Genomic DNA, 43057 nt, shown 5'->3' with positions numbered 1-43057 from the left:
TTGAGCTCTCATTGACCGCCCCCTCTATTTAATTATTGGATGATTTTAAGGGGTGACAACAATCCTGACACAGGGGGTACTCATAACTGTCTAATATGAAGATTGACATTGGCATTAACGATGTAAATGTTGCCTAGGCAATAAGTATCAATGAAGTGTTGGTATCGAATTAACTAATTGGATAATAAAACTCATCCAACCACAAAAATAAAGCGGATTAAACTGAGCTAGCAGACAAAGAAAAAGGGCTTAGCATTGCTGCTAAGCCCTTCTATAAATTGGTGGAGGCGGCGGGACTTGAACCCGCGTCCAGAAAGCCTACATCCTCGGCACTACATGTTTAGTCTCTCTTTTATTTAACCAAGCAGTCTCCGAAAGACAGGATGCTACTTGGTGAGTCCGGTACTGTTTCGCGGTTCACCCCCGGACGGAGTTCCCTCGCTAGCACACTGTAATATGACCATCAGGATCCACTGTCCACGTGCGAAACGTGTGGTTGATGGCTAGCTAGCCTAAGCTGCTAGAGAGTAGTTAGAGTCGTTTGCAACTATAACGGTGCGGCTTTTTACGAGGCCAACCGCCCCTCGACATGCTCCTTGGGTTTCGTGAATCCTGTCGAATCCAGAATCGCCCCCAATTGAGTTAACTATAACGCTTTGTTAGATGAATACCTAGTATCCATTAACAAAATATAATCGTTTGTTCACTATCTGTTCGTTATAGGCCTATGTTCAATAACAACTTATCAATTTTAATCGTTTCAGTGGCCTACTAACGAGATTAAGCGTTTTCTTTGTCTTTTTTCATTACGCGAGCTTTTTCAATTTTCCACTCACGTTCTTTGGTATCTTCACGTTTATCGTGATCTTTTTTACCTTTACCTAAGCCAATTTCGACTTTTACCCAAGCACCTTTGCGCCAGTACATTGATAATGGTACGAGGGTGTAGCCTTGACGCTCAATTAGGCCGGCAAGTTTGTCAATTTCACTGCGCTTTAATAGCAGTTTTTTGGTTCTGATTGGATCGCATATTACATGGGTTGAAGCGGTATTAAGTGGTTGAATAGTACAACCATGCATAAAGGCTTCACCCTCTTTAATATAGACATAACAATCAGATAAATTTACTTTACCCATGCGAATGGACTTAACTTCCCAGCCCATAAGTTGTAATCCCGCTTCGATTTTGTCTTCTATGCGGTATTCAAAGGTCGCGCGTTTATTGCGTGCGATGCTCGCTGAGGCGTTTGCTGATTTCTTTTTTACCATTATTATTACCGTTCTGATTGCCGTTATTGACCTGAAGGATGGTGCTGGACAACCCGCAGTGAGCCCATTTGATAAACTCTATTATGCTAATACTATTAACTAATAGATATGGGGGAGATTTTTGATATTTCAACGATTATACCCAGTTTCTTGGTGATTGTGTTATTTCCAACGTGATTTAACGCTCTCGGAGATGCCTTTTTTATTTAACGTGATAAAATCGCACTATTGTATTAACGATAGTGATGTCAGATGCCCAAAATTTCCAAAAGTATGCTGGTTAGATTTAGTGCCTTACAGATGTATGATTTAGTCAATGATGTTGAATCGTATCATGCTTTTCTACCGGGATGTGTCGGTGGTAAGGTGCTTGAGTTTGATGGTCAAACCATGGTGGCGTCGGTTGATGTTAGTAAGGCGGGGATCAGTAAAACATTTACCACCCGCAATCAAGTGATCCAAGCTAAATCGATTTCACTTGAATTGGAAAATGGCCCGTTTAAGTATATGCATGGCTTGTGGAAATTTACTGAGCTTACCGAAGATGCCTGTAAAGTTGAATTTGATTTAGACTTCGAATTTTCAAACATGCTGGTTGATATGGCGTTTGGCAAAGTGTTTAAAGATTTGATGTCGTCGATGGTAATGGCATTTACTGACAGGGCAAAGGTGATTTATCGTGATTAATGAAACAGAAAAGTTCTCGGTAGATGTTATTTATGCATTGCCAAAACAGCAGAAAATTATTTCGGTGATGGTGTCGCCAGGCACTACATTCATTGAAGCCGTTAAGCAAAGTGATATTGTTAAATTTTTTCCGGAGATTAACCTTGAAGAGGTTAAGCTTGGGGTGTTTAGTCGCCAGGCCAAACATGATGAGGTACTCGTTCCTGGGCAACGTGTTGAAATATATCGCCCGTTAATTGCAGATCCTAAAGATGTTCGTCGCAAGCGTGCCGAAAAAGCCAAAGATGAAGGTCGTATTAATAAAATCACCGGTGCTAAAGTCAATTAACTTACCATTAGTAAGGTGATGGATTAAGTTTTTAGGTGGTTATATAATAAAAAAGCAGGACTCTCGTTAGAGGTCCTGCTTTTTTATTGGCATAAATCACATGTTATCGTGTGGCTTATGTTGGTGCATTATCATTATCATTTTCGGCCTGGTTTTTTAACGCAGGACGTAGCTCTTCAACTAAAGGTTTCGCATCTGGACGAACTTCTGGTAATAAAGGCTTAAGATCCTGTTCGTTAACTGACGGCAACGAGCTTTCATCAAGTGGAGTATTAAATTCTGCACTTAGGTCATAATCACCAGCAACACTTGAAATCTTGTCGCCATTAAAGTGAATGATCAACTCTTTATGAGTAATGCTAGCATCTCGACCACTTTTAAAATGGTACACATAATACCAAGTGTCATCGGAGAAGCTGTCGCGCAATACTGGACGACCTAAAATATATTCTGCTTGCTCTTTAGTCATGTCGACACGAAGTTTTTCAACTTGCTGTGTTTCCATGTAGTTGCCTTGTGGCACATCTGGCTTGTAAATCAACCAATCAAACACACTGCATCCGCTAAGAGATAATGAAAGCGCAACTGCGCTTACAAGGGTAAGACTTTGTTTTTTGTTTATCATTGTCTGCGCTACTTCCTAAATTCTGTCGGTCATCATACCCAAGCAGTCCCTATGCTGACAAGGGTCTATTAGAAGATGTTGTGGTTTTGAGTCAATTTAGCGGTTGAAGTTCCATTTTCTTCGATAAATAAATTTAGAGTAAATTTTCATTTTTATTTAACATTGTACAAAAAATGTTGGTAGGATGTTGCTCAATTTATGATTTAGATGCCCTAGTTAACGTTTAATAATGTCAAGTGCTATTAATGCATAAGTTATTGATAATTTTATTTTATGCTTTTATTTTGCGTTGTAATTATTTCAAAATAAGAAACCACGATGACGAGACAACAATCACCGATAGCAACATTAACCAGTGTAAAGAAAGGTAACCTTGTTTGTGTTGGCACGGGATTACAGCTTGCAGGGCAAATAGGTGCATTAAGTTTGAGTTATATAGAGCATGCTGATGTGGTCTTTTCGTTAGTGCCCGATGGTTTTTCTGAACGTTGGTTAATGTCGCTTAATTCAGATGTTCGCTCGCTTCAACCTTACTATGCTCAACACGATGAGGTAAAAAATCGTCGTGATACTTATGCCGAAATGGTTGACGCTATCTTAGACGAAGTTCGCTTAGGCAAGTTAGTTGTATGTGCCTTATATGGCCATCCTGGGGTATTTGCTTGCGTAGCGCATTGGTCGATTAAACAGGCCCGCAGTGAAGGTTTGGACGCTAGCATGTTACCGGGTATTTCAGCTGAAGCTTGTTTGTGGGCTGATTTAGGCATTGACCCAGGCAATAGTGGTCATCAAAGCTTTGAAGCGACTCAGTTCATGCTTTATCACCACGTTCCGGATCCTACAACGCATCTTTTACTTTGGCAGATTGCTCTTGCGGGTGAACATACCTTAACTCAATTTAGTAGCACTAAAGATAAATTACAGATTTTGGTTGAACACTTAAATCAGTGGTATCCGCTGAATCATGAAGTGATTATATATGAAGCAGCAAATTTGCCATTTCAATCACCTGTTATAGAGCGCATGCCGTTATATGTATTGCCAGAGGCTAAACTAACGACGATTAGCACATTGTTAATTCCTCCAGCGCGTCCAATGACGCTTAACCATGAGATGTTAGCCAAATTAGGTATCGCCGAAGCAGATATTGGCTAAGTATTTTTATGGCTGTTCACAAATGAGGTAATAAAGTAATAGTATGCTTTAAACCGCCGTACTTTTTATCGACAAGCTATTAATGGTGATTATTGGATGTAAATGATTCAATCTTAGCGAAATTGATATAGTTTTTATTGATAAAAAGATGTTAATGGGCAATTTTGTGTTGAGATTTTCGATAAAACAATTGGTTACGACGTTTTTTGTCGACGGAACGACCCAGTAAAGTTAAAGTTGTTACAAATGATAATCACATAGATGTAAATTTAAGTCGCTAATTACAAATATAATCTAGAATATAAGGTTACGATATGTCTAACATGAATACATTTTTTACTAAGCTTGGAACGGACGCCGCTTTATTGGAAGCATATAAGCTTGATCCACGTGGTGTAATGAAATCAAATGGATTAACACAAGAAGAGATTGAAGCTGTGATGTCAGGAGATAAAGCACGTGTTAGCCAGTTGTCTGGTGATAAAGAAATGGCCATGTATATGATTATAAGTAATCCGACAGAGTAATTATTTTTTGCCTCAAATATTGATGTATTTTTTTATTATCATCGTGTTGCTTTTTAGCCGCGCGGCGATAGCTGACAACATCGATTATGATAAAGAACTCGACACTATTGAACAATCTTTGAAGACTGATATTGGTTATGCCATTGAAAAGATTGATACCGCGTTATCCTCTGAATCGTTACTCTCCTCACCACAGCATAGCCGTCTGTATATGTTGCTAGGTACAAAAGATCTTTATTTAGGTCATTTTGTCGAAGCAGATAAAGCTTTCGATGAAGCACTGACATACGGACCACTTGGTGAAGAACTCACCAATATTTATTTATTGAAAATCACTGCAAATATCGGCTTGAGTAATTATCAAAAAGCTTTTGCTCTTTTAGAGGATAACCTTTCTCGTATCGACAGTTATCAAGATCAAAGTATCAAAATAATGTCCTATATTCGCTTGATGAATGTGTATTTACAGCTTAATGCTTATGAGGAAATGCTACGTATCGCGCAATTAGCACTGAGTCTAAACCAAGGTAAAGACCCAAAAAGTGAATGTTTTTCGATGTTATATCACTCAGTTGCTCATTTAAAGCTAGCCCACTTTGATCAAGCTGAGACGTTCTTTAAAGACACTCAACTTTATTGTAAAAATCATGGTTTTCCATTGATTGAGATTATGTCAATTAAGGGGCAAGGTAATGTTTTGTTTGATAAGGGCTTATATGCTGAAGCAGAACCATTTTATCTAGTGGCTTTAGAGCGCTACCAGAAGTTTAAATTTCAAATTGAGATTAACGAAATACAGTCTTATTTGAGCTCGATATATTTCCATCTGGGTGATTATCAGCAAGCCGATATGTTTGCGCAGTTAGTTAATGCTTTACCCAATAAGCCCAGTAATATGCAGGTAAAAAAACGTGTTAGCGAAATACTGTCTTTAATTGCGGGTAAACGTGGTCAGTTCGATAAAGCATACCAATATCAAGTTGTTGCTTCTGCACTTGGTCAGCAATTACTTGATGAACAGAAAGTAAAAGAAAATGCCTACCAAATGGCCCGCTTTGATAGCGTTGAAAAAAATCGTGAGAATACCAGCTTGATCCAAGACCATGAACTTTTGATGAAACAAAAAGATTTATTCATGAAAGAGAAAAGTTCATCGATTATGTTTTCAACATTATTAGTTGGGCTTTCTGTTGGTTTATTATTGTTATTAATATCTGCTTGGATGCAGCGTAATCAATTTATGAAGCAAGCGCAGCGAGATGGATTGACAGGTATCTTTAATCGCCGTACAGGGCAAGAAATGGCAGAAAATGAATTTATTCAAGCTCAAATGCTTGGCGAGTCATTTTCTGTGCTGTTGATGGATTTAGACTTATTTAAAAATATTAATGATCAATACGGTCATGCTACGGGCGATTGGGTATTAAAAAAGGTCACACATGTGATTGGTGAAATGTTAAAGCCGACCCATATATTTACCCGAATGGGTGGGGAAGAGTTTGCTATTTTTATGCCAAAGCAAACTGAAGATATCGCGGTTGAATTTGCCGAACAGGTTCGCCATGCCGTTGCCAATATTAACACCCGTTTCTCAGGGCACGATTTTACTGTCACAGTGAGTTGTGGTGTGAGTAGCGTCGATAAGGATGACCTAAGCCTCGACCCGTTAATTCGCCGTGCCGATTTAGCGCTTTATAAGGCTAAACATAACGGTCGAAATTGCGTCATCTGTTATAACGACGCCATCAACTAACGATAACCCTCTAGCTGACTGTATATCCCTCCCGTGTATTACCTAGAGTAAAGTAAATCAACATATGCTAAACCAGCTTGTGATAGCAGCTAAACGCTGACACTACGGCAGTTGTGAACGTTACAGTGCACTGGACAAGGAAAGTTAATCAAAGCTTTTTTATCAGCGTAATTTGCGCTATTAATTTATCAGAGACACGCTATAAGTGCGCCTTGTTAGTCGAGCAACGAGTAAGTTGGATAGTGCAGATTTGAAACAATCTCTTTTTATCGCGCAGCCCCATCGTTTATTCTGAGTTAATATTATGCATTTATGGTCTGCACCAAATTGCTTCAAGGTAAAATCCTCCGCCACAAATGCTAACGCTATGTCCGTCTCATTTATCACTTACAACATGTGTTAACTCCATACACTCATCACCGTTTGCGTTACCTTGTTGGCCACTCTATTTGAGCTAGAGCTGAATCATTAACTATTTATCAATAAACGACAATTAACATACTGTGAGCGAAGCTTGGTTATTATTGGCATATTCCGCCCAGAGCAGATCACCGTTTGTTACTTGTTGCTGCACCATTTTGGTTCTCTATTGCCCCATTTATGAAGTTCTTTCAATTATTTTTAAAAAAATTGAATTTTATTTAAATAAAACCAATCTACTTGAGCTTGTTGATCGGGTGACGTAACTCACATTTTAAGCCGTTGCGGCGTTTTATTTTATTCCGTTTACGTAAACGTAAATTTAAAACAGTTGTTTAAATTTAGTGATTAATTACCTAGTTTTAACTATCTGTTTTTAAAGATTAAAACCTTGTTACGTGTAGGTAAGCTAGAAACGTTACAAAATTGTTTAATTCAATAGCATAGACTAAAGTTTAGTAAACAAAATTTTACATCAAGTAATAATATTACAAGCTTTTTTACCATTATCATTTGCTGGTCAATTGGTAAGATGAATTTCAGATGGCCAATTTAAAGTATAAGCTCTATTTAATTATTTTGTTTAATATCATTTATTTAAGTATGTATTTCTCGGTTGGTAAGACCATTTTATGTGATCTGTAACACTGGTTTTTAAGTCATTTTGGTAAAGTGAAGACTGTTGCAATTACAAACGTTTTTGGTTAGTTTTTAGTACGAAACAGACATTTGAAAGTTTTTGGTAAACAGTCAGCTTCAGTTAAATGTTATTAGAAATGGTTTATTTGAACGCGAATATATACGCCGATGAGTTGGTATAGATAAGCGTGATAAGTAGACAGTAGATAACGTCACTACACAGTGAAGCATGACAACCGATATCAAAACAGACAGCATTTAGGGAGCCATTATTATGACGGCAGAACAATTAGTAGCTCAATACAGTAAGTCCACAGCAAATGCTGATGATTCGATTAAAACCGATCTCACGTTTATTGGTCCCACTGTCAACGGCCAAGAAGACGTTTTTAACTCTGGCGCTGTGGCTTTCCTTGATTCGTTATGTGCAAAGTTTGTTGATGAAGTACCTGAGCTATTAGCTAAGCGTAAACAAAAACAAGCTCGTATTGATAATGGTGAGTTGCCTGATTTTTTACCTGAAACTCGTGCAATACGTGGTGGTGATTGGACTATCCGTGGCATGCCTGATGATCTCACCGACAGACGTGTTGAAATTACTGGCCCCGTTGACCGTAAAATGATCATCAATGCTTTAAACGCCAATGTAAAAGTGTTTATGGCCGACTTTGAGGATTCATTAGCACCGAGTTGGCAAAAAATTGTCGAAGGACAAATTAACCTTCGTGATGCCGTTCGTGGCGATATTGAACTAACCGTTCCTGAAACTGGTAAGCATTATTCGTTAAACCCTGACCCTGCAGTGTTAATTGCTCGTGTACGTGGTTTGCATCTTATTGAAAAGCACATTGAATACAAAGGCAAACCTATTCCTGGTGGGTTAGTCGATTTTGCTATGTACTTTTACCATAATTATCGTCAACTTTTAGCTAAAAAATCTGGACCTTACTTTTATATTCCTAAGTTAGAAAGCCATGTGGAAGCGCGTTGGTGGGCAAAAATGTTTGCCTTTGTAGAAGAGCGTTTTTGCTTACAGCCTGGCACGATTAAATGTACTTGTTTAATTGAGACATTACCTGCGGTATTTGAAATGGAAGAGATTCTTTATGAACTTCGTTCAAACATTGTCGCGCTTAATTGTGGTCGTTGGGATTATATATTCAGCTACATCAAAACCTTAAAGAACTATCCGGACCGTGTACTACCCGACCGTCAAGCGGTAACAATGGATACTAAATTTTTAAGTGCTTATTCACGGCTATTGATAAAAACTTGCCATAAACGTGGCGCATTAGCCATGGGCGGTATGGCGGCATTTATTCCTGCTAAAGATGAAGCGACTAACGAACTGGTACTGCAAAAAGTGCGTGGCGATAAAGAGTTAGAGGCTCGCAATGGCCATGACGGTACTTGGGTCGCACATCCTGGTTTAGCCGACACCGCAATGAAAATTTTCAATGATTACATCGGTGGCGATAGAACTAATCAATTACACATTACTCGTGATGTCGATGCACCCATTTTAGCCAGCGAGTTACTTGAGCCTTGTCAAGGCGAGCGAACTGAAGCAGGCATGCGTTTGAACATTCGTATTGCGTTGCAGTACATCGAAGCGTGGATCCAGGGCAATGGTTGCGTACCAATTTACGGTTTGATGGAAGATGCTGCCACGGCTGAAATATCGCGTACTTCTATTTGGCAATGGATCCAGCATGGCAAAAGTTTATCCAACGGCAAATTGGTCACTAAAGCATTGTTTAAAGACATGTTGAAAGAGGAAATTGCCAACGTGAAGGCGGAACTCGGCGAAGAGCGTTTTAATGCTGGCCAGTTCGCTAAAGCGGCAGAATTATTTGAACAAATTACTACCTCAGATGAGCTAGTCGATTTCTTAACATTACCAGGATATGAACTGTTAACGGCGTAATGTCGGATAACGATATTAATTACAACACTACTGAATTAGGCAAAGTTGAATGATTCACTTTACCACCCTCATACAGGAAGGGGCGACACTATGACTACACAACTAACTCGTCAGCAACAGGTTGATGCAATTAAGAAAGATTGGGCTGAAAATCCACGTTGGAAATCGGTTAAGCGTCCTTTTACTGCTGAAGAAGTTGTCGCATTACGTGGCTCTGTTGTGCCAGAAAATACCATTGCTAAAATGGGTGCTGCAAAATTGTGGGAACTGGTTAACGGCGGCGCTAAAAAAGGCTACGTAAACTCACTGGGCGCACTTACTGGTGGTCAAGCGGTACAGCAAGCAAAAGCGGGAATAGAAGCGATTTACTTATCAGGCTGGCAAGTTGCTGCTGACGCTAACTTAGCGGGCACTATGTATCCAGATCAATCACTTTACCCAGCAAACTCAGTACCTGCTGTTGTGAGCCGTATTAATAACTCATTTCGCCGTGCTGACCAAATTCAATGGGGCAAAGAAGTAAATCCTGGTGATGACAATTACACTGACTATTTCCTACCTATTGTTGCTGATGCAGAAGCCGGTTTTGGTGGTGTATTGAATGCATTTGAACTAATGAAGTCGATGATTGATGCTGGTGCTGCAGGTGTTCACTTTGAAGACCAATTAGCGTCTGTTAAGAAGTGTGGTCACATGGGCGGTAAAGTTTTAGTGCCAACCCAAGAAGCGGTGCAAAAGTTAGTTGCTGCACGTTTAGCGGCAGATGTTAGTGGTGTTGATACCTTGGTTATTGCACGTACTGATGCCAATGCTGCAGATTTGATGACTTCAGATTGTGATGAATATGACCGTGAGTTTGTTACTGGTGAACGTACTAACGAAGGTTTTTACCGCGTTAGAGCTGGTTTAGACCAAGCTATTTCACGTGGTCTTGCTTATGCTCCTTATGCTGATTTAATTTGGTGTGAAACAGCTAAACCTTGTCTTGAAGAAGCGAAGAAATTTGCTGATGCCATTCATGCACAGTACCCAGATCAACTACTTGCTTATAACTGTTCACCTTCGTTCAACTGGAAGAAGAATTTAGATGATGTAACGATTGCTAAGTTCCAGCAAGAGTTGTCTAACATGGGCTACAAGTACCAGTTCATCACGTTAGCAGGCATTCATAACATGTGGTACAACATGTTCGATTTAGCCTATGACTATGCACGTGGTGAAGGCATGAAGCATTATGTTGAAAAAGTACAAGAGCTTGAATTTGCTGCTGCTAAGAAAGGTTATACCTTCGTATCGCACCAGCAAGAAGTGGGTACAGGTTACTTTGATCAAGTGACAACGTGTATTCAAGGCGGTAAATCGTCAGTAACAGCGCTAACGGGCTCTACTGAAGAAGAACAGTTTTAATCGTTACTCCCAACCGTTTTACAAGTTTGGTCACTTTGTGACTGTTGTAACCCCGTGCGGCTCACCTACAGGTCGTACGGGATTTTTATCCTCATATGATGGTTTATAAGCGAATGCTTAGTTGTTAAACCTGATTGTTTGGATACTTCCTACCCGTAAGTTTTTTCCAACCACACTATTGTGATTGCGGCTCTTGTGAGCCGTTTTTTTTTCCCCAATATTTATCGTTTATGTAGATGTCACTTTTGCGCCCAGATGAATCCCATTTATCTCGAATCACACTTGCTCAAAAATCGCTATTCCTGAATAAAGTGATGTAATAGCGATGTAACATGTCGCTTACTTATTGTACTAGCATCAGTGAGATTAATTCATCAACCAGTAGGTGCTAGGATATGAGTATTGTTGTTTTGCTTTGATACGTGAGCTAGCTTGAGCGAATAGCAATATCTACAAGACACTGTGATGAAATTGAGTATACTGAAACAATGTTTGTTATATTTAGGTTAATTTTTGAAGGCGATGACTCAGCAAAAAGGGGCTGATTACTGGACCAAGCGGATTAGTGATCAAGAAATGCCTGCATTATGTTCAACTGTGCGTGATTTAGAAAAGTTGGCAAAAGACGATGTGTCTTCGTTATCTTTGTTAGGTCGAAGTGTCATGCACGACAATGCACTCACCTCGCGTATTTTACGAGTGGCAAACAGCGCCACTTACAATAAAGGTATTAATCCTGTTTCGACCGTTAGCCGTGCAGCGGTAGTATTAGGTTTTGATACTATCCGCAACATATGCATTACCGCAAAACTACTCACCAGTTTACTTGAAAATAAGCACCTGAGCGAAGGTGTCTATCAACGTTTATTAAAACTGATGGCGCAATCTTTTCAAGCGGCGATGCTCGCCAGAATGATGATGAGCGACCGTGGAGAATCGCTACGTGAAGAGGTGTTTATTGCCTCGTTATTGTATCGAATAGGCGAAAGCGCTTTTTGGAGTATGGGCGGTGAATTGACCGAACAGCTTGATAATAAGCTGTTAGCCATTGACAATAAAATTGAACAAAACTCATTGATTCGAGCTGAACTAGGCACCTCTTTTACCCAGCTGACCCAAAGTATTGCCAGAAGCTGGGGCTTAGGTGAAGTGCTGATTAAGTCTTTAGCACAACCCGATGAGCGCATGCCTGAGATCCGTTGTATTTTTTTAGCCGATAAGTTATCAGAAATTGTGTCGCAGCCTAAAGTTAACCCTGAAGAACTGCATAAGCGCCTATCTCAAGCCGCAGAAATGCTAGACATCAGTGTGGATGAATTTACTGAAAAATTTATCGATTGCAGTAAAATAACCCATAAATTAGCCATTGAATATGGTGCCAAAGCCATAGTGTCTTATTTACCGAATACCGCAGACGTATTAGAACATGTCGACTCTCCTGTTGAGCCCACTGAAATTCGGCTAACCAATCAAGGTTATCAGTTAAGTAAATTGAGACAATTAACCCACTATGCAGTGGTTAAAACTGATTTTAATCAAATAATGCAAACCACATTAGAAGGGATGTTAACCGGAGTTGGCTTAGACCGTTGTGGTGTACTGTTACTCTCTCCAAGCCGTAAATTATTACAACCTAGGGTGATGATGGGGGATGGCGCTGAATTGTTGAAACAAGCCTTTGTGATTGAACTAGACGATCCTCGATCGGTTTTCACTCAATGTATAGGGCAAAAAAAGAGTGTGTGGGTCAATGCACCCACCAGTAAAGAATGCAAAGTACAAATTGATGATGTGCTAGTTGAACGCTTTTCTCAAAATGGCTTTTTATTAGCACCACTCTTTGTTGGCCATAAAGTGTTGGGATTATTTTATGCGGACAGGCAGGGATCTGGACGTTGTTTTGAGCAAGAGGATTTCGACAGTTTTACTCACTTTAGTGAACTCGCTAACGTGTGTTTTGGGGTGTCGATGACATAAGGTGGCTATTGAATAGTTTCCAATTCGCTACAATCTGTCTAGTGTCTAGTGAAGCGTTAACTATTCACTATTATGGCGGTCATCATACTCGACAATGGCCACCATATTGTTTAATGGCTATTGCATAATTAAGCTGGTAATACGTTTGGCTTTATCGTTTGGAATTGGAAAACTCAAATGATATTGCGCTATTTTCCATCCTTCAGAAGTTTGTACCAACGCACCAGTACCCCGGCTGATGCCATACGCCGGGCTATAGAGCTGCTCGTCAAATACAATGGTATCGTCAATTTGTAACAAGTGACGTGACTTTAAATCGTAACGCCAGCCTTTAGTGGGTTTGGCATAATGCTCAAATTCAACCATATTCCAACGCTCTGAATCATCGGTACCAATAAACACCGCTTGTGGATGATAAAGGCTAAAATAAGTGGTCCAGTCAGCAGCAGCTGCACTTTCATGTAATAAATTTAACAAGGCGCTGACTTCTTGGTTGTCTTTTTCTGATAAGCCTTGGCTATCAATTAACTCATTTTTTTGGCTAATGTCTTTTATAACAGCTTCACTTTCGGAGCTCACTTGCTGACTAACTTGTTTGTTTTTAGGCTCAGTTTGGCTCTGTTCAAGTGTTGATTCTTCGGCTTCACTTGCGTGTAGATCGAAGGCTGCCACTGTCGTCATTAACACGGCAATAAAACCGAGTCGGTGAATGATTGATTGCATAGTATTCCTGTTAACCTAGTAAATTATTATTATGTGTTTTAATACTTTTTTAATGCCAATTTATTGGATCTAGCTGATAAAACTGGCTCAATTCTTTATACAATTGTTGATGCTGTTGGTTAAACTCCACGGGTCGTTCAAAAAACGTTTCACTTATCACTGCAAAAAACTCCGCCGGATTGGTCGCGCCGTAATAGTTAAATAATGACGGGATATGGTGTTGAGCGCAATACTGAAGTAGCTTAAATTCTTGCCCCAATGTGCTAGACCATGAACGATATGAAGTGATATCGCGCAGTGGTGGTGCACCATTAGCTGTTCCATCTTCTTGATCAAGCTGGTGAGCGAATTCGTGTATAACAACATTGCTACCATCAAACGGATCGGCAGCGCCTTCTATAGTGCTGTTCCATGACAATACGACTTTGCCATATTCCCAAGATTCTCCAAGCAACACATTGCGTTGGTTTGATTGTACCCCAGCTAGATCCGTGCGGTTTTTCTCAACGATAAACGCGCTTGGATAGACTAAAATTTGTTTAAGTTTTGGGTAATAGTCAGTTTTACGGTTGAGTAATAATAAACATGCTTGGGCTGCAATCGTCACTTTTACTTCGTCATTGATTTCGAATCCGTCACAACCGATAAATTGTTTCTCATCAATAAATATCTGAATATGCTTTTTGAGTTGAAGTTGCAAATCCGTCGGCATGGCTTTGAAATAAGGAAAACGCTTTTTTAATATATGACGCCATTGAGTGGGAAATGGTTTGCTGGCGACAATGCTACGTTGACGGTTGAGGCGCCATTGGCTACTGACAATCCATGCCACAGCTGTTATTGATATAACGAGTAATATTACAATCGCGATCATAGAAGTGTCCTGGTAGTCGAAGAGGGCGTTAAGATTGTTATCTTAAGCTTATGTATTATCTGAGCTTGCAATTTTTAGCATGGCTCATTTATTTCATTCGCTAGTCGCTGTTTAATACCATGAGTATTTAATGGGGCAGTTTGTTAGCAAATTCAAGCTTTAGGAAAAACTAAATAGCAGTGGGAGCCATAAGTGATAACGTAGTTTGCTTAACGTGTAGGTTGGGATTTTGGTTAAATAAAAGCACTGGCTAGCAAATATTAGTCTCATATTTACTGCCAGTGAAAGGGCGGGGATAAAGTGGTCGTCGTTGTGTTTGGTTAAATTTATGTTCAATTAACTATTTGTCTGCAAAATTAACTATTGGTCTGTAAAGCTAACATCTAACCGTTTTTGTTGTTGTGGATATAGACTAAAATATTGTGAAATCAACTGCCTGATAAGTTTTGATTTTGCAACTCCTCCCTGCTGACTGAGTAATGCGAGCTGGCTTATTGCCGTTTCACTTAAGGTATAGGTACAACGTCTAAAAGGTTGCTGTTTACTTTTATTGACCGATTTTATTGGCTCTACATGCTGTGGATATTTTCGTTGTAAAAAATCGATTATATTGTTTTGCTTACCTGCATCGCTTGTCATTAGCGTTTGCTTTTCCTCATGTTGAGGACGGTCTTGACCAGCAGCATATAAATCGGCTGCTGCAATAAAGTCATCAATTGATACTGCAATGTTATTGGTGCTTTTACATAACGAAGCGTTTTTCTTGAGATCGGCTAGTCCCATAATTTCCTCTCATCGTGGTCACGTTCGATGCAGTATTGCGCTGTTCAATGAGTTGCTTTGCATCAGTAATGTCGAGTAATTCACAGGCAATATTGCGCATTTCTTCTGCAGCTTTACCTTGGGGTTCTAACTCAAATACTGATAAGCCAGATTCTTCACTGTCGTCGTAAATATTGCGACTGTAGTTAACGGCATCTAATACATTAATGTCATAAGTACGACAGACATCTTTTGCTTCAGTAATTCTGCTTGCCTGGTTCGGTAAACTTGGGCATTGAGTGATCACAAATGATGCTTTCATTTTTGGGTTTATCATCAAACAAGTTGAGACGATATCGTCCATATGGCTGACGGTTTTTAAATCTCGTCGTTTTGGGCGCAATGGCATTAATACATAGGATGCAACTGACATGGTTGCTCTAAGCGCTAGATTATCTTGGCCACCACAATCGACAATAACATAGTCATAATGTTGCTCTAAGCTGAGCAAGTCATTACGAATTTTGCCATACAGCTGCACGCAGTTAATGGCCGGCAATTTTGGGTTGTTGTTCCGAGCTTGGATCCAGTCTGATGTGGTTCGTTGTGGATCGCAGTCGACCATAATCACGCTGGCTTGAACTTCATTGGTTAGGAAGACTGCAATATTTTGCGCAAGGCAGCTTTTACCACTACCCCCTTTTTCACCACCAACTAATATGATCATGGATGTTGCCCTCTCAATATGACTAACTTACACCGTTAAATGTAATTGATACTACACTGTAATAATGGTTATAGATTTAGTCAATTAGCTGATTTTTGACGGTTTTTTATTAATGTCTTTGAGGCGGTAATTTGACTATTTTGACCATAAAGGCAGAAAATTGACAGCAAAGGTTTGCATCCGCCAATGTTAGTGAAAGGTTAAATTTAATAATGACTTGCAGCTGTTATGTGCAAATAACATCGTTGTTTTATGAGGTGTTTTCAATGCATATAAAATATGAATACGTGTTTTATATGCATTAAATGACTATAAATCTATTTTGATATAGCTAATTGATATATTTTAGGGATGCAGCAAAACGAGTTATGTTAAGCTTATATTTGATTCAATCGGTTATTTTACGCTAACCAGTGGTCTTATTATTGTCCGATATAGTCAGTTACAATCGCTTTTGAACTGAGCCTGGGGTGAGTTTGAATAGAGGCGACGATTCATTCAGCATGAGTTTACTCAGGGTTGGTTGATTAATGAGCCGCTAACCTCTCATTAATTAACCCAGTATCAATCATTGTGCATTTCACTCGTTGTACTTTTTTGATGGCCCGTAATGTCAATCGCGTGCATTGTCAGTTCACTTTGCTTAACTTAAAGCAGTTTTGATAAAGGCTTTGAACTGATAAAATAGTTAATGTAATCGGTATTACATTAACCTAATCGATAAACAAAGGCGTGGAGCCATAAGTGATGAATGAGCAGCAATTGTTAGAAGCGATTAATCAAACCATGCCATTTGGTAAATATGCTGGTCGTAAATTACTGCAGTTACCAGAACCTTATTTGGTTTGGTTTCACTCTAAAGGTTTTCCTGAAGGCAAACTTGGTGAGCAACTAGCATTAATGTATGAAGTGAAGCTCAACGGATTGGAAGAAATGCTACAACCTCTGTTAAAGCGGTGAAGCTAGGTAGTAAGCGATGAAGCTGGTAACAAGCGATAACGAACGTAACAGCCTAGAGGCTAGATCGCTACGCTGCTAAATAAAGCGGTCAAAGCGGTCGCTCGTTATCGCTTTTTATCGCTTTTATAGCATTCTCGCAGGACTAAGCCCGCCCTAGTAGCTAGTCTATTAACCGTTTTTTCATGTAAAAGCCGGTAAACGTTTGGCCACACTTTTGTTGATAGCTTGTTTGTTGCAAAACAAATCCCATAGCTTCAAACAACGGTTTAGAAAAGTATGATGCATCAACACTGAGATAAGGATATTGTTGCTGAAGAGCCCAATGTTGTAAGTGTTTATAGAGTGCGCGGGCGATGCCTTGCTGCTGATAGTCGGGGTGAACGTATAAGCAGTCAATATAACCTTGGTGCTTAAAATGAGTTTCTAGACTAATAAAACCAATGACCTTTTGGTTATCAAGTGCTAACCAGGCTTTATTTCGTTTGTATCGTAGTTGCCAAAATTTAGCCGAACGGGGCGCTGATGACCACGCATTGAGTTTTAAGGTCGGGTATCTTGGATGAATAATGCCTTGTACAGCCGTATGGTATAATTCACTTATTTGAGTTGCATAGGATGCAGAAAAATCAACGATTTGATGAGGTTGATTTATTGAGTTTTTCATAAAAAAGACCAATCGATAAGATTGGCCAATTATGTAAGTTTTTTACGATAAAACGTACTATTTTTTATTAATATTGCCAACAAACATGATTTTATCAAAGGTTCTGTTTAGGCTTGAGCTTTTAAAGTCGCTCATCCACATTTGTTCCGACACTTCTACCTTATCGCCTTTAGCCACTTCAGTTTGCGGACCCGCAGCCCAATATGTTTTGTCAGCTTCTTTTAGTTGAACGTAGGTATAACCGCCACCATTCATGGTGTCGAGTACTTCGCCTTGATGCAAAGCACCTTGTGCCCATACAGAAGAAACACCCATAGCCAAAGTGGCAGCGGCAGCAAATGCAATTAATTTAGCTTTCATGTATGTATTCCTATTTTGCCAAAAATGATAATTAATGAGGATATTAATTCAACCTTTGAACTATTTAACCATCTCTGCTCATTATGGTCTGTGATCTACCGCGAATTATTGTCTTCTATCTGCTGTTAGGTGGTTTCTTTTAAGTATTGTCTTCTAAATATATGAAATTGCCGTTTAATCGCGATGGCTAATGTAATGTACATTTGTAAACAGTTGTCCCGTAATGAGATGGCCATGTTGACTAACAAAATCGATAAAGGCTTCTGGCAGCGTTTGATTGCTCATCGGTTGCTGCCAGTGGGCATGCAATAACGCATCATAACCTTCCTTACCCGCTGCGGTATAAGAACTTGATACGCCAATATACAACTTATTAGATTCAAGAGTTTGCCATTGATCCTGCTTGTAGATATCAATTTGAGTGATCCGCTGGCCTTTAACTCGCTTACCATCATAGAAGTAGCGTAATCCATAGGGGTAGGGGAAACTGCCCGCACCTGTGCCGACAATACCATTATTGGTAGCGCTATTGATGGACGATTCTAAAGCTTCAATAATATGTTTACCCATAATTTGATACAAGGTTAGGGGTAATTCGAATGGCAAAATGCGGCCAATAACATCGGCAAGTGATAATTGCCCTTTATTGAGTGATTGCCTTACACCTCCCGCATTATGGAGTGCAAAATCGATATTTGGCTCAATGTATTTAGCCGCTTTATACATGCTACGACTCACCCAAGGGGCTATTTCACTGCCATGAGGCAGCTGTTTGCTGGGCAACCTAGTGTGGACAAAGTTTCGAGGTATATGAGCCAGTATTTGGTTTTCTAGCGCATCTAATGATGGGCGGTATTGGCTGTGAATCACCTGATGAATAGCATCATCATGCTTAGCGTCTTTTATGCTTGGGTGATTGAACAACTGCTCGATTAAATCTGCGGCAATAGCACTATCGGCAGGCTGTCCGTCTTTAGTGCTGACATGAATATTGTCATCAAGCATAAAATAGTTATTACCGATAAGTTCGGTTACTTTGCCATTTGAATCAAAATTGATTTGAGCAATACCCAGCGTTTCTGCATATTTTCCGGCATGCAAAATAGGCGTTGAGTTTATGGTTTCTGCGTAAGGAATATCGCTTAAGCCAATGTTGCTCATATTACCTTGGAGAGTATGAGAATGTCCGCCGACAATTAGACTTATGCCGTCGACACAGGCAGCAAGTTCTTGGTCTTGGTCTAAACCTAGGTGGCTTAGTACAATAATATGATTAATGCCTTGCTGTTTCAGTTTTTGAACTGTTTTACGGGTAGTGTCGATAGCATTAACAAAGTGGGTATCGGGATCCGGCCTAGCAATTAAATGCATTTGATCTAAGGTAATACCAATAATAGCCATTTGAATATCGTGAAATGGCTTTATCAATACTTTTGCTGTCCCGGTACTGTCATCAAAGTCGTACAACATCGGGTGGCCGTATAATCGACCTGTTTTCTGCCTATCTTCTGCGCTTAAATCCATATTTCCGGCTAATACCGGAAAGTCGATACGGTTTAAAAAGGCCTGCACAGGGCTATTACCTGCATCGATTTCGTGATTACCCAACACCATGGCATCAGGTTTGAGTAAGTTAAGAAGGTGTGCATTGGCGGCACCTTGAAACTCTCTAAAATATAAAGTGCCCTGAAAGCTATCGCCGCCATGTAAAAATAGAAATGGAGTTTGCTCGGCTGCGGCTTGCTGCCTTGTTTGTTCAATTTGGTAACCTAAACGCGCATAGCCACCTGAATGGCCTTCAAGTGTATAAGTGCGTTGCTGGGCTGTCAGGCTAAACTGGACTGGACTAGGTTCGAAGTTAGAATGAGTGTCATTAATATGAGCTATAGATAAACGATAAATATGTGACATTTTTTTCCTCAATATAATGTCACCATCTTATACTAATTTAGCTAAACATGTCATCACTGCGCGTTGTTGTGATCTTTATATTGCAGCTCAAACAACGGCAATGATGGTACTAGCTGGCTGGATATAGCCAATACAGTTTGTATTAAAAAATGCGACCAACAGAATGTTAATAATTGATTTTTTGATTATGTATCCGTGCGCAAGTGGCTTAATTAACCAAGTTAATTATCATCGTATATAACTAAACCTTTATTCTTGATTCGTCGTTGCCACAGCTTACGCGCCAGAGCTTGCATGTTGGGAGCTAAATCCTTTGAATCAACGATTTCTAAACCAATTAAGGTTTCGATGATATCTTCAATTGTCACTATCCCTTCACTTGAGCCATATTCATCAACCACTAATGCCATTTTAGCATTACGTTTTATCATTAATTGAAACAGTGGCAATACTCTTACGGAAGAGGGGACTACAAGTAACGTTTTTAAATGAGTACCAATTTCGGTATCTGGTGCTTGTCGAGACTGAAGGATAATGTCATTACGATTGACATAACCAATCACATTATCTCGGTCACCTTGGTAAATCGGAAAACGAGTAAACGGGCTCGACAAATATTGGTCGATAAATTGCGCATGAGTGATGTGAGTCGATAATTTAAATATTACCGTTCTGGGGGTCATGATGTCGCTGACGTGCATGTCTTTCATCGATAACATTTGGGTTAAAATTTGTGATTCTTGTTCACTTAACTCACCACTGTCTTTACCCATTTTACTCATCGCGCCGAGCTCTTGACGAATGTATTGACCGTTATTACCTTTGCCTAACAGATTGGTGACTTTTTGAGACATCCAAATTAAAGGCATGGTCATTTTTTCCATCCAGAATAGGCATACCGATACCGATGGCGCCAATTTACGCCAATGATTAGCCCCTAGTGTTTTAGGGATGATTTCTGAGAGGAACAAAATTAAAAAAGTTAGAACAGCAGAGAATACCCCAAGCATTTGACTACCAAACACAATAGCCGCCTGTGCGCCAGCAATAGAAGCACCCATGGTATGTGAGATGGTATTTAGCGTTAGGATAGACACTAAAGGAGAGTCAATATTTTGCTTTTGCTTATCGAGCTGCGCAGCAATAAAGGGGTTAGTTTCTTTTAGGGTTGCGATATAACTTGGAGTGACAGATAAGAGAACTGCTTCAAAAATACTACACAAAAAGGAAATCAAAATAGCAAAAGAAACAATCAATAAAAGGGTTAACATAGTGTGAGTAAAAACTTCCTCGTAGAAGGCCATATAGCCTGCAGTAATACTAACATATCACTAGATGCAGATATACTGGCTAAAACGTGATGCTAACTGTATAATTCGCCGCCCTGTTACAGGTTTTGGTGTTTTGAGGTTAGGCGAATGAGTGTAAAGAAAATCAATTTATTAGATCTTGATCGTAAAGGACTACGGGCGTTGTTCAGTGAGATGGGCGAAAAACCGTTTCGTGCCGATCAGTTAATGAAGTGGGTTTATCACTTTGGTGTTACTGACTTTGAAGAAATGAACAACATAAACAAAGTGTTGCGTACCAAACTTGCAGCGAAGTGTGAAATTGTTGCGCCTGAAATTGCGAGTTTTCAAAAGTCGAATGATGGCACTATTAAATTTGCTATCAATGTTGGCCAAGGCCAAGAAGTTGAAACCGTATATATTCCTGAAGAAGACCGCGCGACCTTGTGTGTATCGTCACAAGTCGGCTGCGCTTTAGAATGTACCTTCTGCTCAACGGGCCAACAAGGTTTTAACCGTAATTTAACGGTATCTGAAATTATTGGCCAAGTTTGGCGTGTATCGCAATTTTTAGGTTTCCATAAAGACACTGGCGATCGACCAATTTCTAACGTAGTGATGATGGGGATGGGTGAGCCTTTGCTGAACCTTGCTAACGTGATCCCTGCGATGGATATTATGCTGGATGATTTTGGCTTTAGTTTATCTAAACGTCGAGTGACGTTATCAACCTCTGGTGTAGTACCTGCACTTGATAAATTAGGTGACGCCATTGATGTCGCATTAGCGGTAAGTATTCACGCACCAAATGATGAACTGCGCGATGTGTTGGTTCCAGTTAATAAAAAATATCCATTACAAGAATTTTTAGCGGGTATTCGTCGTTATTTAGAAAAGTCTAATGCAAATCGCGGCCGCGTGACGGTTGAATATGTCATGCTTGATCATATTAATGACAGCACAGATCAAGCGCATGAACTTGCAATTCTAATGAAAGATACTCCATGTAAGATTAACTTAATTCCGTTTAACCCTTACCCTGGTTCTCCTTACGGTCGTTCTTCTAACTCACGCATAGATCGTTTTTCTAAAGTGTTGATGGAACACGGCCTAACTGTGATTGTTCGTAAAACTCGTGGTGATGATATTGATGCTGCTTGTGGCCAACTAGCTGGCGATATTCGTGATAGAACAAAGCGTTTAGCAAAAAAACAAATGCAACAGAATCAGATTTCAGTCACAATGGAATAACTCGTTGTTTGCATAGATAATAGGCTTATAAATGAAGCACGGAATGCAAAAGGTTGTTCTGATTACTTTAGTGGCTTTGTCCGTCACTGCTTGTGTTACTGAGCGTACTTACAGTGGTACTGATACCCCTGTAGCAGAGCGTCGGTTTGATAAGCAGGGGGCCGCTAGAGAACGAATGCAACTTGGGTTAACTTATCTAAATCGTGGAAATAGTGAACAAGCCAAGTACAATTTAAATAAAGCTGTTGAATATGCACCGAATATCAGTGAAGTTCATATGGCAATGGCTTATTATTATCAAACAGTTGGTGATATAGAGCGAACAGAAGAGTCATATAAAAAAGCCATTAGCTTGAGTGATGTTACTGGTGATGCACGGAATAACTTTGGGGTGTTTTTGTGTCAGCAAAATAATTTTGTTGAGTCTGAGAAAATGTTTCTTGCGGCGATTGAAACACCTAAATATACCCGTACCGCATCGAGTTATGAAAACTTAGGCGTATGCAGCCGTAAAGCCGGTGATAAAGAAAAAGCGCGACAGTATTTTAATATGGCGTTAAAGTATGATCAAAGACGTAAAGTAACGTTATTAGAATTAACCGAGTTAGCCATGGAAGATGCTGACTACGGCAATGCGCGCGAACAACTCGCAAGATACCATCGAGTTGCTAGCGAATCAGCAGAAAGTTTAGCCTTAGGGATTAAGATTGAGCGGGCGGCGAATGATATAGAAGCCGTAAAACGATTTGGCATTTTACTTATTGCTAAGTTTCCTGCATCTCCACAAGCCAAAAATTATAGAGCTAACTTGAATTAATGACTAAAGAATTCGAAGTAGAACAAGACGTAGAAGAAACGTCATTGTTAAAGGATGTTGTTACTGCTGGCGCCATTTTAAAAGCGGCTCGCGAAGCAAAGGGACTCTCAATTGAGACCGTAGCAACCCAATTGCATTTACGTCCCAAGATTATCAATGATCTTGAAAATGACATTTTTGTTAATATTGCCTCCACCACATATGTTAGAGGTTATATTAAAAATTATGCCCGTGTTGTGAGTGCTGACATTAACCAAATTCAACAATGCTTAAGCCATCAGTTGCCTGAAATTGTTGCGCCTGCGATGCAAAGTTTTTCACGTAAAACGACTCATCAAGCTCGTAATAGTCGTCTTAATTTAGTGACTTATCTTATCGTTGCCGTATTGATTGCCATGTTAGTGTTGTGGTGGGTACAGAAATCATCGTTACTAACCAATGTTGATTTATCGCAGCCTACCGTTGAAGAGATTGCTGCTGAAAGTAACATGCCTGAACCGCAACAGATCATTCGAAGTGGCTCAGTGCAATCTACTGCTAATGATTTAGGTAACGAAGGCAATGATAGTGCAACAGATTCGGCTAACAAGGCAGCAATAGAAGCCGAAGATAAGCTGATTCAAACGGCACAAGATGCAGCCAGTACTGCACAACAATTAGCGGCTAGCAGCAGTGTTACAACTGCTAGTACTGAATCTTCATCAACAACAGACACCAGTTTAACCAGTGGCGAAAGTGTATTAACCATTGAGCTTACCGGTGACTGTTGGGTTAACGTGACTGATGCTAATGGCAAAGTGATGGTTGATGGCGTGAAGAATTCGGCACAACGAATTGAAGTTCGTGGAATAAAACCTTTTAAAGTGATTCTGGGTGCTCCTCAAGTAGCCAGCATCAGCCTCGATGGCAATAATGTCAGTTTAGCTGAGTTTGCCAACGGTCGAGTTGCAAGATTAACCCTGCCTAAAGCGTCATAATGTTTTAGCAACAGCAGTAGAGCATATTTGCATGTATAACGAATCCCCAATTATTCGCAGACCATCAACACGTATCTATGTGGGCAATGTCCCTATTGGTGATGGTGCACCGATTGCTGTTCAATCGATGACGAATACTAAAACTACCGATGTTGCGGCCACCGTGGCGCAAATTCTAGCATTAGAAAAAGTGGGCGCTGATATTGTACGTATTTCAGTACCGACAATGGATGATGCTGAAGCCTTTAAAATTATCAAACAGTCTGTCAATGTGCCATTAGTGGCCGATATTCATTTCGATTATCGTATCGCGCTTAAAGTGGCCGAATACGGTGCAGATTGCCTGCGTATTAACCCAGGTAATATTGGTAATGAAGAACGCATTCGCAGTGTAGTTGAGTGCGCCCGCGATAAAAACATTCCCATCCGTATCGGAGTGAATGGTGGCTCGCTTGAAAAAGACTTAATGGACAAATATCGTGAACCAACACCTGAAGCATTATTTGAGTCAGCGATGCGTCATGTGGATATTTTGGACCGTTTGAATTTCGATCAATTTAAAGTCAGCGTTAAAGCGTCAGATGTATTCCTGGCTGTCGCATCATACCGTCTGCTGGCTAAACAAATTCGTCAACCGTTACATTTAGGTATTACCGAAGCCGGTGGGATGCGTGCGGGTTCAGTTAAATCAGCTGTCGGTTTAGGCATGTTATTAGCTGAAGGCATTGGTGATACTTTACGTATTTCGTTAGCGGCCGATCCGGTTGAAGAAATTAAAGTTGGTTTTGATATTTTAAAGTCATTACGTATTCGTAGCCGTGGCATTAACTTTATTGCTTGTCCTTCTTGTTCGCGCCAAGAGTTTGATGTGATTAGTACCGTCAATGAACTCGAACGTCGTCTTGAGGACATTACCACTGCAATGGATGTGTCTATTATTGGTTGCGTAGTCAACGGTCCAGGTGAAGCGTTAGTGGCTGATATCGGCTTAACTGGCGGCCATGCTAAGAGCGGTTATTATGATGACGGAGTGCGTCAAAAAGAGCGCTTTGACAATAAAAATATTGTCGATGGTTTAGAAGCAAAAATCCGCGCTAAAGCCAGCATGATGGCTAATCGCATCGCGATAATCGATAAAACTGAATAATCTTAATCCTGTGCATGGCAACCAAGAGTTGTCGATGTTGAGGGTATATTTACATTTTATTAGCGCAAGCTAATCAAGAAGTGGACACGTTAACAGTGGCAAAGCAAATCCAAGCTATTCGTGGAATGAATGATATTCTGCCTACTCAAAGTCCTTTATGGCAAAAAGTCGAAGCTGTATTGCGCTCATCAGTTAGTGCATTTGGTTACAGTGAAATTCGTACTCCTATTGTAGAAAGTACCGATCTTTTTAAACGCTCTATTGGTGAAGTGACCGATATTGTTGAAAAGGAAATGTACACCTTTGAAGATCGTAACAGTGACAGCTTAACCTTACGCCCTGAAGGCACAGCCTCAACAGTGCGTGCGGGTAACGAACATGGTCTGCTTTACAATCAAGAACAACGTTTATGGTATATGGGACCCATGTTTCGTCATGAGCGCCCGCAAAAAGGTCGTTACCGTCAATTCCACCAGTTTGGCGTTGAAGTTTACGGCATTGGTAGCGCCGATATTGATGCTGAAGTATTAATGTTATCTGCCCGTTTATGGGACTTGTTAGGCATTAAAGAACACGTGGCACTTGAGCTTAATACTTTAGGCGATCCGGCTGAACGTGCCGCTTACCGTGATGCCTTAATTGCATTTTTAGAGCAGCACAAAGACAAGTTAGATGAAGATAGTCAACGTCGCATGTATTCCAATCCATTGCGAGTGCTAGACAGTAAAGATCAGCAAGTGCAGACTCTTTTAGCTGATGCTCCCGCATTGATGGATTATCTTGGTGAAGAGACCAAGACACATTTTTCAACTTTATGTGAACTCTTAGACGCTGTTGGTATCCAATACACCATTAATCCGCGTTTAGTCCGTGGTTTAGATTATTATAACCGCACTGTATTTGAATGGGTTACCACTAGCCTGGGCTCTCAAGGTACAGTATTGGCGGGTGGGCGCTATGACGGCTTAGTCGGCCAACTTGGTGGTAAAGATACCCCAGCTGTTGGTTTTGCAATGGGCCTTGAGCGTATTGTACTATTGCTTGAAACACTTGAGTTAACCAGTGATATTGCCCCAGAAGTTGACGTTTATGTCACTGCAATGGGTGAAAATTGCGTCGTTGAAGCCATTAAAGTGGCTCAAGAGTTGCGTCAACAGTTACCAACACTTAAAGTCATGAGCCATTGCGGTGGTGGCAACTTTAAAAAGCAAATGAAACGTGCCGATAAAAGTGGTGCTCAGTTTGCGTTAATTATTGGTGAAAACGAAATGGCTAATAGCCAAGTCGCTATTAAACCGCTAAGAACAAACGATGAACAACAATTGGTTACGCGTAGTGAACTCGTAGCTAAAATTGCAGAACTGATTTAAGAACAGATTTTAAAGGGGAAGTGCAAGTGGAAATTTATAGCACAGAAGAACAACAAGTAGATGCTATCAAGCAGTTCTGGAAAGATTATGGTACCTCAATTATTGTGGGTGCCGTAGTAGGCCTTGGCGGTCTATATGGTTGGAACGAATATTCAGACATGAAAGTGACGGCGGCTGAAGAAGCTTCAGAGTCGTTTCAGTCTATCGTGACACAGTCGGCTAACCCTGCTGCGTTATTGGTTCAGGCAGAAAGCTTTGCATCAGAACATGATCAGCAAGGTTATCAAGCATTGCTTGAATTGATGGTAGCAAAGTCAGCGGTTGAAGCGGGTGATTTAGCTAAAGCTGAAGCCTCATTTACTAAGATAATTGCTGCCCAACCAGGTTCTGGTTTGGGTATGGTAGCGATGATCCGTTTAGCACGTATTCAAGCAGAACAAAACAATATAGGCATGGCGTTAGCGACGTTAGATCAAGTGACTGATAAAGCATTTGCTTCACAACGTGAAGAATTGAAAGGCGACTTTTTAGTGCGTCAAGGTGATTTGGATAAAGCCAAATCAGCTTATCAAGCAGCAGTGGATAATGGTGGCGCGTTAGCCAGTCCAGCGCTGACCATGAAATTAGACAATCTAAACAAGGCATAAGGAATTTAGCCGATGAAGTCGTGGTGTAAAAATCTACTTGCCGTTGGGTTAAGTGTTGCTCTTATGTCTGCTTGTTCTTCAAGTGATGTTGAAGAAGAGCCAGTGAGTGAATTAGTTGATATACAAGCAACCGTGTTTCCTGAGATTACTTGGGATACCAGTGTCGGCGACGGTGTAGGGGATTATTACTCTCAACTTCGTCCTACCGTTCGTTACGGCAAGGTGTTTGTCGCCGATCGTAGCGGTATTGTGGTTGCCTTTGATGAAACAACCGGTGATGAGCTTTGGAAAAAAGACTTCAATGATGTCTTTGAAGATAAGCTTGAAACCAAAACCAAGGGTATTCTTTTAGCTGCAGGTGTTACCGCTGCACGTAATAAAGTGTTTGTTGGCGGCGAAACCGGTTTATTGGTTGCGCTTGACGAAGCAACGGGTGACGTTGTGTGGTCTGCGCAAGCAAATGGCGAGTTATTATCGGCACCAACAGTGGCAGAAGATGTTGTCGCGGTAAATACCAGTAAAGGCGCATTTGAAGCATTTGATATCGATAATGGTAAAAAGTTATGGACCTATGAAATGCAACTGCCAAATCTTACCTTAAGAGGTACAGGTTCTGCTGCGTATGAAGCGGGCGGGTTCTTTTTGGGAACAGCTGACGGTAAAGTCGCAGTTGTCGTTAAAAGTAATGGCCAAGCTGCTTGGGAACAAGCCGTTTTTAGTCCAACCGGTGCAAATGAGTTTACCCGGATGGCTGATATTGATATGACGCCATTAATACTGGGCGAAAATCTGTATGTTGCTAGTTACAATGGTAACTTAGTCTCTATGGAGCTTCGTAGCGGTCGCGTAGTTTGGTCGCGTAAATATTCAAGCTTTAATGATTTAGCCGCTGCAGGTATTAGCCTGTATTTGGTCGATGATCATAGCCGTATTTACTCTGTCGATCGCCGTAATGGTTTAGAGTTATGGAGCACTTCAGTCCTTAAAAACCGTGAGTTAACAGCCCCTGCAGTAATTGATAATTATATTGTTGTCGGTGACTTTGAAGGTTACTTGCATTTTATTGACCGTAATAGCGGCGATATAGTTGGCCGAGTTCAAGTTGATAGTGATGGATTATATGCCCAACCTTTAGTGGTGGGTGACAAAATCTATGTTCAAGGCCGTAGCGGCAAAGTCGCGATTGTTACGTTGAACAAAGAAGAGCAAATGAATGTTGAGGAAGATACTGAAACTGATGCGGAATAAGTCATAGCACTACTTTTGCGTTAATTAAGGTATAATGTCCTTACTAGAGCCCCTGGAAGCGTTCCGGGGGCTTTTTATTGAAAAGTTTTTTAGAGGCAAAATCATGATCCCTGTTGTGGCCCTTGTAGGGCGACCGAATGTCGGCAAATCGACATTATTTAACCGTCTTACTCGTACTCGTGATGCGTTAGTCGCTGATTTCCCAGGTTTAACACGTGACCGTAAGTACGGCCGTGCATTTTTAGCTGGCTACGAGTTTATCGTTGTTGATACTGGCGGTATTGATGGCAGCGAAGAAGGGATCGAAACCAAAATGGCTGAACAGTCATTGGCCGCGATTGAAGAAGCTGACGTCGTATTATTTATGACCGATGCTCGTGCTGGTATGACCGCTGCCGATTTAGCGATTGCTCAGCATTTACGTAGCCGTGATAAAGTCACTTTTGTGGTTGCCAACAAAGTTGATGGTATTGATGCCGATTCAGCTTGTGGTGAATTTTGGTCTCTAGGTTTAGGTGAAGTCTATCAAATGGCTGCCGCGCAAGGTCGTGGTGTAACCAACATGATTGACTACGCACTAACGCCTTATGCCGAAGCTATGGGTATTGTTCGCGAACTCGACGAAGAAGGCGAGCAAGTTGAACGTGAATATACTGAAGAAGAAGCGGAAGCAGAACAAGAACGCCTACAAAACTTACCGATTAAGCTCGCCATTATTGGTAAGCCTAACGTGGGTAAATCAACACTGATTAACCGCATCCTCGGCGAAGAACGTGTCGTCGTTTATGACGAGCCAGGTACCACTCGTGACAGTATTTACATTCCAATGTCACGCGAAGGTAGAGAGTACGTGTTAATTGATACTGCTGGTGTTCGACGTCGCAGTAAAGTAAATGAAGTTATCGAGAAATTCTCGGTAATTAAAACCTTGAAAGCGGTTGAAGATGCTAACGTAGTATTATTAGTTATCGATGCGCGCGAAGGTATTGCAGAGCAAGATCTTGGTTTATTAGGTTTTACCTTAAACGCAGGCCGTGCATTGGTGATTGCGATAAACAAGTGGGACGGTATTGATCAAAAAGTCAAAGACCGTGTTAAAAGCGAACTTGATCGCCGTTTAGGCTTTATCGATTTTGCTCGTATTCACTTTATTTCGGCATTACATGGCACTGGCGTTGGTCATTTATATGAGTCAATTGAAGAAGCCTACGACAGTGCGACACGTCGCGTAAGTACATCAATGCTAACGCGCGTTATGCAAATGTCGCAAGATGATCACCAACCACCATTGGTGAATGGTCGTCGTGTGAAGCTTAAATATGCTCATGCTGGCGGTTATAATCCACCAATCGTGGTTATTCATGGTAACCAAGTTAAGAAACTACCTGATTCGTATAAGCGCTATATGATGAACTATTTCCGTCGTTCATTAAAAGTAGTCGGTACGCCAATTCAGTTACGTTTCCATGAAGGTTCTAACCCGTTTGAAGGTAGAACTGAGAAGTTGACCGTGGGTCAAGAGCGTCGTCGTAAGCGAGCAATGAGCCACATTCGCGATCGTACTAAGTAACCTCGTTGTTATTTAAGTTACTTATTACTCAAAAAGCCTGACTTGTTCAGGCTTTTTTGTAGGTGTTTACCGTCTATTAGAATTGGTATTAAAGATTAGGTGAACTAGGATGCAGCAAAAAATTACCGGTTATCATTTGGATGAAGAACATCATTGGGTGGCAGAATTAGGTTGCGGCCATTTTCAACATGTTCGGCATAATCCACCTTGGACTGTTCGCCCTTGGGTAATAACAGTAGAAGGTCGGCAACAGCAATTAGGAATGATCCTTATTTGTAAAAAATGCGATGTCGCGGCACCGCCCGATAGTCTTGGCTAAATTAAGTTTGCTTAGCTCAAGACGTTAAATCCGAAGTGGTTCGACAAAACCATAAATAAGCGGCGATGTAAGCACATATAATACTGTCCATTATCATTGATAGCCAAAAGCCATCGACAAAAGATTGATTGGCATTGCTCAATACTAGGCTAATAAAAAATAGCTTTTCAATTAGCGCAATGCAAAACAGTGGTTTTATCCAAGTTGAACGGACCATCGCAATAAAAAAACTGCATCCAACCATTAATACCATAAATCCCCAATGCTGAATAAATATTGTGTCACTGGAGTGATAGGTTAACTGGTTAAGGTTTTCGACAGCCCACTGCGGGAATAAAGTATAAAGTCCGCCCAATGAAGTTCCTAAACCTGCAAGGAATAACGCCATTTGTCGGGTATTGTGCAGAAAATGAGTCATGTGTGAGTTCGTTCAAAGTTATTTTATCGCCATAGTGTCATGTTTTAGATTCTTTTTCGATTATTGTTATCCATAAGTGATTGTTAAGATTCCGGCGTGATAATGGCCCCATCATCGCAATCCTACCGAGGTTTATATGCAAACACAGACAACTTATCCATTATTCCATCGTCTTATTCATTGGGGGTTGGCCTTGACCATGATGGTGATGTTATTAACCGTATTACTAAGGCTTGGGTGGATGGAAAAAAACCATATGGCCGCCATAATTCATCAAGGCTTAGCGAAATTAGATGTCATTATTACCGATAAACAAGCGGTGAGCATTGCTAAAAGTATTCGTGGCGTTATGTTCCAGTGGCATATTTATTTTGGCTATGCCGTGGGCGTATTTGTTTTTGCTCGGTTTGTTTATATGGCTAAATTTGGTCTGCATTATCCGTCGCCTTTTTCGCGCCAAGCTACGACAAAGCAAAAGTTTCAGGCATGGGTGTATTGGGTATTTTATGCTGGCATAGCGTTCTCTGTAATAACAGGTTTGTTACTCAAGTTTGGTCCAGAGGCAATAGAAGAACAGGCTGAAACAATTCATAAGTTGGCACTGTGGTATTTCATCCCTTTTATAAGTTTACATTTAGCAGGGATTTTAGTGGCCGAGTCTGGTAACGATAAAGGCATCGTGTCGAAAATGATTGGAGGCTAATGTTATTTTCTTTTTTTAATGGCATAAATTGTCTTTACGATATCTTTACAATGCTTAAGTGAATCTTAAGATTGGTGGACTATGTTGTTTGCAATATGTTTATTAGGTGAAAATATGATGTCAATTGGGTTATTTGGTCATTTTCGTAACATTAAGTTTATAGCGTTAAGTTTAGCGATAGGGTTAGGTGTTAATGCCCAAGCTCAAGCTGCTCCGTCATTAGAACATGATGTGTTAGATCAACAAGGTGCAAGTGTCAGTCTGCAACAATTTGCTGGCAAAGTGGTTTATGTCGATTTTTGGGCGTCTTGGTGTGCTCCATGCCGTAAATCATTTCCGTGGATGAATGCCATCCAGGCTAAATATCAACAACAAGGTTTAGAGGTAGTCGCAATTAACCTTGATGTTGATACCACATTAGCCCGTGAGTTTTTGAGCAAACTGCCGGCAAAATTTAATCTTCGTTTTGACCCTGAAGGTGATATTGCCCAAGCCTTTGAGTTACAAGGTATGCCAAGTAGCTTTTTGTTCAATCGTAAAGGTGAATTAGTGCAAACTCACATGGGTTTTTTTACCGAAAACATTCCCGCCTATGAACAAGAAATCCAAATGTTGTTACAGGAGTAAATTGATGACAAAAGCATTTTATCAACCCTTTGCCAAAGCTGTGGTGGCATTAGCCATTGTCAGTAGTTTGGTTGGCTGTTCGAACTTAGGTGTACAACCTTGGGAAAAAGATCAATTAGCCCGTGCTGATATGGCGTTGAACAGCGAAAAACTTGATCTCGCGTTAGATGACCATATTTATTTTAGTAAAGAAGGTACTAGTGGTGGTCGCTCATTAGCGGGCGGAGGTTGTGGATGCAACTAACATCTAAGCAAAGTATTGCCAGTGCGTTGGCATTAGCAAGCTGTAGTTTATTAAGCCAACAGGCCAGTGCTGCAGAACCGATTCCTGCCAATGATGATTGGAAGGTCGATGCTGCCATTATGTATTATGGCGAGCAAGACCGTGTTCAAGCTGCAGAAGCGATTGGTAATGTACAAAAAGCCTTTGGTGACAGTTCGTTATTGGACCTTAAAATTGTGGTCGACAGTTTAACCGGTGCATCAGCTTCTGGTGCCGTTGCACAAAGTGACAGTCAAACTTTCACGCGTCCGTCAGGTGATGGCCAATATACTGTCAGTGCTGGCGAAACACCGCTGGATGATACCTTTCATGATACTCGGGTTCAGCTTAGTGCTAACTGGCAAGAAGTGCTTAATCAAGATTGGACCGGTAACGTAGGTGTGTACGGTTCAAAAGAGTTTGATTATCTTTCGATGGGCATTAACGCGGGTCTTGAACGTAGTTTTAATAAAAATAACACTACGTTGTCGTTATCGGGGGCATTTACCAATGATGTGGTTGACCCTGTTGGCGGTCGTCCTGTGGCAATGTCAGAAATGGTGTTTCGTGGCGATTATGCCAGTGATGTCGATTATCAAGCAGCCTTTGATCAAACGCGTTTAGCGGGTGATGATACTAAACAAACCAGTGATATCATGTTTGGCGTGACTCAGATTATTAATCGTAATTGGTTGATGCAAGCTAACTATGGTTTATCAAGCGTGTCAGGCTACATGACCGACCCGTATAAGATCCTTAGTGAAGTCGATGTTAACGGTCAAACACAAGCTTACCGTTACGAAAATCGTCCAGACTCACGCCTTAAGCACAGCGTGTTTTTACTCACCAAAGGTGCACTGGATTCTGGCGTAGTCGATTTTTCATATCGCTATAGTACTGATGATTGGGATATTCAATCGCATACTTTAGAAACGCATTACCGATATAATTTCAGTCCAAGTATGTACGGACAATTACACTTACGTTATTACCAGCAGCAAGCAGCTGAGTTTTATCAACCATTCTTGATGAGTGGCGATGCAATACCAGAGTATGCCAGCGCCGATTATCGCATTGGTGATATGACGGCTTACACCATAGGACTTAAATTTGGCCAGCGTTTATCGGGTGGCCATGAATTAAGTTATCGTATTGAGTATTATCAGCAAAATCCTGAAAATAATGGTACTGAGATACCTGGTCAGCTACAAAACTACGATTTATTCCCAGCGGTGAAAGCGATAGTAGCTCAAGTGAGTTATTCGTTTTAAGATGAATGTATCATCAATAAACAGAGTAGTTTAACTTGCTTGAACCACTAACAACAATGTCAAAAGCCCCAAAAGTGATGAGCTTACAGCCTCGTCCTTGGGGCTTTTTAGGTTCATTTAATGCTATGGCTAGCCCATGTGAATTATTAATGGCAGTTGATGACGAGTACATTGCGAGGCAAATGCTGACTATTGCTTATGACGAAGCAAAGCGTATAGAACATAAATTCAGCCGTTTTATTGAAGCTAACGTGGTGTGGCAGTTAAATCATGCCCAAGGTGAAACGACCCCGATTGATGCCGAGACAGTGCATTTATTGCAATTTGCTCAACAATGTTTTCAATTAAGTGAATCAGCATTTGATATCAGTGCTTGTCCATTAATGGCGTTATGGCGTTTTGATGGTAACCATCGTGTGCCGTTACAAACGGATATTGATGCCGCTTTGCTTAAGGTGGGTTTTGATCGCATTGCATTGACGGATAAGACCGTCTGCATGCCTGCAGACATGAGTGTCGACTTTGGCGGTATCGGTAAGGAATATGCGGTGGATCGCACCGCACAAATATTAGCGAGTCGTTGGCCAAAGCAATCGGTATTAGTCAACTTTGGTGGTGATATTGCTTGCCCTATCACCAAAAGCGATGGCTGGCAGGTGGGGATTGAAAACCCTCATAAGCTTGATAACGCTGCGGCACTGTTAACCATTCGCCAGGGGGCGTTAGCCACTAGTGGTACTACTCGGCGCTATATAGAGGTGGACGGTAAACGTTATGGGCATATTATTAATCCTAAAAAGGGTTACCCTGTAGAGCAAGCGCCATTATCGGTCACTGTGCTGGCGCCCAATTGTGTTATGGCAGGAATGTTGGCCACAATGTCGATGCTAAAAGGACCGGATGCTGAAGGTTTTTTACAGCAACAAGGTGTCGATTTTAAGGTGTTTCGTTAATGAATAAGGGTACTGAATGCGGGTGTTATTAGTAGAAGATAATAAGTTGTTAGCACAAGGCATCGTAATGAGCTTAGCTAAATCAGGTATTCAGGTCGATCATTTAGCATCATATAATCAAGCCCAAATCGCCTTAGAAAATGAAGATTTTAGCGCCATTATTCTCGATTTAAGTTTACCCGACGGCAATGGTGCAGACTTATTAAAACAGTGGCGTAAAAATGGTATCTCATTACCTATTATTGTGTTGACCGCAAATACAGATTTTGACACCCGCTTAATGTGTTTAGATATTGGTGCTGATGATTATTTAAGTAAGCCTTTTGATGTGAGGGAATTAATTGCTAGGCTTAAGGCGATTATTCGACGTCAACATGGCCTAGATAATAACCAATTTAGCTATGGTGCTCTCAACATCGACTTTGCCCGTTGTGAAGTGCATTTTCGCGATGTGTTAGTGTCGCTTTCACGCCGTGAATATCAATTGTTACTCGAATTTGCTCAATCAGCAGGTCGCGTATTAACCCGTAATCAACTTGAACAGCTAACTTATGGCTGGGATGAAGTGGGCAGCAACTCGATTGAAGTGCATATTCATCATCTACGTAAAAAAACGGCCACTGAGCTGATCAAAACCGTGCGCGGTATAGGCTATATTTTAACTGAAACGGTATAGCTTTATTATGAGTTAGATAGGGTAGATGAAGTAAATGCTGGGCAGCCAAACAGCGACTTAATTACACTTAATACAATAAGGATATTATGTTTTCATTACGATTATTATTAAGTTTGATTATGCTGGTGGGGATTGTTCTTACGGTAACTTTTTCGAGCATACTCAGTACGCGTGATGCTATGCATGAAGTCGAAGAATTGTTTGATGCGCAGATGGTGCAAACCGCCAAAATGTTGGAACAGTTTTATGTCGAACATTTAACAGAAGCTCAACTGGCACAATTGCTCCAGCAGCCAAGTTTGTTCCATGTTGCGGATTCAAAAATAGAAACCTTTGCTGATCAATCTAATCCTGTCACCTTGTCTTATGAGCATAAATTATCATTTCAATTACTGTCCAGCTCGGGGCAGTTACTCGCGTATTCTGATAGTTCTGGCGAGCAACAACTAACCAATTTCATCCAAGGCTATGACACTCGTAGCATCGAGAATGAGTTATGGCATGTGTACAGCTTTTTCTCATCGTCGCATCAGGTATGGATTATAACCGCACAGCGTGATGATGTTCGACGAGAGATCGTGTCATTAATTATCAGCAACACTTGGCGCTCGCCGTTAATCATTACTCCCATTATGATGTTTTTCATGTTGTTGTTAACTTATTACTTATTTAAACCGGTTAAGTTATTAGAACGTCATTTAGATAACCGCTCAGCCCAAGACCTAACCCCTATCAATTTCACTTTACCGAAGGAGTTAGCGTCAACGCAAAAAGCCCTTAACGGCTTCTTGCTGCGCATTAGCGAGACGATGATCCGTGAACGTCGTTTTAGTGCCGATGCCGCCCATGAACTTAAAACGCCATTAGCGATTATTAAGTTACACAGCGATGGCTTAAGCGATGTATTGTCTGGCCAAATGCCACCAATTCAGCAGGCAACGTTGCCATATATAGAAGCCATAGGCGAGGGTGTAAACCGCATTAGCCATACAGTGGAGCAGCTGTTGTTGTTATCACGAGTGGATGCGATAGAGGCGTTAAATAAAACCGATTGTAAGCTACAAGATATTATTGAGAATGTGATAAATCAGCTAGTACACGTCATTGCCGATTACGAGTGGTATATCGTTGTTCCTAAAGATATGAACATTAATGCCGATCCGTTTTACATCGAATTAGTACTGAAAAATATTATCGAAAATGCCTGTAAATACAGTCCTAAAGAATCCTTAATAACCATTAAGGTTACTCAGGACGAGCAACAGACAAAAATTTATGTGCTTGATCAAGGCCGGGGCATGTCAGATGAGGAAATCAGCTTAGCCAAAAACCGCTTTTATCGTGTTGATGAAAACGCTTCACATGGTGCGGGTTTAGGCTTATCAATTTGTCAGCATATTATCAGTTTACATCATGGTGAATTGACTTTTAACCGAGTAGAACCTCATGGCTTAAATGTCTGTATTGTATTACCCCATGCTCAGGTTTAGCGTGAATACTGGCAATTTTATTGATTTTATATAGACAAAAAACAACATGAGAGACAAGACCTACTCATGTTGTTTTTTGTTGTAGTTCGCGGCTTTTTTTACTGTTTACTGTCTTTCTCTAGACGGTTTTTCTCTTGAAGGTCCGGTGTCTCTCGATTGGCTTGCACGGCGTGATGATGCATTATCACGTTGCTGACTCATTGATCGCGAAGCTTGCTGAGGCGTGGATCGAGTTGTTTCGCGAACTTGCTGCTTTTGTGGTTCACTCCTGCGTATTTGTTTCACTTGCTGTTGTGGATTGCGCATCGCGTTAACTTGCGGCTGGCGCGATGTTTCAACTCGAGTGTTACGTTGAGCTTGTTGTAATTCTTGAGTGCGCGGCTTGCTTGTTATGTTCGCCACTGGTTTTGTCTCATACTTAGTTTGGGCCACATCGCGTTGACGACTGTAGTTTGACTTCATCGGCTCACCTTTGCGCTCAAATGATTTCACTTGTGCTGCTGGTTGACGTTGCTGGCTTAACTCGCGTTTTAGCTGGCTACTTTTGTGCTCAATCGGCTCATTGCGGCCTACACTTCTTAACGTTGATTTGTCACTACGCTTATCCTGCTTGCTGCTATGGTTTATGTCTTTATGCTGATCATTCACCTTGGTGGAATAATGACGAGGTTCATTGGCTTGCTGGCGTTTGGCTTCGCGTGAATAACTTACCTGCTTGTTACGTTTCTCATAATGGCCATTATAACGTTTGCTGATCACTTGGCTGTGGTAAGCCACACCTTTGCGATGCTTAGGTTTATGTTGCCAATGTTGGGCACCATGGCTGTAGCTTATTTTTCGTGGTGTGTAGTAACGGTAGTTTTGACGTACTGGTACCGCAATTACACGGCGATCATGCCAATGAAAACCACTAAAAAAGAAGTTAAAGCTAATACGTACTCCGCTATCCCAGTAAATAGCACTGTGGTTAGGGCGATAATGTACATAAGCAGGTGCATTCCAATAAACCGGTGGATAACGATTCCAGCGCCAGTTGCCATAAACGATACGGCTGTCGTAATAAGGCACGTAAACAATTTCTGGGCGAACTGATTCAATAATAATCCGGCGCTCAACCCGCGACACTTTTACTTGCTCAAGGTCGGCTAAGTTGTTTGCTTCATCAGCTTGTTGTCTTAATGATTGAATGGTGTCTAGCATGCGGCCTTCATCTTGCAAAAAGGCATCGCCTACGCTTTGAGTCCACGCTAAATCATCATTTAAACGCTGCAATACATTGGGAAATGCTACCAAGGCTTTGACACTTGGGTCCCAGTCTTGCGACTCTACCTCGGTCATAATTTGGTTGGTGTCGCGGTTACCTTGGTTTGATAACCAGCGTTTGGCTTGGACAATTTCTAATGGGTACGTTGACGCAATTAATATGTGGGTTAATAAACTGTCTGGATATAGCGCTATTGGCGCGAGCATTTGTGCCAACTCAGCATCACTCACCACATCATCTTCTGCTGTATAAGTGTATGAATTAGTTGGTTGCGCCGCGTGCACATTGGTTAATGGCATACAGACCAAGGCTAAGGCGAGCAATGCCTGAGCGGGTACGTGAATGGCTTTTTTCATGTTATCTCCAGCGTCATTGATGACTGTTAGGTTCATCATAACGGGCCGAAGATGAACATAAGCTGAAAGCTCATAACGGAAGTTAATACCCTAGAACTATGCGAGAGGAGTAAGCAAGAGCAATAAGCTAGATAGATAAACTAAACAAATAGTATATAGCGGCAATCTAAAGCAGGTGTTTATTGTTGGAAAGTAAACTCAAATTGAGCGCCACCCAATGATGCCGATTGGCCAACAGTAAGTTTGCCGTGATAACTGTCGACAAGGTCTCTAACGATTGCCAGCCCGATCCCGTGGCCTTGAGTGTAAGTGTCTGCACGGATCCCCCGTTCAAAAATATGTTGCTGTTTATCTTTCGGAATACCTTCACCATCATCTTCAATTGTCATGCACAGCTGACTATCTTGCTGTGTAAGGGTTAATGTCACTTTTGTTTTCGCGGCTTTGCAGGCATTGTCGAGCACATTACCAAGCATTTCTGTTAAGTCTGCTTCATCGCCTTTAAAGCGGGCTTGTTCGTTGGGGTGATACTCAATGGTCAGGTTTTGATGTTGGTATATCTTACTTAAGGTTCTGACTAATTTAACGGCAATACTGTCAACATTAACCCCTAAGTGCCAAGCACTGCCAGCCGCGCTTTGTGCCCGCTTTAGTTGGTAAGCAATAATTTGGTTTATACGGTTAATTTGTTCCATCGAGGCGTCGCTTAAATCAGCTTGAGTTTGGATTACCGCTAAAGGTGTTTTTAAACTGTGAGCTAAATCGGCTAACGCATTACGGTAGCGTTTACGCTGATTTTGTTCGGTTTGTAATAAGGTGTTTAACTGTTGCGCTACTTTTTGCAATTCCACAGGGTAGCGGGTACTGAGTTGCATTGATGTGCCTTGTTCTACCGCACTGAGTTCTTGGCTAAATTGGCCTAAAGGTTTTAGGGTCCATAGCAACCAGCTGAGCTGTACAATAACCAATAAGGCGGTTAACACTAGCAACCAAGTCCATAAGGTGTTAGAAAAATTTTGGATTTGTTGTAGGTATTCTTGTTGGTTTTTTATAATGTGCAGCGTCATGGTAAAAGGTTGTTCGCTGGTGGCAAAACTCACGCTAAAGCTGTATATCAACTGCGGTTTATCATTAATCAATATCGAGTCGAAGGTACTTCTACCGGTTACGGGCTTGGGTAAGTTAATCGGGGTGTTGAGGCCGAGAAATGAGTTTGAGGTCCACAGTAGCTGATTATCTTTGGTGGTGATTAACGCATAAAGACCTGAACCAATCACATTGAATTGGTTTTCAAGTAAATGAGACGGCATTTGTAATTGGTTATCTTCCACTTCTGCCATGGCTAAAACAGAGTAAACATAGGCTTTTAACTGGTTTTTTGCCGCGACATTAATTTGGGTTTCAAAGGCGTTATTAACGGTTATGCCGATAATGGGCAATAATACCAAAATCAGTAATAACGCACTGATCACAATGCGGACTTTAAGCGAGCTGAGTAGTTTACGCATCAGGGTCTAATTGACGCAGTCGATAGCCCTGACCACGCAGTGTTTCAATTAATTGATATTGATTGTCGGGGTCGAGTTTTTTACGTAAACGACGGATAAACACTTCAATCACGTTGGAGTCTAAATCAAAATCCTGATCATAAATGTGTTCAATTAAACTGCTTTTGGAATGTACTGACCCTGGGTGCAGCATCAGGTATTCAAATAGTTTGTACTCAGAACCACTAAGGTTAATTATTTGCAGGCTCTTTTTAATTTCTAAACTGCGGGTATTAATGCTAAAGGGACCATTTTGAATCACTGGACTGGCTTTACCTGCGGAGCGGCGAATTAATGCATTAATTCGTGCGACAAGTTCTTCTAGCTGAAACGGCTTACTCAAGTAATCGTCTGCGCCGGCATCTAAACCGACCACTTTATCTTGCCAACTGTCTCGAGCGGTTAAAATAATGATCGGGTAGCTAATGTCTTGCTCACGTAACTTACTGATTAATGATAAGCCATCAAGCTTAGGCAAACCGACGTCGATAATGGCGACATCGTATTGATATTCTTGAGCCTGAAATAAGCCTTCTTCACCATCGCTGGCGACATCAACAGTATATTGCGCGTCGATAAGGTGCTGTTTGATGTTTGCTTGTAGGGCTAAATCGTCTTCGACCAGTAATAATCTCATGAGCTAGTTCCTTGTAACCGAGCCATTAGTGGCATCGACTAACACATAAAAAATGACTCCATCATTGGTGAGTAATTTAATTCGATAACCAGGATGTCCATTGACGTTAGCTGATTGCACTTTTAATACTTTACCTGAATAACTTCGTTGAGCCATTTGTACAGCTTGTTGAGCGCTATTAACCACCAGATTACTGTTCTGCTGGTTATTGTTTTGACGATTATTATTGGGGCCTGGGGAGAACTGAGCACCTGCTGATGAATGTAATGCAGCAGCATAGGACGGCACTGAGCACGCTAGTGAAAGTACCGCTAACATCAGGCCTAACATGGTGGCATTTACGTTGAGCATACGCTGCATATTGTGTTCCCTAATAACCTCATTATTGCCAGTGTAAAAGATCCCTTTCTATATAGAAACATCTACTTAATCTTATTGAGTAAATAGCCGTAAGCGAAACATAAACGCCCGTAAGATATCAGTAAATGCCAATGTATCGATGATTTGACTTGGCAGTATAAGGGGTAGCAGATGAACATTAACTGAATGGTTTACCTCTATGGGATGTTTTCGCGGTATTGATTTATAACAGTGGCACTAAAGGTTAGCGATATCGGAAGTCTACCTTATTACTATGTTCAGCTTACGTTCATTTTGATTAGGGTTAAATGGCCTCAATATCAAGACTGTGAGGAACTAACATGAAACATAATACTGCCAAGACAGCCAATCTATCGACAATTAATACCCAGCTAAAATGGGGCGTAAGTTTATGTGTTGCTAGTGCACTCTGGTTAAGTTCGCCAACAGTACAAGGCGCCGAGCGGATCTCTGAACAAGCTTTTGGTACATACAGTCAAGCAAGAGTCATTAATCCGCAAACGCCAGAAACTGAAGCGGACAAGCAGGCTAGGGTGAGCGCTTTACATGAGCAAGCTAAGTTGCAAGGTACCGTTGCAACCCTGAATAAAAAAGTCACCCGTGAACAAGTGATGGCTAAAAATCAAAAAGCTGCCGCGACAACGGCCAACCAGCAACAACGAGCGTTGGCGCAGCAAAATCAAGTTGTTTATTACGACTTTTCTTTCTACGGTGCAGATTCAAGTTTATTTGATGACTATGATTATGATGGTTTTTATCAAACCTTTAGTGTGACCTTTGATGCTGATATAACCAGCAGTGCGGGCGACATTCAGGCTGATGTATTTGCCGAGTTATATTTAAGCCAAGATGGTGGGCCGTGGATCCATTATTACTCAACTGACGTATTCACCCTCCACGCAGACTCTAGCAATGATGATTACGAAGTGCTCACTACGTTAGCCAGTGGTTATCAAGCCGATCACTATGATGTGTTGATCGATTTATATGAGCTAGGTTATGCCGATCCGGTTGCGACAATAAGTAGTGATGAGTCCAATGCCTTGTACGCGTTGCCACTTGAAAGTAGCGACCGTGATGCGGTCTATGTGGAAGAGGTGTATATCGAAACTGAACATTCAGGCGGGGCGTTATCTTGGTTAAGTATTGGCTTACTCGCCGGAGTGATTGGGTTTCGTCGACGTTTGATTAATAAAATATAACGTAAAATTTATGCTTATGTACCTTAGATCTACGTTAGAATGACGATTTTTGATTTTGTCAGTTTTTACTTATCCATATGGGATAAGTAGTTAGGAGTGTGTATGTCAGTAAAGTTAAATGCATCATTGTTATGCAGTTCATTAATCGGTTCGGCGCTGTTGTTGTCTGGTTGCCAATTACCTAATCCTTATACGGGCGAATCAGAAAATGCTAAAGCCACAAATGGCGCTATTATCGGTGGTCTTTCAGGCGCAGCCATTGGTGTACTTTCATCAAGCAAAAGCGACCGCGGTAAAGGTGCATTAATTGGTGCAGCATCTGGTGCGGCTCTTGGTGGTGGTATTGGTTATTACATGGATGTGCAAGAAGCAGAATTGCGTAAACAGTTAAAATCAACTGGCGTGAGTGTGACGCGCAACGGTGACAATATTGTACTGAACATGCCTAATGAAGTGACTTTTGCGGTTGATCAAACTGTCTTAAGTTCACGCGCTAAATCAGTGTTAAACAGTGTTGTATTAGTGGCTAAAGAATATGATGACACTCGCTTAAATGTGATTGGTTATACCGACAGTTCGGGTTCAGATTCTTATAACTTGCGTTTGTCACAAGTACGAGCGAGTGAAGTTGCGCAATATATGACGAGCCAGAAAGTCAGCGGTTCACGGGTGTCTTCTACTGGTATGGGCGAGTCAAGCCCAATTGCCAGCAACTCTACCGAACAAGGTCGTTCGCAAAACCGTCATGTAGAAATTGTATTAACACCAATGGGTAAGTAGTTTTAGCCGTGAGTGTGGTTAACAAGCGATGCTTGTTGACCTTTAAATAAAAAAGCCATCGAAAGATGGCTTTTTTTGCTTAACCGATAACGGAGTTAGTGAACAATAATCTAGATGACTACATGTATTTGGCACAGATAATTTGGTATATATGGATGGT

The 43057-nt window shown here is 41.0% G+C and carries 42 protein-coding genes and 1 other RNA gene; 27 read left to right on the top strand and 16 right to left on the bottom strand.

From position 1 onward, the window contains the following. Positions 1–279 precede the first annotated feature (279 nt). Both ssrA and smpB read right to left on the bottom strand, forming a co-directional pair. Positions 280–635, bottom strand: a transfer-messenger RNA (tmRNA) gene (gene ssrA, locus AAEY97_RS15880). 145 nt (positions 636–780) lie between these two features. After that, a complete protein-coding gene (smpB, locus tag AAEY97_RS15875) occupies positions 781–1269 on the bottom strand; it encodes an SsrA-binding protein SmpB (protein WP_011636568.1) in 489 nt (162 codons plus the stop codon). Positions 1270–1521: 252 nt separating this feature from the next. Between smpB and AAEY97_RS15870 the strand changes: the two genes are divergently transcribed. Both AAEY97_RS15870 and AAEY97_RS15865 read left to right on the top strand, forming a co-directional pair. Then, positions 1522–1956, top strand: coding sequence for an SRPBCC family protein (locus AAEY97_RS15870; RefSeq protein WP_162022595.1), 435 nt, complete (start codon positions 1522–1524; stop codon positions 1954–1956). After that, on the top strand, positions 1949–2284 hold the full coding sequence (locus AAEY97_RS15865; RefSeq protein WP_101085549.1) for an RnfH family protein: 336 nt from the start codon (positions 1949–1951) through the stop codon (positions 2282–2284). The genes AAEY97_RS15870 and AAEY97_RS15865 overlap by 8 nt, the downstream gene beginning before the upstream one ends. Positions 2285–2399: 115 nt before the next feature. Here the strand turns inward: AAEY97_RS15865 and AAEY97_RS15860 are convergent, their stop codons facing one another. Continuing rightward, entirely contained in the window at positions 2400–2909 is a 510-nt protein-coding gene (locus AAEY97_RS15860) for an outer membrane protein assembly factor BamE (protein ID WP_101085547.1), read from the bottom strand. Between the two features lie 318 nt (positions 2910–3227). Between AAEY97_RS15860 and AAEY97_RS15855 the strand changes: the two genes are divergently transcribed. The 6 genes from AAEY97_RS15855 to AAEY97_RS15830 all read left to right on the top strand — a co-directional run bounded on the left by AAEY97_RS15855 (position 3228) and on the right by AAEY97_RS15830 (position 12714). Then, on the top strand, positions 3228–4064 hold the full coding sequence (locus AAEY97_RS15855; RefSeq protein ID WP_350999947.1) for an SAM-dependent methyltransferase: 837 nt from the start codon (positions 3228–3230) through the stop codon (positions 4062–4064). Positions 4065–4378: 314 nt separating this feature from the next. Then, positions 4379–4591, top strand: coding sequence for a hypothetical protein (locus AAEY97_RS15850; RefSeq protein ID WP_101085543.1), 213 nt, complete (start codon positions 4379–4381; stop codon positions 4589–4591). A gap of 7 nt (positions 4592–4598) precedes the next feature. Further along, the gene (locus AAEY97_RS15845) at positions 4599–6344 is read left to right on the top strand and encodes a GGDEF domain-containing protein (protein WP_350999944.1); all 1746 of its coding nucleotides are present in this window, start codon (positions 4599–4601) and stop codon (positions 6342–6344) included. A 1333-nt stretch (positions 6345–7677) separates the two neighbouring features. After that, the gene (gene aceB / locus AAEY97_RS15840; protein WP_350999941.1) at positions 7678–9330 is read left to right on the top strand and encodes a malate synthase A; all 1653 of its coding nucleotides are present in this window, start codon (positions 7678–7680) and stop codon (positions 9328–9330) included. A gap of 90 nt (positions 9331–9420) precedes the next feature. Further along, entirely contained in the window at positions 9421–10737 is a 1317-nt protein-coding gene (gene aceA / locus AAEY97_RS15835; RefSeq protein WP_011636576.1) for an isocitrate lyase, read from the top strand. 522 nt (positions 10738–11259) lie between these two features. Then, on the top strand, positions 11260–12714 hold the full coding sequence (locus tag AAEY97_RS15830) for an HDOD domain-containing protein (protein WP_162024296.1): 1455 nt from the start codon (positions 11260–11262) through the stop codon (positions 12712–12714). Between the two features lie 117 nt (positions 12715–12831). Here the strand turns inward: AAEY97_RS15830 and AAEY97_RS15825 are convergent, their stop codons facing one another. From AAEY97_RS15825 to AAEY97_RS15810, 4 genes are all read right to left on the bottom strand, one after another. Then, a complete protein-coding gene (locus tag AAEY97_RS15825; protein ID WP_101085535.1) occupies positions 12832–13437 on the bottom strand; it encodes a nuclear transport factor 2 family protein in 606 nt (201 codons plus the stop codon). A gap of 49 nt (positions 13438–13486) precedes the next feature. Then, positions 13487–14311 carry a M90 family metallopeptidase gene (locus AAEY97_RS15820; RefSeq protein WP_350999937.1) on the bottom strand — a complete coding sequence of 275 codons (825 nt, stop codon included), beginning with the start codon at positions 14309–14311 and terminating at the stop codon, positions 13487–13489. A gap of 360 nt (positions 14312–14671) precedes the next feature. Beyond that, positions 14672–15094, bottom strand: a complete 423-nt coding sequence (locus AAEY97_RS15815; protein WP_350999935.1) for a hypothetical protein — start codon at positions 15092–15094, stop codon at positions 14672–14674. Further along, positions 15054–15800: an AAA family ATPase gene (locus AAEY97_RS15810; protein ID WP_101085529.1), complete on the bottom strand. Its 747-nt coding sequence runs from the start codon at positions 15798–15800 to the stop codon at positions 15054–15056. Before AAEY97_RS15810 ends, AAEY97_RS15815 begins: the two co-directional genes overlap by 41 nt. Positions 15801–16547: 747 nt before the next feature. Between AAEY97_RS15810 and AAEY97_RS15805 the strand changes: the two genes are divergently transcribed. After that, positions 16548–16760 (top strand): DUF3820 family protein, encoded by a 213-nt coding sequence (locus AAEY97_RS15805; protein ID WP_041413444.1) that lies wholly within the window; start codon positions 16548–16550, stop codon positions 16758–16760. Positions 16761–16920: 160 nt separating this feature from the next. On the opposite strand, the gene AAEY97_RS15800 is transcribed toward AAEY97_RS15805, so the two are convergent. The 4 genes from AAEY97_RS15800 to AAEY97_RS15785 all read right to left on the bottom strand — a co-directional run bounded on the left by AAEY97_RS15800 (position 16921) and on the right by AAEY97_RS15785 (position 20966). Beyond that, complete coding sequence (locus tag AAEY97_RS15800; protein ID WP_350999932.1) at positions 16921–17424, bottom strand: GNAT family N-acetyltransferase; 504 nt, start codon at positions 17422–17424, stop codon at positions 16921–16923. A gap of 57 nt (positions 17425–17481) precedes the next feature. Continuing rightward, positions 17482–17784, bottom strand: coding sequence for a hypothetical protein (locus tag AAEY97_RS15795; protein ID WP_059747853.1), 303 nt, complete (start codon positions 17782–17784; stop codon positions 17482–17484). 174 nt (positions 17785–17958) lie between these two features. Further along, positions 17959–19695, bottom strand: a complete 1737-nt coding sequence (locus AAEY97_RS15790) for a bifunctional metallophosphatase/5'-nucleotidase (RefSeq protein ID WP_101085525.1) — start codon at positions 19693–19695, stop codon at positions 17959–17961. A 221-nt stretch (positions 19696–19916) separates the two neighbouring features. Next, positions 19917–20966 carry a CNNM domain-containing protein gene (locus tag AAEY97_RS15785; RefSeq protein WP_162024297.1) on the bottom strand — a complete coding sequence of 350 codons (1050 nt, stop codon included), beginning with the start codon at positions 20964–20966 and terminating at the stop codon, positions 19917–19919. Between the two features lie 147 nt (positions 20967–21113). Here AAEY97_RS15785 and rlmN point away from each other — a divergent pair, with 147 nt between their 5' ends. The 9 genes from rlmN (at position 21114) to AAEY97_RS15740 (ending at position 30330) form a co-directional block, all read left to right on the top strand. Continuing rightward, entirely contained in the window at positions 21114–22235 is a 1122-nt protein-coding gene (gene rlmN, locus AAEY97_RS15780; RefSeq protein WP_011636587.1) for a dual-specificity RNA methyltransferase RlmN, read from the top strand. A 31-nt stretch (positions 22236–22266) separates the two neighbouring features. Next, complete coding sequence (pilW, locus tag AAEY97_RS15775; protein ID WP_101085522.1) at positions 22267–23052, top strand: type IV pilus biogenesis/stability protein PilW; 786 nt, start codon at positions 22267–22269, stop codon at positions 23050–23052. Next, on the top strand, positions 23052–24029 hold the full coding sequence (locus AAEY97_RS15770; protein ID WP_192114488.1) for a RodZ domain-containing protein: 978 nt from the start codon (positions 23052–23054) through the stop codon (positions 24027–24029). The genes pilW and AAEY97_RS15770 overlap by 1 nt, the downstream gene beginning before the upstream one ends. A 31-nt stretch (positions 24030–24060) precedes the next feature. Further along, positions 24061–25176 carry a flavodoxin-dependent (E)-4-hydroxy-3-methylbut-2-enyl-diphosphate synthase gene (gene ispG / locus AAEY97_RS15765; protein WP_101085518.1) on the top strand — a complete coding sequence of 372 codons (1116 nt, stop codon included), beginning with the start codon at positions 24061–24063 and terminating at the stop codon, positions 25174–25176. Between the two features lie 95 nt (positions 25177–25271). Continuing rightward, positions 25272–26546 carry a histidine--tRNA ligase gene (gene hisS / locus AAEY97_RS15760; RefSeq protein WP_350999927.1) on the top strand — a complete coding sequence of 425 codons (1275 nt, stop codon included), beginning with the start codon at positions 25272–25274 and terminating at the stop codon, positions 26544–26546. A 26-nt stretch (positions 26547–26572) separates the two neighbouring features. Continuing rightward, entirely contained in the window at positions 26573–27193 is a 621-nt protein-coding gene (locus AAEY97_RS15755; RefSeq protein ID WP_101085514.1) for a tetratricopeptide repeat protein, read from the top strand. Between the two features lie 12 nt (positions 27194–27205). Continuing rightward, the gene (bamB, locus tag AAEY97_RS15750; RefSeq protein ID WP_101085512.1) at positions 27206–28441 is read left to right on the top strand and encodes an outer membrane protein assembly factor BamB; all 1236 of its coding nucleotides are present in this window, start codon (positions 27206–27208) and stop codon (positions 28439–28441) included. Between the two features lie 103 nt (positions 28442–28544). Next, entirely contained in the window at positions 28545–30011 is a 1467-nt protein-coding gene (gene der, locus AAEY97_RS15745; RefSeq protein WP_101085510.1) for a ribosome biogenesis GTPase Der, read from the top strand. A 109-nt stretch (positions 30012–30120) separates the two neighbouring features. Continuing rightward, positions 30121–30330, top strand: coding sequence for a DUF3565 domain-containing protein (locus AAEY97_RS15740; RefSeq protein WP_350999924.1), 210 nt, complete (start codon positions 30121–30123; stop codon positions 30328–30330). Between the two features lie 16 nt (positions 30331–30346). On the opposite strand, the gene AAEY97_RS15735 is transcribed toward AAEY97_RS15740, so the two are convergent. Further along, positions 30347–30748: a hypothetical protein gene (locus tag AAEY97_RS15735; protein ID WP_350999921.1), complete on the bottom strand. Its 402-nt coding sequence runs from the start codon at positions 30746–30748 to the stop codon at positions 30347–30349. A 136-nt stretch (positions 30749–30884) separates the two neighbouring features. Between AAEY97_RS15735 and AAEY97_RS15730 the strand changes: the two genes are divergently transcribed. The 7 genes from AAEY97_RS15730 (at position 30885) to AAEY97_RS15700 (ending at position 36730) form a co-directional block, all read left to right on the top strand. Next, complete coding sequence (locus tag AAEY97_RS15730; RefSeq protein ID WP_101085505.1) at positions 30885–31451, top strand: cytochrome b/b6 domain-containing protein; 567 nt, start codon at positions 30885–30887, stop codon at positions 31449–31451. A gap of 114 nt (positions 31452–31565) precedes the next feature. Then, entirely contained in the window at positions 31566–32078 is a 513-nt protein-coding gene (locus AAEY97_RS15725; RefSeq protein WP_350999918.1) for a TlpA family protein disulfide reductase, read from the top strand. Between the two features lie 4 nt (positions 32079–32082). Continuing rightward, positions 32083–32322, top strand: a complete 240-nt coding sequence (locus tag AAEY97_RS15720; protein WP_162022608.1) for a DUF4266 domain-containing protein — start codon at positions 32083–32085, stop codon at positions 32320–32322. Continuing rightward, entirely contained in the window at positions 32313–33611 is a 1299-nt protein-coding gene (locus AAEY97_RS15715; RefSeq protein ID WP_350999915.1) for a DUF3570 domain-containing protein, read from the top strand. Before AAEY97_RS15720 ends, AAEY97_RS15715 begins: the two co-directional genes overlap by 10 nt. A gap of 56 nt (positions 33612–33667) precedes the next feature. Then, a complete protein-coding gene (locus AAEY97_RS15710) occupies positions 33668–34564 on the top strand; it encodes an FAD:protein FMN transferase (protein WP_350999912.1) in 897 nt (298 codons plus the stop codon). A gap of 16 nt (positions 34565–34580) precedes the next feature. Further along, complete coding sequence (locus AAEY97_RS15705; RefSeq protein WP_101085497.1) at positions 34581–35240, top strand: response regulator; 660 nt, start codon at positions 34581–34583, stop codon at positions 35238–35240. An 86-nt stretch (positions 35241–35326) separates the two neighbouring features. After that, a complete protein-coding gene (locus AAEY97_RS15700) occupies positions 35327–36730 on the top strand; it encodes an ATP-binding protein (protein WP_350999907.1) in 1404 nt (467 codons plus the stop codon). Between the two features lie 105 nt (positions 36731–36835). On the opposite strand, the gene AAEY97_RS15695 is transcribed toward AAEY97_RS15700, so the two are convergent. The 4 genes from AAEY97_RS15695 to AAEY97_RS15680 all read right to left on the bottom strand — a co-directional run bounded on the left by AAEY97_RS15695 (position 36836) and on the right by AAEY97_RS15680 (position 40894). After that, positions 36836–38350: a DUF3300 domain-containing protein gene (locus AAEY97_RS15695; protein WP_350999904.1), complete on the bottom strand. Its 1515-nt coding sequence runs from the start codon at positions 38348–38350 to the stop codon at positions 36836–36838. 179 nt (positions 38351–38529) lie between these two features. Beyond that, complete coding sequence (locus AAEY97_RS15690; protein WP_350999901.1) at positions 38530–39858, bottom strand: ATP-binding protein; 1329 nt, start codon at positions 39856–39858, stop codon at positions 38530–38532. Then, on the bottom strand, positions 39851–40534 hold the full coding sequence (locus AAEY97_RS15685; protein ID WP_059747866.1) for a response regulator transcription factor: 684 nt from the start codon (positions 40532–40534) through the stop codon (positions 39851–39853). The genes AAEY97_RS15690 and AAEY97_RS15685 overlap by 8 nt, the downstream gene beginning before the upstream one ends. A 3-nt stretch (positions 40535–40537) precedes the next feature. Then, positions 40538–40894 carry a PepSY domain-containing protein gene (locus tag AAEY97_RS15680; RefSeq protein WP_242445092.1) on the bottom strand — a complete coding sequence of 119 codons (357 nt, stop codon included), beginning with the start codon at positions 40892–40894 and terminating at the stop codon, positions 40538–40540. Positions 40895–41235: 341 nt separating this feature from the next. Between AAEY97_RS15680 and AAEY97_RS15675 the strand changes: the two genes are divergently transcribed. Then, a complete protein-coding gene (locus AAEY97_RS15675) occupies positions 41236–42117 on the top strand; it encodes a choice-of-anchor H family protein (protein WP_350999898.1) in 882 nt (293 codons plus the stop codon). Positions 42118–42219: 102 nt separating this feature from the next. After that, positions 42220–42897, top strand: a complete 678-nt coding sequence (locus AAEY97_RS15670; RefSeq protein ID WP_350999895.1) for a YiaD family glycine zipper/OmpA-like lipoprotein — start codon at positions 42220–42222, stop codon at positions 42895–42897. Positions 42898–43057 lie beyond the last annotated feature (160 nt).

It is taken from the genome of Shewanella sp. TB7-MNA-CIBAN-0143 (assembly GCF_040310065.1).
In the GTDB taxonomy this organism is placed as follows: domain Bacteria; phylum Pseudomonadota; class Gammaproteobacteria; order Enterobacterales; family Shewanellaceae; genus Shewanella.
Note: the sequence above shows the minus strand (reverse complement) of the source record. Positions and strands in the feature narration are given on the sequence as shown.

What these genes read in the sequence shown, in the direction of transcription:
- smpB (WP_011636568.1), bottom strand. Translation starts at nt 1,269, where the DNA reads ATGGTAAAAAAGAAATCAGCAAACGCCTCAGCGAGCATCGCACGCAAT.
- AAEY97_RS15870 (WP_162022595.1), top strand. Translation starts at nt 1,522, where the DNA reads ATGCCCAAAATTTCCAAAAGTATGCTGGTTAGATTTAGTGCCTTACAG.
- AAEY97_RS15860 (WP_101085547.1), bottom strand. Translation starts at nt 2,909, where the DNA reads ATGATAAACAAAAAACAAAGTCTTACCCTTGTAAGCGCAGTTGCGCTT.
- AAEY97_RS15855 (WP_350999947.1), top strand. Translation starts at nt 3,228, where the DNA reads ATGACGAGACAACAATCACCGATAGCAACATTAACCAGTGTAAAGAAA.
- AAEY97_RS15850 (WP_101085543.1), top strand. Translation starts at nt 4,379, where the DNA reads ATGTCTAACATGAATACATTTTTTACTAAGCTTGGAACGGACGCCGCT.
- aceB (WP_350999941.1), top strand. Translation starts at nt 7,678, where the DNA reads ATGACGGCAGAACAATTAGTAGCTCAATACAGTAAGTCCACAGCAAAT.
- aceA (WP_011636576.1), top strand. Translation starts at nt 9,421, where the DNA reads ATGACTACACAACTAACTCGTCAGCAACAGGTTGATGCAATTAAGAAA.
- AAEY97_RS15830 (WP_162024296.1), top strand. Translation starts at nt 11,260, where the DNA reads ATGACTCAGCAAAAAGGGGCTGATTACTGGACCAAGCGGATTAGTGAT.
- AAEY97_RS15825 (WP_101085535.1), bottom strand. Translation starts at nt 13,437, where the DNA reads ATGCAATCAATCATTCACCGACTCGGTTTTATTGCCGTGTTAATGACG.
- AAEY97_RS15820 (WP_350999937.1), bottom strand. Translation starts at nt 14,311, where the DNA reads ATGATCGCGATTGTAATATTACTCGTTATATCAATAACAGCTGTGGCA.
- AAEY97_RS15815 (WP_350999935.1), bottom strand. Translation starts at nt 15,094, where the DNA reads ATGGGACTAGCCGATCTCAAGAAAAACGCTTCGTTATGTAAAAGCACC.
- AAEY97_RS15810 (WP_101085529.1), bottom strand. Translation starts at nt 15,800, where the DNA reads ATGATCATATTAGTTGGTGGTGAAAAAGGGGGTAGTGGTAAAAGCTGC.
- AAEY97_RS15805 (WP_041413444.1), top strand. Translation starts at nt 16,548, where the DNA reads ATGAATGAGCAGCAATTGTTAGAAGCGATTAATCAAACCATGCCATTT.
- AAEY97_RS15800 (WP_350999932.1), bottom strand. Translation starts at nt 17,424, where the DNA reads ATGAAAAACTCAATAAATCAACCTCATCAAATCGTTGATTTTTCTGCA.
- AAEY97_RS15795 (WP_059747853.1), bottom strand. Translation starts at nt 17,784, where the DNA reads ATGAAAGCTAAATTAATTGCATTTGCTGCCGCTGCCACTTTGGCTATG.
- AAEY97_RS15790 (WP_101085525.1), bottom strand. Translation starts at nt 19,695, where the DNA reads ATGTCACATATTTATCGTTTATCTATAGCTCATATTAATGACACTCAT.
- AAEY97_RS15785 (WP_162024297.1), bottom strand. Translation starts at nt 20,966, where the DNA reads ATGTTAACCCTTTTATTGATTGTTTCTTTTGCTATTTTGATTTCCTTT.
- rlmN (WP_011636587.1), top strand. Translation starts at nt 21,114, where the DNA reads ATGAGTGTAAAGAAAATCAATTTATTAGATCTTGATCGTAAAGGACTA.
- pilW (WP_101085522.1), top strand. Translation starts at nt 22,267, where the DNA reads ATGAAGCACGGAATGCAAAAGGTTGTTCTGATTACTTTAGTGGCTTTG.
- AAEY97_RS15770 (WP_192114488.1), top strand. Translation starts at nt 23,052, where the DNA reads ATGACTAAAGAATTCGAAGTAGAACAAGACGTAGAAGAAACGTCATTG.
- ispG (WP_101085518.1), top strand. Translation starts at nt 24,061, where the DNA reads ATGTATAACGAATCCCCAATTATTCGCAGACCATCAACACGTATCTAT.
- bamB (WP_101085512.1), top strand. Translation starts at nt 27,206, where the DNA reads ATGAAGTCGTGGTGTAAAAATCTACTTGCCGTTGGGTTAAGTGTTGCT.
- der (WP_101085510.1), top strand. Translation starts at nt 28,545, where the DNA reads ATGATCCCTGTTGTGGCCCTTGTAGGGCGACCGAATGTCGGCAAATCG.
- AAEY97_RS15740 (WP_350999924.1), top strand. Translation starts at nt 30,121, where the DNA reads ATGCAGCAAAAAATTACCGGTTATCATTTGGATGAAGAACATCATTGG.
- AAEY97_RS15735 (WP_350999921.1), bottom strand. Translation starts at nt 30,748, where the DNA reads ATGACTCATTTTCTGCACAATACCCGACAAATGGCGTTATTCCTTGCA.
- AAEY97_RS15730 (WP_101085505.1), top strand. Translation starts at nt 30,885, where the DNA reads ATGCAAACACAGACAACTTATCCATTATTCCATCGTCTTATTCATTGG.
- AAEY97_RS15725 (WP_350999918.1), top strand. Translation starts at nt 31,566, where the DNA reads ATGATGTCAATTGGGTTATTTGGTCATTTTCGTAACATTAAGTTTATA.
- AAEY97_RS15720 (WP_162022608.1), top strand. Translation starts at nt 32,083, where the DNA reads ATGACAAAAGCATTTTATCAACCCTTTGCCAAAGCTGTGGTGGCATTA.
- AAEY97_RS15715 (WP_350999915.1), top strand. Translation starts at nt 32,313, where the DNA reads ATGCAACTAACATCTAAGCAAAGTATTGCCAGTGCGTTGGCATTAGCA.
- AAEY97_RS15710 (WP_350999912.1), top strand. Translation starts at nt 33,668, where the DNA reads ATGTCAAAAGCCCCAAAAGTGATGAGCTTACAGCCTCGTCCTTGGGGC.
- AAEY97_RS15705 (WP_101085497.1), top strand. Translation starts at nt 34,581, where the DNA reads ATGCGGGTGTTATTAGTAGAAGATAATAAGTTGTTAGCACAAGGCATC.
- AAEY97_RS15700 (WP_350999907.1), top strand. Translation starts at nt 35,327, where the DNA reads ATGTTTTCATTACGATTATTATTAAGTTTGATTATGCTGGTGGGGATT.
- AAEY97_RS15695 (WP_350999904.1), bottom strand. Translation starts at nt 38,350, where the DNA reads ATGAAAAAAGCCATTCACGTACCCGCTCAGGCATTGCTCGCCTTAGCC.
- AAEY97_RS15690 (WP_350999901.1), bottom strand. Translation starts at nt 39,858, where the DNA reads ATGCGTAAACTACTCAGCTCGCTTAAAGTCCGCATTGTGATCAGTGCG.
- AAEY97_RS15685 (WP_059747866.1), bottom strand. Translation starts at nt 40,534, where the DNA reads ATGAGATTATTACTGGTCGAAGACGATTTAGCCCTACAAGCAAACATC.
- AAEY97_RS15680 (WP_242445092.1), bottom strand. Translation starts at nt 40,894, where the DNA reads ATGCAGCGTATGCTCAACGTAAATGCCACCATGTTAGGCCTGATGTTA.
- AAEY97_RS15675 (WP_350999898.1), top strand. Translation starts at nt 41,236, where the DNA reads ATGAAACATAATACTGCCAAGACAGCCAATCTATCGACAATTAATACC.
- AAEY97_RS15670 (WP_350999895.1), top strand. Translation starts at nt 42,220, where the DNA reads ATGTCAGTAAAGTTAAATGCATCATTGTTATGCAGTTCATTAATCGGT.